General features: G+C 73.5%; 52 protein-coding genes and 1 pseudogene (1 of these 53 only partly in view). 26 read left to right on the forward strand and 27 right to left on the reverse strand.

The window, feature by feature from the left end; all coding sequences use genetic code 11:
- Positions 1-986, reverse strand: a 986-nt coding sequence (locus KBY47_RS07590) for a serine/threonine-protein kinase (protein WP_308405078.1), incomplete at its 3' end; no start/stop codon positions are given.
- Between the two features lie 356 nt (positions 987-1,342).
- Positions 1,343-2,098, reverse strand: a pseudogene (locus KBY47_RS07595) (VOC family protein); the annotation flags it as partial.
- 134 nt (positions 2,099-2,232) lie between these two features.
- Here KBY47_RS07595 and KBY47_RS07600 point away from each other — a divergent pair.
- Positions 2,233-2,868, forward strand: coding sequence for a TetR family transcriptional regulator (locus KBY47_RS07600; RefSeq protein ID WP_210920419.1), 636 nt, complete (start codon positions 2,233-2,235; stop codon positions 2,866-2,868).
- An 85-nt stretch (positions 2,869-2,953) separates the two neighbouring features.
- Here KBY47_RS07600 and KBY47_RS07605 read toward each other — a convergent pair whose 3' ends face one another.
- Positions 2,954-3,430 (reverse strand): nitroreductase family deazaflavin-dependent oxidoreductase, encoded by a 477-nt coding sequence (locus KBY47_RS07605; RefSeq protein WP_210920194.1) that lies wholly within the window; start codon positions 3,428-3,430, stop codon positions 2,954-2,956.
- Entirely contained in the window at positions 3,427-4,611 is a 1,185-nt protein-coding gene (locus tag KBY47_RS07610) for an acyl-CoA dehydrogenase family protein (protein WP_210920195.1), read from the reverse strand. The genes KBY47_RS07605 and KBY47_RS07610 overlap by 4 nt, the downstream gene beginning before the upstream one ends.
- A 120-nt stretch (positions 4,612-4,731) precedes the next feature.
- Between KBY47_RS07610 and KBY47_RS07615 the strand changes: the two genes are divergently transcribed.
- The 3 genes from KBY47_RS07615 (at position 4,732) to KBY47_RS07625 (ending at position 7,140) form a co-directional block, all read left to right on the forward strand.
- The gene (locus KBY47_RS07615; RefSeq protein WP_210920196.1) at positions 4,732-5,919 is read left to right on the forward strand and encodes an acetyl-CoA acetyltransferase; all 1,188 of its coding nucleotides are present in this window, start codon (positions 4,732-4,734) and stop codon (positions 5,917-5,919) included.
- An 82-nt stretch (positions 5,920-6,001) separates the two neighbouring features.
- Positions 6,002-6,427 (forward strand): pyridoxamine 5'-phosphate oxidase family protein, encoded by a 426-nt coding sequence (locus KBY47_RS07620; RefSeq protein ID WP_210920197.1) that lies wholly within the window; start codon positions 6,002-6,004, stop codon positions 6,425-6,427.
- Between the two features lie 26 nt (positions 6,428-6,453).
- The gene (locus KBY47_RS07625; RefSeq protein ID WP_210920198.1) at positions 6,454-7,140 is read left to right on the forward strand and encodes a pyridoxal 5'-phosphate synthase; all 687 of its coding nucleotides are present in this window, start codon (positions 6,454-6,456) and stop codon (positions 7,138-7,140) included.
- 40 nt (positions 7,141-7,180) lie between these two features.
- Here the strand turns inward: KBY47_RS07625 and KBY47_RS07630 are convergent, their stop codons facing one another.
- The 3 genes from KBY47_RS07630 to KBY47_RS07640 are packed head-to-tail and all read right to left on the reverse strand — an operon-like array spanning position 7,181 to position 8,707.
- Complete coding sequence (locus tag KBY47_RS07630) at positions 7,181-7,783, reverse strand: GNAT family N-acetyltransferase (protein WP_210920199.1); 603 nt, start codon at positions 7,781-7,783, stop codon at positions 7,181-7,183.
- Positions 7,784-7,814: 31 nt separating this feature from the next.
- Positions 7,815-8,258, reverse strand: coding sequence for a Zn-ribbon domain-containing OB-fold protein (locus KBY47_RS07635; RefSeq protein WP_308405079.1), 444 nt, complete (start codon positions 8,256-8,258; stop codon positions 7,815-7,817).
- Positions 8,255-8,707, reverse strand: coding sequence for a DoxX family protein (locus KBY47_RS07640; protein ID WP_210920201.1), 453 nt, complete (start codon positions 8,705-8,707; stop codon positions 8,255-8,257). The genes KBY47_RS07635 and KBY47_RS07640 overlap by 4 nt, the downstream gene beginning before the upstream one ends.
- A gap of 181 nt (positions 8,708-8,888) precedes the next feature.
- On the opposite strand from KBY47_RS07640, the gene KBY47_RS07645 reads away from it, so the two are divergent.
- The 3 genes from KBY47_RS07645 to KBY47_RS07655 all read left to right on the forward strand — a co-directional run bounded on the left by KBY47_RS07645 (position 8,889) and on the right by KBY47_RS07655 (position 13,427).
- Entirely contained in the window at positions 8,889-10,073 is a 1,185-nt protein-coding gene (locus tag KBY47_RS07645; RefSeq protein WP_210920202.1) for an NAD(P)/FAD-dependent oxidoreductase, read from the forward strand.
- 221 nt (positions 10,074-10,294) lie between these two features.
- Positions 10,295-12,523: an acetate--CoA ligase family protein gene (locus KBY47_RS07650; protein ID WP_210920203.1), complete on the forward strand. Its 2,229-nt coding sequence runs from the start codon at positions 10,295-10,297 to the stop codon at positions 12,521-12,523.
- Between the two features lie 124 nt (positions 12,524-12,647).
- The gene (locus KBY47_RS07655; RefSeq protein ID WP_374103059.1) at positions 12,648-13,427 is read left to right on the forward strand and encodes an enoyl-CoA hydratase/isomerase family protein; all 780 of its coding nucleotides are present in this window, start codon (positions 12,648-12,650) and stop codon (positions 13,425-13,427) included.
- A gap of 27 nt (positions 13,428-13,454) precedes the next feature.
- Here KBY47_RS07655 and KBY47_RS07660 read toward each other — a convergent pair whose 3' ends face one another.
- A complete protein-coding gene (locus KBY47_RS07660; RefSeq protein ID WP_210920204.1) occupies positions 13,455-13,595 on the reverse strand; it encodes a hypothetical protein in 141 nt (46 codons plus the stop codon).
- Positions 13,596-13,651: 56 nt separating this feature from the next.
- On the opposite strand from KBY47_RS07660, the gene KBY47_RS07665 reads away from it, so the two are divergent.
- Complete coding sequence (locus KBY47_RS07665) at positions 13,652-14,251, forward strand: flavin reductase family protein (RefSeq protein WP_210920205.1); 600 nt, start codon at positions 13,652-13,654, stop codon at positions 14,249-14,251.
- Here KBY47_RS07665 and KBY47_RS07670 read toward each other — a convergent pair.
- Positions 14,232-15,536: an MFS transporter gene (locus KBY47_RS07670; protein WP_210920206.1), complete on the reverse strand. Its 1,305-nt coding sequence runs from the start codon at positions 15,534-15,536 to the stop codon at positions 14,232-14,234. The genes KBY47_RS07665 and KBY47_RS07670 overlap by 20 nt on opposite strands.
- A gap of 71 nt (positions 15,537-15,607) precedes the next feature.
- Between KBY47_RS07670 and KBY47_RS07675 the strand changes: the two genes are divergently transcribed.
- Positions 15,608-16,636, forward strand: coding sequence for a GlxA family transcriptional regulator (locus KBY47_RS07675; RefSeq protein WP_210920207.1), 1,029 nt, complete (start codon positions 15,608-15,610; stop codon positions 16,634-16,636).
- Here the strand turns inward: KBY47_RS07675 and KBY47_RS07680 are convergent.
- The 3 genes from KBY47_RS07680 to KBY47_RS07690 all read right to left on the reverse strand — a co-directional run bounded on the left by KBY47_RS07680 (position 16,626) and on the right by KBY47_RS07690 (position 19,831).
- Positions 16,626-17,678: a Zn-dependent alcohol dehydrogenase gene (locus KBY47_RS07680; RefSeq protein ID WP_210920208.1), complete on the reverse strand. Its 1,053-nt coding sequence runs from the start codon at positions 17,676-17,678 to the stop codon at positions 16,626-16,628. The two genes, KBY47_RS07675 and KBY47_RS07680, sit on opposite strands and share 11 nt — an antisense overlap.
- On the reverse strand, positions 17,678-18,829 hold the full coding sequence (locus KBY47_RS07685) for an acyl-CoA dehydrogenase family protein (protein ID WP_210920209.1): 1,152 nt from the start codon (positions 18,827-18,829) through the stop codon (positions 17,678-17,680). The genes KBY47_RS07680 and KBY47_RS07685 overlap by 1 nt, the downstream gene beginning before the upstream one ends.
- Before the next feature lie 135 nt (positions 18,830-18,964).
- Positions 18,965-19,831: an SDR family oxidoreductase gene (locus KBY47_RS07690; RefSeq protein WP_210920210.1), complete on the reverse strand. Its 867-nt coding sequence runs from the start codon at positions 19,829-19,831 to the stop codon at positions 18,965-18,967.
- A gap of 99 nt (positions 19,832-19,930) precedes the next feature.
- On the opposite strand from KBY47_RS07690, the gene KBY47_RS07695 reads away from it, so the two are divergent.
- Positions 19,931-20,857: a cyclase family protein gene (locus KBY47_RS07695; RefSeq protein WP_210920211.1), complete on the forward strand. Its 927-nt coding sequence runs from the start codon at positions 19,931-19,933 to the stop codon at positions 20,855-20,857.
- 298 nt (positions 20,858-21,155) lie between these two features.
- Here KBY47_RS07695 and KBY47_RS07700 read toward each other — a convergent pair whose 3' ends face one another.
- The 4 genes from KBY47_RS07700 to KBY47_RS07715 all read right to left on the reverse strand — a co-directional run bounded on the left by KBY47_RS07700 (position 21,156) and on the right by KBY47_RS07715 (position 25,336).
- Positions 21,156-21,629, reverse strand: coding sequence for an ATP-binding protein (locus KBY47_RS07700; protein WP_210920421.1), 474 nt, complete (start codon positions 21,627-21,629; stop codon positions 21,156-21,158).
- Positions 21,630-22,105: 476 nt separating this feature from the next.
- On the reverse strand, positions 22,106-22,993 hold the full coding sequence (locus KBY47_RS07705; RefSeq protein WP_210920212.1) for an acyl-CoA dehydrogenase family protein: 888 nt from the start codon (positions 22,991-22,993) through the stop codon (positions 22,106-22,108).
- A 1-nt stretch (position 22,994) separates the two neighbouring features.
- The gene (locus KBY47_RS07710; protein WP_210920213.1) at positions 22,995-24,131 is read right to left on the reverse strand and encodes an acyl-CoA dehydrogenase family protein; all 1,137 of its coding nucleotides are present in this window, start codon (positions 24,129-24,131) and stop codon (positions 22,995-22,997) included.
- Entirely contained in the window at positions 24,122-25,336 is a 1,215-nt protein-coding gene (locus KBY47_RS07715; protein WP_210920214.1) for an amidohydrolase family protein, read from the reverse strand. The genes KBY47_RS07710 and KBY47_RS07715 overlap by 10 nt, the downstream gene beginning before the upstream one ends.
- Positions 25,337-25,448: 112 nt before the next feature.
- Between KBY47_RS07715 and KBY47_RS07720 the strand changes: the two genes are divergently transcribed.
- Positions 25,449-26,984, forward strand: a complete 1,536-nt coding sequence (locus KBY47_RS07720) for a class I adenylate-forming enzyme family protein (protein ID WP_210920215.1) — start codon at positions 25,449-25,451, stop codon at positions 26,982-26,984.
- On the opposite strand, the gene KBY47_RS07725 is transcribed toward KBY47_RS07720, so the two are convergent.
- A complete protein-coding gene (locus KBY47_RS07725; RefSeq protein WP_210920216.1) occupies positions 26,968-27,480 on the reverse strand; it encodes an EF-hand domain-containing protein in 513 nt (170 codons plus the stop codon). The genes KBY47_RS07720 and KBY47_RS07725 overlap by 17 nt on opposite strands.
- Positions 27,481-27,632: 152 nt before the next feature.
- Positions 27,633-28,013, reverse strand: a complete 381-nt coding sequence (locus tag KBY47_RS07730; RefSeq protein ID WP_210920217.1) for an STAS domain-containing protein — start codon at positions 28,011-28,013, stop codon at positions 27,633-27,635.
- A gap of 372 nt (positions 28,014-28,385) precedes the next feature.
- On the opposite strand from KBY47_RS07730, the gene KBY47_RS07735 reads away from it, so the two are divergent.
- Both KBY47_RS07735 and KBY47_RS07740 read left to right on the forward strand, forming a co-directional pair.
- Positions 28,386-28,973 carry a sigma-70 family RNA polymerase sigma factor gene (locus KBY47_RS07735; protein WP_210920422.1) on the forward strand — a complete coding sequence of 196 codons (588 nt, stop codon included), beginning with the start codon at positions 28,386-28,388 and terminating at the stop codon, positions 28,971-28,973.
- Complete coding sequence (locus KBY47_RS07740) at positions 28,970-30,388, forward strand: zf-HC2 domain-containing protein (protein WP_210920218.1); 1,419 nt, start codon at positions 28,970-28,972, stop codon at positions 30,386-30,388. Before KBY47_RS07735 ends, KBY47_RS07740 begins: the two co-directional genes overlap by 4 nt.
- A gap of 10 nt (positions 30,389-30,398) precedes the next feature.
- On the opposite strand, the gene purU is transcribed toward KBY47_RS07740, so the two are convergent.
- Positions 30,399-31,280, reverse strand: coding sequence for a formyltetrahydrofolate deformylase (gene purU, locus KBY47_RS07745; protein WP_210920219.1), 882 nt, complete (start codon positions 31,278-31,280; stop codon positions 30,399-30,401).
- Between the two features lie 46 nt (positions 31,281-31,326).
- Positions 31,327-31,827 (reverse strand): hypothetical protein, encoded by a 501-nt coding sequence (locus tag KBY47_RS07750; protein WP_210920220.1) that lies wholly within the window; start codon positions 31,825-31,827, stop codon positions 31,327-31,329.
- Positions 31,828-31,944: 117 nt separating this feature from the next.
- Between KBY47_RS07750 and KBY47_RS07755 the strand changes: the two genes are divergently transcribed.
- Positions 31,945-33,294 (forward strand): ABC transporter substrate-binding protein, encoded by a 1,350-nt coding sequence (locus KBY47_RS07755; RefSeq protein WP_210920221.1) that lies wholly within the window; start codon positions 31,945-31,947, stop codon positions 33,292-33,294.
- A gap of 19 nt (positions 33,295-33,313) precedes the next feature.
- Here KBY47_RS07755 and KBY47_RS07760 read toward each other — a convergent pair whose 3' ends face one another.
- Both KBY47_RS07760 and KBY47_RS07765 read right to left on the reverse strand, forming a co-directional pair.
- Entirely contained in the window at positions 33,314-34,957 is a 1,644-nt protein-coding gene (locus tag KBY47_RS07760) for a hypothetical protein (protein WP_210920222.1), read from the reverse strand.
- A 142-nt stretch (positions 34,958-35,099) separates the two neighbouring features.
- A complete protein-coding gene (locus KBY47_RS07765) occupies positions 35,100-36,485 on the reverse strand; it encodes a transcriptional regulator (protein WP_210920223.1) in 1,386 nt (461 codons plus the stop codon).
- A gap of 344 nt (positions 36,486-36,829) precedes the next feature.
- On the opposite strand from KBY47_RS07765, the gene KBY47_RS07770 reads away from it, so the two are divergent.
- The 9 genes from KBY47_RS07770 to KBY47_RS07810 all read left to right on the forward strand — a co-directional run bounded on the left by KBY47_RS07770 (position 36,830) and on the right by KBY47_RS07810 (position 48,630).
- Positions 36,830-37,492, forward strand: a complete 663-nt coding sequence (locus tag KBY47_RS07770; protein WP_210920224.1) for a bifunctional DNA primase/polymerase — start codon at positions 36,830-36,832, stop codon at positions 37,490-37,492.
- A 114-nt stretch (positions 37,493-37,606) separates the two neighbouring features.
- Positions 37,607-38,389, forward strand: coding sequence for an ABC transporter ATP-binding protein (locus KBY47_RS07775; RefSeq protein ID WP_210920225.1), 783 nt, complete (start codon positions 37,607-37,609; stop codon positions 38,387-38,389).
- Positions 38,386-39,978, forward strand: a complete 1,593-nt coding sequence (locus KBY47_RS07780; protein ID WP_210920226.1) for a transporter — start codon at positions 38,386-38,388, stop codon at positions 39,976-39,978. Before KBY47_RS07775 ends, KBY47_RS07780 begins: the two co-directional genes overlap by 4 nt.
- Positions 39,979-40,063: 85 nt before the next feature.
- Complete coding sequence (locus KBY47_RS07785) at positions 40,064-40,909, forward strand: hypothetical protein (RefSeq protein ID WP_210920227.1); 846 nt, start codon at positions 40,064-40,066, stop codon at positions 40,907-40,909.
- A 6-nt stretch (positions 40,910-40,915) separates the two neighbouring features.
- Complete coding sequence (locus tag KBY47_RS07790) at positions 40,916-45,670, forward strand: CHAT domain-containing protein (RefSeq protein WP_210920228.1); 4,755 nt, start codon at positions 40,916-40,918, stop codon at positions 45,668-45,670.
- Positions 45,671-45,701: 31 nt separating this feature from the next.
- A complete protein-coding gene (locus KBY47_RS07795; RefSeq protein WP_210920229.1) occupies positions 45,702-45,851 on the forward strand; it encodes a hypothetical protein in 150 nt (49 codons plus the stop codon).
- Positions 45,848-46,531 (forward strand): hypothetical protein, encoded by a 684-nt coding sequence (locus KBY47_RS07800; protein WP_308405080.1) that lies wholly within the window; start codon positions 45,848-45,850, stop codon positions 46,529-46,531. Before KBY47_RS07795 ends, KBY47_RS07800 begins: the two co-directional genes overlap by 4 nt.
- A 37-nt stretch (positions 46,532-46,568) precedes the next feature.
- Positions 46,569-47,066: a GNAT family N-acetyltransferase gene (locus tag KBY47_RS07805; RefSeq protein ID WP_210920230.1), complete on the forward strand. Its 498-nt coding sequence runs from the start codon at positions 46,569-46,571 to the stop codon at positions 47,064-47,066.
- Positions 47,067-47,217: 151 nt separating this feature from the next.
- Positions 47,218-48,630, forward strand: coding sequence for a PAS domain-containing protein (locus KBY47_RS07810; protein WP_210920231.1), 1,413 nt, complete (start codon positions 47,218-47,220; stop codon positions 48,628-48,630).
- A 44-nt stretch (positions 48,631-48,674) separates the two neighbouring features.
- Here the strand turns inward: KBY47_RS07810 and KBY47_RS07815 are convergent, their stop codons facing one another.
- Positions 48,675-49,430 carry an SIS domain-containing protein gene (locus KBY47_RS07815; protein ID WP_210920232.1) on the reverse strand — a complete coding sequence of 252 codons (756 nt, stop codon included), beginning with the start codon at positions 49,428-49,430 and terminating at the stop codon, positions 48,675-48,677.
- Between the two features lie 237 nt (positions 49,431-49,667).
- On the opposite strand from KBY47_RS07815, the gene KBY47_RS07820 reads away from it, so the two are divergent.
- Together KBY47_RS07820 and KBY47_RS07825 are read left to right on the forward strand one after the other, a co-directional pair.
- Positions 49,668-50,360 (forward strand): metal-dependent transcriptional regulator, encoded by a 693-nt coding sequence (locus KBY47_RS07820; protein ID WP_210920233.1) that lies wholly within the window; start codon positions 49,668-49,670, stop codon positions 50,358-50,360.
- Between the two features lie 503 nt (positions 50,361-50,863).
- Positions 50,864-51,736, forward strand: coding sequence for an alpha/beta fold hydrolase (locus tag KBY47_RS07825; RefSeq protein WP_210920424.1), 873 nt, complete (start codon positions 50,864-50,866; stop codon positions 51,734-51,736).
- A gap of 294 nt (positions 51,737-52,030) precedes the next feature.
- Here the strand turns inward: KBY47_RS07825 and KBY47_RS07830 are convergent, their stop codons facing one another.
- The gene (locus tag KBY47_RS07830; protein ID WP_210920234.1) at positions 52,031-53,131 is read right to left on the reverse strand and encodes a citrate synthase 2; all 1,101 of its coding nucleotides are present in this window, start codon (positions 53,129-53,131) and stop codon (positions 52,031-52,033) included.
- 265 nt (positions 53,132-53,396) lie between these two features.
- On the opposite strand from KBY47_RS07830, the gene pdxH reads away from it, so the two are divergent.
- Positions 53,397-54,080, forward strand: coding sequence for a pyridoxamine 5'-phosphate oxidase (gene pdxH / locus KBY47_RS07835; protein WP_210920235.1), 684 nt, complete (start codon positions 53,397-53,399; stop codon positions 54,078-54,080).
- Between the two features lie 4 nt (positions 54,081-54,084).
- On the opposite strand, the gene KBY47_RS07840 is transcribed toward pdxH, so the two are convergent.
- The 3 genes in view from KBY47_RS07840 to KBY47_RS07850 are tightly spaced (each overlapping or abutting the next) and all read right to left on the reverse strand, a layout consistent with a single transcriptional unit that may run on beyond the window.
- Complete coding sequence (locus tag KBY47_RS07840) at positions 54,085-54,735, reverse strand: TetR/AcrR family transcriptional regulator (protein ID WP_210920236.1); 651 nt, start codon at positions 54,733-54,735, stop codon at positions 54,085-54,087.
- The gene (locus KBY47_RS07845) at positions 54,723-55,460 is read right to left on the reverse strand and encodes an enoyl-CoA hydratase family protein (protein ID WP_210920237.1); all 738 of its coding nucleotides are present in this window, start codon (positions 55,458-55,460) and stop codon (positions 54,723-54,725) included. Before KBY47_RS07845 ends, KBY47_RS07840 begins: the two co-directional genes overlap by 13 nt.
- Positions 55,457-56,706 carry the 3' portion of a 4-coumarate--CoA ligase family protein gene (locus KBY47_RS07850; RefSeq protein WP_210920238.1) on the reverse strand. 355 nt of this gene lie beyond the right edge of the window, so only the last 1,250 of its 1,605 coding nucleotides appear in the window; its start codon lies off the right edge, out of view; it ends in the stop codon at positions 55,457-55,459. Before KBY47_RS07850 ends, KBY47_RS07845 begins: the two co-directional genes overlap by 4 nt.

Below are 56,706 nucleotides of genomic sequence, written 5' to 3' on the forward strand. Positions count from 1 at the left end.
GGCGGGGGCGGGACGTGCGGGCGGTTGCCGCCGCGGCCCGGGGCGTGGTGCCCGCCGCCGTGGCTGTGGTGCGGCTTGGGTGCGGGCAGCCGGCCGCCGCGGCGGGACTCGATCAGGGCGACCGCCTTGCCGGGCAGCCACGCCGACGCCGTACCGCTGTCGTCGGAGCCGGAGCCGAACAGGTGCGGGGCGAGCTGCGCCTGGAGGTCGGCGGGGGTGGGGCGGGCTCCGGCGTCCATCTGCATGCAGGACTCGATCAGCGGGCGCAGCTCGTCGGGCAGGCCCTCCAGGTCGGGGCCCTCGCGCAGCAGCATGAAGACCGTCTCGACCGGGTTGGCGCCGTGGAAGGGCGGGTGGCCGGTGGCGGCGAAGACGAGGGTGGAGCCGAGCGAGAAGACGTCGGAGGCGCCCGTGACGCTGCGGGAGTCCTTCGCCTGCTCGGGTGACATGTACGCGGGGGTGCCGACGGCGACGTTCGTCATCGTCAGCCGGGTGTTGGAGACCCCGGAGGCGATACCGAAGTCGATCACCCGGGGGCCGTCCTCGACGACGAGGACGTTGGAGGGCTTCAGGTCGCGGTGGACGAGCCCGGCGCCGTGGATGGACTGCAGGGCCTCGGCGACGCCCGCCGCCAGCCAGCGCACCGCCTGGGCGGGCAGCGGGCCGCAGTCGTTCACTATCTCCTCGAGGGAGGGCGCGGGCACGTAGGCGGTGGCCAGCCACGGCACGGCGGCGCGCGGGTCGGCGTCGACGACGGCGGCCGTGTAGAAGCCGGAGACCGCGCGGGCCGCCTCCACCTCGCGGGTGAAGCGGACCCGGAACAGCTGGTCCTCGGCGAGTTCGGTGCGGACCGTCTTGATCGCCACGCGCCGCCCGGACGCCGAGCGCGCGAGATAGACCAGCCCCATGCCGCCGGCCCCCAGCCGTCCCAGCACCTCGAACGGCCCGATACGCCGCGGATCGTGCTGCGTCAGCTGATCCACCACTTGCCTGCCACCTCCCCGTACGAGCCGCGTCTCCCACATATGTACGCGACCTCGTCACATATGTACGCGACCCTGTGCAGCGTCTCACCACCGCACCGCCATGGCGGCACGCACCCCGATTCTTCCTGTCCGGAGCGCAGGTTGCGAACCCGGTGAGGAATGGGGTGTCTTCCTATATAAGTTACAAAAGCCGCAGCTCAGCGCTTCGGATCCGGTTCCGTGACCGGTTCCGGCGCCTCATTCTGCCCCGCTTCGGGGGCCCGCTCCTGCCCGGCCCCCCGATCCTCGTACCGCTCCCGATCCGCGTACCGCTCCCGGTCCCGGCCACTGTCCCGGTTCCCGTCCCGGCCCCACTCACGCTCCAGCACCGCGAACGACGCCCCCTGGTCGTCGCTGGCCACGCCCACCGTGCCGTAGGAGGTGACGAAGGGGTCGACCTGCACGCGTCCGCCCAGCCGGGCCACCTCCGCCAGCGCCGCCGCGCAGTCCTCCACCTGGAAGTGGACGAGGAAGTGCGGTGGCATCTCGGCGGGGAAGACCTCGGTGAGCGGTGCGCGGCCGAAGTCGGGCTCGGCGTCCGGGCCGAACAGGGCGTCGTGGAAGAGACCGCCGTAGAAGGCGTTGGCGGCGGCGGTGTCGCGGGCGTACAGCTGGGCCCAGCCGAAGGTGCCGGGCTGGTGCCGGCGGCCGAAGCCGTCGTGCGTGCCCGGCTGCCACAGGCCGAAGACGGCGCCGTCGGGGTCGGTGGCGAGGGCGGCCGTGCCCAGGTCGCCGAGCGGCATCGGGTGGGTGACGATCTGCCCGCCCGCGGCGTGGATGCGCCGGGTCAGGGCGCCGGCGTCGGGGGTGGCGAAGTACACCGTCCACACGGTGGGCAGCCTGCCGTCCGCCTTGTGCGCGAGCGCGGCGACGGGGTCGCCCTCGGCGTAGGCCCATACCGTGCCGCCGTAGGACTCCTCGAAGGACCACCCGAAGAGCCCACCGTAGAACCGTTTGCCCGCCTCCAGGTCGGCGAGCTGCGCGTCCACCCAGCAGGGGGCGCCCTCCGGGTACCTTTCCGGCTCCGGGTCCGGATACGTCTCTTCGGCGTCAGATGCCCTGTTTTCGGCCATGCGATCAAGGTAACGGGGCCGCGCGCACCCCGCCTACCAGGCGCACCACCGCCAAACAGCCCGTGCACCCCATTTGCACTCGGCCGAATCGCGCTCAGATCACCCCTCGGTAAGCTGACGGCATGACAGGACAAGTGCGTACCGTCGACGGCCGCGTGGCCGGTCGGCGTGGGCAGGCGACGCGGCAGAAGCTGCTCGACTGCCTCAGCGAGATGCTCAGCTCCTCTCCGTACCGCGACGTCAAAGTCATCGACGTCGCCCGCAAGGCGGGGACTTCGCCCGCCACCTTCTACCAGTACTTCCCGGACGTCGAGGGCGCCGTCCTGGAGATCGCCGAGCAAATGGCCGCCGAGGGCGCCGGTTTGACCGAGGTCGTCGAGGGGCGCAGCTGGGTCGGCAAGGCGGGGTGGCAGACCGCGCAGGAACTGGTCGACGGTTTCCTGGAGTTCTGGCGGAAGAACGACGCCATCCTGCGCGTCGTGGACCTCGGTGCCGCCGAGGGCGACAAACGCTTCTACAAGCTCCGGATGAAGATCCTCAACTCGGTGAACAACTCCCTCGCGGACGCGGTCGCGGAGTTGCAGTCCAAGGGGCGGGTCGACAAGGACGTGAACCCGGCCGCGATCGCCGGTTCGCTCGTCGCGATGCTCGCGGCGGTGGCGTCGCACCAGAAGGGTTTCACGTCCTGGGGCGTCAAGCAGGCCGAGCTGAAGCCGAACCTGGCGCTGTTGGTGTACCTCGGTATCACCGGCAGGAAGCCCACCAAGTAGTCCGCCGGTCGGCGGCGGTCGGCGCGGTCATCGAGTCCTGTCCAGCAGGCGGTGGTCCACCCGGGTGGGCCACGGCCTGCCGCGCTCACCGCCGGACGATCCGGAAGATCCTGATCTCCCGCTCCACCCGTTCCTGGTACGCCGCGTACGGCGGCCAGAAGTCCACCAGCGCCCGCCAGGCCGCGGCCCGCTCCTCCCCCGTCAGCAGCCGTGCGGTCACCGCGATGTCCTGCCCCTTCCAGTTGATCCCGGCGTCCGGGCGGGCCAGGAGGTTGCCGGTCCAGGCGGGGTGACCGGGCCGGCCGAAGTTGGAGCCGACAAGAATCCAGCCGTCCTCGTCAGGGTCGGGCATGCACGCGAGCGGCGTACGCCGTGGCAGCCCGCTCCTCGCCCCCGTGGAGGTGAGGACGACCCCCGGCAACAGCAACGCGCTGAGCAGCACCTTTCCCCGGGTGAGCCGGTGCACGCCCCGGTCCAGGGCGGGGATGACGTACGGCGCGAGGCGCGCGAACCCCCGGGTGGCGGACACCCGCTGCACGAGCCGTACCACGGCCTTCCTCACCTGGCCTCCTCGAAGAGTCTCACCCGTTCGGCGGCATGCGCCCGCAGCCGGTGCACCGGCCCGAAGAGCAGCTCGTCACCGGCGGCGCGCTTGAAGTACAGGTGCGCCTGGTGCTCCCAGGTGAAACCGAGGCCGCCGTGCAGCTGGATGCCCTCGGCGGTGGCGGTGCGCAGCGCCTGGAGCGCCTGGGCCAGCGCGAGGGCGCCGACCCGCTCGCCGTGAGGGCCGTGGGGGCCCGCCCAGGCGGCGTAGTAGGCGGCCGAGCGGGCCGCCTGGAGCTGGACGTGGACGTCGGCCAGTCGGTGCTTGACCGCCTGGAAGGAACCGATGGGGCGCCCGAACTGCTCGCGCCGCCGGACGTGTTCGACCGTCAGCTCCAGCACCCGGTCGGCGGCGCCCACGGCCTCCGCGGCGAGGACGGCGGCGGCGGTGTCGCCGACGGCGGCGAGGGCGGTGAGTACGGCGCGGGTTTCCTCGCCGAGCATGTCGGCCGTGGCATCCCGCAGTTGGACCCGGGCCTGGGGGCGGGTCGCGTCGAGCGCGGTCTGCCGTGCCCGGACCACCCCGGGCGCGTCCGCGTCGACGAGGAACAGCCGGACGCGCGACCGGGCGAACCCGCCGGTGTGGGCGGCGACGAGGAGCAGTCCGGCGCTGTGCCCGTCGAGAACCTGGTCGGCCTGCCCGTAAAGGCGCCACTCCCCGTCCGTCCGCCGCGCCTGTACGCCCCCGGCGCGTCCGCCGCCCGCCCAGTCGCCGCCGTTGTCGCCGGTGAGGGCGAGGGCGGTGGCGAGGGCGGGGCCGGGTACCGCGAGGGCGGCGGTGAGGGCGCCGGAGGCGAGGCGCGGCAGCAGTTCGGCGCGCTGGGCGTCGGTGCCGAGGGCGTGCACGAGGGGTGCGGTGAGGACGGCGGTGGCGAGCAGGGGTGAGGGGGCGAGGACCCGGCCGGTCTCCTCGCAGGCGAGGGCCAGCTCGGTCGACGTACCGCCGATGCCGCCGTAGGCCTCGGGGAGGGCGAGTCCGGGCAGGCCGAGCTGTTCGGCGAGGGCGGCCCAGAGGGCGGGGTCGTGTCCGGCCGGGGTGTCGACGGCGGCCCGCACGTCCTGCGGCCCGCACCGCTCCGCCAGCAGTGCGCGCAGGGCGCGGCGGATGTCCTGCTGCTCGGGGGTGAGACGGGCGTCCATGGAGGACTCCTGGGGCGGGGACGGTTATATCTGACGGCCCGTCATATTAGGTGTGGCGGGTCGGGTTTCCCAGGGTCCGGGCGAGAGCAATCCCGCACTACCTGATGTACCGTCAGATTCATGACCGCCGCCAGGACAACAGCCGCCCGGCGAGACGTGGCCGTCGTGGGGGTCTCCCTCGCCGACTGTGGTCGTGTCGACGACGCCACCCCGTACACCCTGCACGCCCAGGCAGCCCGCCGTGCGCTCGCCGACGCGGGGCTCGACCGCGCTCTCGTGGACGGCCTCGCGTCCACCGGCACCGGCACCCTCGCGCCCGTCGAGATCGCCGACCATCTGGGGCTGCGCCCCACCTGGGTCGACTCCACCTCCGTGGGCGGCGCCACCTGGGAGGTCATGGCCGCGCACGCCGCCGACGCCATCGCGGCGGGGCACGCCAACGCCGTCCTGCTGGTCTACGGCTCCACGGCCCGCGCGGACGTGAAGGCGGGCCGCCGCGGGGCGACGTACGACTTCGGCGGGCGCGGTCCGGCGCAGTTCGAGGTGCCGTACGGCCACACACTGATCGCGAAGTACGCGATGGCGGCCCGCCGCCACATGATCGAGTACGGCACGACGGTGGAGCAGTTGGCGCGGGTGGCGGTGGACACCCGGGCGAACGCCGCGCTGAACCCGGAGGCGATGTTCCGCACCCCCGTCACCGTCGACGACGTCCTGTCCGGGCCGCCGGTCGCCGAGCCGTTCACCAGGCTGCACTGCTGTCTGCGCTCGGACGGCGGCGCCGCCGTGCTGCTGGCGGCCGAGGAGTACGTACGGGACTGCCGCACCCGGCCGGTGTGGGTGCTCGGCACCGGTGAGCACGTCTCGCACGCGGCGCTGTCCTCCTGGCCCGACCTCACCGTGTCCCCGGCCGCGGTGAGCGGGCCGCTCGCCTTCCAGCGGGCCGGGGTGCGGCCCGCCGAGATCGACTTCGCGGAGATCTACGACGCGTTCACCTACATGACCCTGGTGACGCTGGAGGACCTGGGGTTCTGCGGGAAGGGCGAGGGCGGGGCGTTCGTCGGGGAGGGACGACTGCGGGTGCGCGGCGGGCAACTGCCGGTGAACACCGACGGGGGCGGGCTCTCCGCCCAGCATCCCGGGATGCGCGGGCTGTTCCTGCTGGTGGAGGCGGTACGGCAGCTGCGCGGCGAGGCCGGGGAGCGGCAGGTGCGGCGCGCCGGGGGCGGGCTGCCGCGGCTGGCGGTGGCCTCCGGGACCGGTGGCTGGTTCTGTTCGTCGGGGACGGTGGTGCTGGGCGCCGGGTGACCGAACCGGGAACACCGTCCCGCGCGGGGCGCGTTGTCGTGAAACGTAGGCACGCCCGCCGCCGCTGTCGAAGGAGACCGCCATGGCCCTGACCCGCGAAGAGCGTGAACTCTTCCTCGCCGAGCCGCACATCGCCGCCTTCTCGGTCGACGCGGGGCCGGGACGCGCCCCGCTCACCGTGCCGATCTGGTACCAGTACGCGCCCGGCGGCGACCCCTGGGTCCTCACCGGCCTCGACTCCCGCAAGAACCAGCTGGTCAGCGCGGCGGGCCGGTTCTCCCTGATGGTCGACCGGACCGAGCCCACCATCCGGTACGTGTCGGTCGAGGGGCCGGTCGTCGACACCGTCCCCGCCACCCGGGAACTGCTCCGGGAGATCTCCGCCCGCTACCTGCCCGCCGAGAAGGTCGACGACTACGTGGACTTCTCCTGGAAGAACCACGGCGAGATGGTCGTGCTCCACATGCGCCCCGAGCACTGGGTGTCCTCGGACCTCGGCACGGTCTGAGCGCTCCCGGCCCCCACAATCGGGGCATGGGAACCGATGCTCATCGTCTCGACCAGCTGCTGAGGTCCCTGCGGGTGTGGGACCCACAGGTCACCGAACTGCCCGCCTTCGACCCGGCCGCCGCGCCCGCCGACCCCCTCGACCTGTTCACCGCCTGGTTCGCGGACGCGGTGGCCGCCGGACAGACCGAGCCGCACACCCCGTCCCTGGCCACCTCGGACGAGGCGGGCCTGCCGGACGTGCGGACGGTGATGCTGCACGGCGCCGACGCCGACGGCTGGTCCTTCGCGACCCACGCCACCAGCCGCAAGGGCCGCCAGCTCACCGCCCGCCCGTACGCCGCGCTCGGCTTCTACTGGGCCGTCCTGGGCCGCCAGGTCCGCGTCCGGGGGCGGGTCACCGCCGCGCCCGCCACGGAGAGCGCCGCCGATCTGCACGCCCGCTCCACGGGCGCCCTGGCGGCGGCCCTCACCGGCCACCAGAGCGAGGTCCTGCCGTCGTACGACGCCCTGGACCGGGCCTCCCGGGCCGCCTGGGAACGCGCCGAACGCGAACCGGACGCGCCCGTCCCGACCTGGACGCTGTACCGGGTGCGGGCGCAGGAGGTGGAGTTCTTCCAGGGGGACGCACGGCGGCGGCATGTCCGGCTGCGGTATCGGCGGGAGGGGGACGAGGGCGGGGGTGGCTGGGTGCGGGAGTTGTTGTGGCCCTGAGGGCGGGGGCGGACAGACGGGTGCTCCCGGGAGGCGCCGGTCAGATGGCGGGGGGCGGGTCCGTGGCGAGCCGGGCGTGCAGGTGGACGTCGCGGAAGGCGTCCCGGTCGTCCGCCTCCAGCATCGCGCCGCGCAGTGTCCCCTCGTACGGGAAGCCGCACCGCTCGGCGATCCGGCAGGACGCGTCGTGGCCGAGGGCGTGGCCCAGTTCCAGGCGGTGCAGGCCCAGGTCGGTGAGGGCCCATTGGGCGGCCAGGGCGAGGGCGCGGGTGGCGACGCGGTGGCCGCGGGCCTCGGGGAGAATCCAGTAGCCGACCCGGGCGACGCTCATGACGTGGTCGATCTCGTTGACGCCGACGTGGCCCAGCGTCGCACCCGTCGCGGCGTCCGTGATCCGGAAGGAGGCGCCGGTGCCGTCGGTCTCGTGCCGCTGCTTGACGCGCAGTGAGGCGCGGGCGTCGTCGAGGTCGGTGACCGGTGTCAGGGGCGTGTTCCAGCGCCGGAACTCCCGGTCGGCCAGCCCGCGCAGCCAGTCCGCCGCGTCGGCGTCGGCGTTCGCGTCCCAGTGGGACAGCCGCAGGCCGTGGCCGTGCAGGTCGGGGAGGGGCGGGTGGCCGGTGGGGGCGACTATGTGGTGAGCCATCCGGCCATTGAAACGCGTCGGCGGCGCGGGTTCACGTCGATTCCGCGCGGCGCGCGGGAACGGGGCGAGGCCGGAACACGGGGATACCGTCCCGGAACGCGACCGTCAGTTCCGTCCCGGCCCGCAGGTCCGCCGGTGCGCTGTCGACGATCTCCGTCGCCATCCGGGGGCCCTCCGCGAGGTCGACGACGGCGGCGACGTACGGGGTGCGGGTGCTGAACGGTGGCAGGTCGTTGCGGTGGACGACGGACCAGGTGTGGAGCGTGGCCAGGCCACTGGCTTCCTGCCAGGTCACGTCGTCGCTCCAGCAGTGCGGGCAGAACTCCCGGGGGTAGTGGTGCGCCCGGCCGCACGCCCCGCAGCGCCGCAGCAGCAGCCGTCCGTCCGCCGCCGCCGTCCAGTAGGCGCGGGTGAAGGCGTCGGCCTCCGGGAGGTCGTACCGCGTCGTCGCCGTGCTCTGGTGCGGCGGTCTCACAGGAACCATCCCAGCGCGCTGTCGAGGGACCAGGTCTGCCAGGACATGCCGAAGAACGCGACGGCCGAGATCAGCGCCATCATCAGGTTCTGCCCCTGCTCGGCCATGTCGTGGATCATGAGGGTGAGGTAGATCAGGTTCAGCAGCAGCCCGCCGAGCAGGGCGACCGGGGTGAGGAAGCCGCTGACCAGGCCGAGGCCCAGCGCGAGTTCGGCGTGGACCACGGTGTACGCCATCACCCTGGGCCGGGGTGCCACCAGCCGCTGGTAGCCCGAGCGCACCGCCCGCCACCGGTGCCGGTCGGCTATCTCCCCCGCCCAGGCGATGCCGCTGCCCCGCTGGAACCACGCCGTGCGGTCCTTGTGCCGCCAGCTCTCCAGCCACCACAGACCGAGCCCGATACGCAGGACGGCGAGCCATTCGGCGCCGGTGAGCCAGATGGTGTCCATGGATGATGTCTATAGCTGACATGGCGTCAGATGGCCAGCTCTCCCGCCGCTCCCTGGGTCGGCACCTGAAGGGCGCCCGAAGATCCCATCCGCACAACCCCCACACACCCGTGATCAATCCGCAACCAATTCCGGTCTTGACCGAGACCCAACAACACGGCATGGGATTACGCTCGCGCCCATGGCCGACTCCACCGCACCCCACCCCACCGACCGCCCCGTGTACGTCATCGGCGGCGGGCCGGGCGGGCTCTCCGCCGCGTACGCGCTGCGCGCCCAGGGCATACGCGCGGTCGTCCTGGAGAAGACCGACGGCGTGGGCGCGTCCTGGCGCGGCCACTACGACCGCCTCCGCCTGCACACCACCCGCAGGGGCTCCGCGCTGCCCGGACTGCCGATGCCGCGCCGCTTCGGCCGCTGGGTCTCCCGCGACGACGTCGTCCGCTACCTGGAGAAGTACGCCGAGCGCCACGAGCTGGAGATCGTCACCGGCGTCGAGGTGTCCCGCGTCGACCGGGCGCCCGACGGCACCGGCTGGCTGCTGCACGCCACCGGCGGCCGGGAGCTGACCGGCGGCGCGGTGGTCGTCGCCACCGGCTACAACCACACGCCCCGCGTCCCCGACTGGCCCGGCCGCGACTCCTTCACCGGCGAGTTCCTGCACGCCGCGCACTACCGCAACGCCGAGCCGTACGCGGACCGGGACGTGCTCGTCGTCGGGGTCGGCAACACCGGTGCGGAGATCGCCGTCGACCTGGTCGAGGGCGGGGCGTCCCGGGTGCGGCTGGCCGTCCGCACGGCGCCGCACATCGTCCGCCGCTCCACCGCCGGATGGCCCGCCCAGTACACCGGCGTCCTCGTCCGGCGGCTCCCGGTCGGCCTGGTGGACCGGATGGCCCGGCCGCTGGCCAGGGTGTCGCTGCCCGACCTGTCCGAGCACGGTCTGCCCCGGCCCGACACCGGCCTGTACAGCAGGGTCCGCGAGGGCGCGGTGCCGGTGCAGGACGTCGGCCTCATCGACGCGGTGCGCGCCGGGCGGGTCGAGGTGGTGGCCGCTGTGGAGGGGTTCGAGGACGGCAAGGTCGTCCTCGCCGACGGCGACCGGGTCGCCCCGGACGCGGTCATCGCGGCCACCGGCTATGTCCGCGGCTTGGAGGGGCTGGTCGGTCACCTCGACGTCCTGGACGACCGCGGCCGGCCGGTCGTCCGGGGCGCGCGCACCCCGGGCAACGCCCCCGGCCTGTACTTCACCGGCTTCACCAACCCCATCAGCGGCATGCTCCGCGAGCTGGCCATCGACGCGGAGAAGATCGCGAAGGCGGTCGCCCGGCGGATGGACGGCAAGGTGTCGCGCGTCGTCGGCTGAACGGGCCGGCCCGCCCGGGTGGGCCCTGTAGGTCATCGCTCTCCCCCTTCGCTCGTGATTTGGCCGTCGCACGACGGTTCCTGACCCTCCGTCAGTTCAGTAATCTGAGATAACTGACAGAGCGTCAGTTATTGCCATGGCTGCGTCGCCGGCTGGCCGTCGCTGGCGGTTGTCGGCTGTTGTTGGCTGTTGTTGGCTGTCACACAGGAGCGGGCGGACCGATGCTTGGATCAACCCACGGCACCCTCACCACCGACTCCCGCCGGGCCCGGGTCATCGCCTGCGGGGAGCGTCACCCCGGCGCCGCCGTCCACGGCCGGACGGCCGACGTCGGCGACCTCGACGTCAGCGGCCGACCGCTCCACGCCGACGTGCCCGATCTGGACCGCCTCTTCCGCCCCGAGTCCGTCGCCGTGATCGGCGCCTCGGACGCCGAGGGGCGGCCGGGCACCGGCGTCACCCGGCAACTCCTCGACTGGGCTGGGCGGGTGGGCGCCCGGCTGCACCCCGTGCACCCCTCCCGTGACTCCGTCTTCGGCATTCCCTGTCTCCCTTCCGTCTCCGAGCTGCCCGGACCGGTCGACCTGGCCGTACTGCTGGTCGCCGATCCCCTTCCCGTGGTCGAGGAACTCGCCGAGGCCAAGGCGAGGTTCGCGGTGGTCTTCGCCTCCGGGTTCGCGGAGACGGGCACGGAGGGCGCCGCCGCGCAGGCCCGGCTCACCGCCGCCGTGGAGCGGTCCGGGATGCGGCTGCTCGGACCGAACACCAACCTCAACGCCTTCGAGCGCTTCCGCACCGACCTCAGCGGCCCGGCGATCGCCCTGATCACCCAGTCCGGACACCAGGGCCGCCCCGTCTTCGCCCTCCAGGAGCTGGGCGTACGCCTCTCCCACTGGGCCCCGACCGGCAACGAGGCCGACCTGGAGACCGCCGACTTCCTCTCCTACTTCGCCGAGCGGCCCGAGGTCGGCGCCGTCGCCGCCTACATCGAGGGCCTGAAGGACGGCCGCGCCTTCCTGCTGGCCGCCGACCGCGCCGCCCGCCGCGGGGTGCCCGTCGTCGCGGTCAAGGTCGGCCGCACCGAGACCGGTTCACGCACCGCCGCTTCCCACACCGGCAAGCTGACCGGCGCGGACGCGGTGGTGGACGCGGCGATGCGGCAGTACGGCGTGATCCGCGTCGACGGCCTCGACGAACTCCAGGACACGGCGGCGCTGCTGGCCAGGGCCCGCCCGCCCCGGGCCGACGGGGTCGCCGTCTATTCGATCTCCGGCGGCACCGGCGCCCACGTCGCCGACCTGGCCACGGCGGCGGGCCTTGAGCTGCCGACGCTCTCGGCGGGCAAGCAGGCCGAGCTGCACCAGTGGATACCCGGCTATCTGAGCGTGGCCAACCCGGTCGACAACGGCGGGCATCCGGTGGGCGACCACCGGGGCCGGAAGATCATCGACGCGCTGCTCGCCGACCCGGCCGTCGGGGTGCTGATCTGCCCGGTCACCGGGCCCTTCCCCCCGCTCAGCGACCGGCTCGTGCGGGACCTGGTCGACGCGGCAGAGGAGACCGACAAGCTGGTGTGCGTGGTGTGGGGGTCGCCGGTCGGCACCGAGGGCGCCTACCGCGAGGTCCTGCTCGGCTCGTCCCGGGTGGCCACCTTCCGTACCGTCGCCAACTGCCTCACGGCCGTCCGCGCCTACCTCGGCCACCACCGCTTCGTGCGCGACTACCGCTCCCCCTTCGACGAGGCCCCCCGCTCCCCCTCGCCCTCCTACCGCAAGGCGCGCGAGCTGATGCGCCCGGGACAGCAGCTCAGCGAGCACGCGGCGAAGCAACTGCTGCGCGCCTACGGCATACGGGTGCCGCGCGAACAGCTCGTGACCAGCGCGGCGGCGGCCGTGCGCGCGGCGGGGCTGGTGGGCTACCCGGTGGTGATGAAGGCGTCCGGGGCGCGTCTCGCGCACAAGACCGAGCTGGGGCTGGTGAAGGTCGGGCTGACCTCCGCCGCCCAGGTCCGCGATGCCTACCGGGAACTGACGGACATCGCCCGCCGCGAGGACGTGCCGCTGGACGGGGTGCTGGTCTGCCAGATGGTCGAGCAGGGCGTGGAGATGGTCGTCGGCGTCACCCATGACGACCTCTTCGGGCCGACCGTGACGGCCGGGCTGGGCGGAGTGCTGGTGGAGGTGTTGCGGGACACGGCCGTGTGCGTGCCGCCCTTCGGGGAGGAGCAGGTCCGTGCGGCGCTCGGCCGGCTGCGTGGCCGCGCCCTCCTCGACGGGGTGCGCGGGCGGCCCCCCGCCGATCTGGAGGCGCTCGTGGAGGTCGTCCTGCGGGTCCAGCGCATGGCCCTGGAGCTGGGCGACGACCTCGCGGAACTCGACATCAACCCGCTGGTGGTGCTGCCCAGGGGCCAGGGCGCCGTGGCGCTGGACGCGCTGGCGGTGTGCCAGTGAAACGAGCATGCGCATGAACACGCCTAACTCCCCCCGTAGTTCGCCAAACACAGCGGACTCCGCATATCGCCCCACTCGCCCCACTTGTTCTAATGGGCCCGAGTCGGAAAATTCCGCTGAGTCATTGGTACAGCACACCACTGACAATCACGTCTCCCGCATTACCCTCAACCGCCCCGAAGCCCTCAACGCTCTCACCCCTGACCTGCGTGAACGCCTGATCCAGCTGCTGTCCGACGCCTCCGCCGACCCCACCGTGCGCGCCGTCGTGCTCACCGGGACCGGCCGTGGCTTCTGCGCGGGGGCGGATCTGCGGGGCGGGGCCGGCGCCGGGCCCCGTGTCGCCGGTGACGTCTCCCGCACGCTCCGTCTGGGCGCCCAGCGCCTGGTCGCGGCCGTCCTCGACTGTGAGAAGCCGGTGATCGCGGCGGTGAACGGCACGGCGGCGGGCCTGGGCGCGCATCTGGCGCTCGCCTGCGATCTGGTCCTGGCCGCGGAATCGGCCCGTTTCATCGAGGTGTTCGTGCGCCGCGGTCTGGTCCCCGACGGCGGCGGCGCCTACCTGCTGCCCCGCCTGATCGGCCCGCACCGCGCCAAGGAGCTGATGTTCTTCGGCGACGCCCTCACCGCCGCGGACGCCGCCCGCCTGGGCCTGGTCAACCGGGTCGTCCCCGACGCCGACCTCACCGACACCACCCACGACTGGGCCACCCGCCTGGCCACCGCCCCCACCCGCGCCCTCACCCTCACCAAACAGCTCGTCAACGCCTCCCTCGACACCGACCGCGCCACCGCGTTCGCCGCCGAGGCCGCCGCCCAGGAGATCAACATGACGACGGCAGACGCCCACGAGGGCCTCACGGCGTTCGCGGAACGCCGGAGCCCACACTTCGAGGGCCGCTGACCTGCTCCGGCGGCTCGTACTCCTTGATCAGCCCACCGCCAGGGCCAGCACGGTGGCGACGAAGGCGAGCAAGGCCAGCTCCGCCGAGCTGAGCAGGGCCACGCCCCACAGGGCGAGGGCGCTCCTGGGTGCCGTGCAGGTGCCGGAGCGTACGCCCGGCCCCCGCACCGTCGGCCGCGCACCCCTTCCTATCTGACGGGGTGTCAGTTCTAATGGGGAGTGTGATGGGACAAGCAGGAACGGCCGCAGCCGCCGTCCGCTATCTGAGGGGCGTTCCGCAGCCGCCGCGAGCCCACCTGCGTGCGGTGCGCGACGACGAACGGGCCGAGCGGCCCCCGGTCGACCAGGGCGAGTTCCGGCGTGTCCTCGGGAGCTTCGCGACCGGTGTGACCGTTGTGACGGCACCGGCCGTCACCGAAGGCGAAGCCCCCGCCGGTTTCGCCTGTCAGTCGTTCGCCTCCCTGTCCCTGGACCCGCCGTTGGTGGTGTTCATGGTGGGCCGTACGTCGGCGACCTGGCCGCGGATCGCGCGCGCGGGCGTCTTCTGTGTGAACGTCCTGGCGGCGCACCAGGGCGAGCTGTGCCGGGCCTTCGCGGTGAGCGGTGCCGACAAGTTCGCGGGGGTGGCGTACGACGCGGCGCCGGTCTCCGGGTCGCCCCGGCTCGCGGGCGCCCTGGCCTGGGTCGACTGCGCGGTCCACGCCGTGCACCCCGGCGGCGATCACCTCATCGTCGTGGGCCGGGTGACCGCCCTCGGCGCCCCCGGCCCCGACGGGCCGCCCCTCCTGTTCCACCGGGGCACCTTCAGACGGCCACCGCCATAGGCGCCCGGCGCCGGATCACCAGCGCCATCAGCGCGGCCACCGCGCACAGCGCGCCGGAGGCGTACCAGACCACGTCGTACTCCCCGAACACGTCCCGCGCGACCCCGCCGAGCCAGGCGACCAGCGCGGCGCCGACCTGGTGGGAGGCGAGGACCCAGCCGAAGACGATCGCGGAGTCCTCGCCGTAGTGCTCGCGGCACAGGGCCATGGTCGGCGGGACGGTGGCGACCCAGTCGAGGCCGTAGAAGACGATGAAGAAGACCATCGGGGGGTGCACGCTCGGCGCGAGCAGGATGGGCAGGAAGAGCAGGGAGATGCCGCGCAGGGCGTAGTAGGCGGCGAGCAGGCGGCGGGCGTCGAAGCGGTCGGTGAACCAGCCGGAGGCGATCGTGCCGACCACGTCGAAGACGCCGATGACGGCGAGCAGCGAGGCCGCGGCGGTGATGGGCATGCCGTGGTCGTGCGCGGCGGGCACGAAGTGGGTCTGGATCAGGCCGTTGGTGGAGGCGCCGCAGATCGCGAAGGTGCCCGCGAGGAGCCAGAAGGGGCCGGTGCGCGCCGCGGACAGCAGGACGTTCACGGTGCGTCGGGCGGCGCCCGTCACGGGCGGCGGCTTGGGCACGAACCCCGTCGCGCCGTACGGCTTCTGTCCGATGTCGGCCGGGTGGTCCCGCAGCAGCAGCCAGACGAAGGGCACGACCGCGAGGGCGGCGAGCGACACCGTCACGGCGGCGGGGCGCCAGTCGTGGGTCTCGACGATCCAGGACAGCAGCGGCAGGAAGATCAGCTGGCCGGAGGCGGAGGCGGCGGTGAGGATGCCGGTGACCAGGCCGCGGCGTTCGGTGAACCAGCGGTTGGTGACGGTGGCGGCGAAGGCCAGCGCCATCGAGCCGCTGCCGAGGCCGACCAGCAGGCCCCAGCAGAGCATCAGCTGCCAGGCCGAGGTCATCCACACGGTGGCGCCGGAGCCGACCGCGATCACGGTCAGCGCGACGGCGACGACGCGCCGGATGCCGAAACGGTCCATCAGCGCGGCGGCGAAGGGCGCGGTCAGCCCGTACAGGGCCAGGTTGACCGAGACGGCCGCGCCGATGGTGCCGCGTGACCAGCCGAACTCCTGGTGCAGCGGGTCGATCAGCAGTCCGGGCAGGGAGCGGAAGGCGGCGGCGCCGATGATCGTCACGAAGGTGACGGCGGCGACGAACCACGCCCAGTGGACGCGGGGGGTCTTCGGCTTCTCGCCGTCCTGTGCGCTCACGGCGGCTGCATCGGTTGTCTGGGTCACGTCACCCAGCTTCGGTCCCGTGATCGCCCGGATCGAGTGGCCCGGAGGACAGCATTCGTTAGAATCGGGCCATGAATACGGTCGGCCAGACCCGCGCGAGCGCCCCGCACCGCGTCGTCGTCCTCGCCCTCGACGGCCTGCTCCCCTTCGAGCTGGGCATCCCGCACCGCATCTTCGGCCGCCCCCGGGACGCCGCGGGCCGCCCCCTGTACGAGGTCGTCACCTGCTCCGTCCGGCCGCCCGGCCCGGTCGAGACCGACGCCGACTTCAGCATCCACGTCGCCCACGGCCCCGAGGCCCTGGCCACCGCCGACACGGTCGTCGTCCCGGCGTCGTACGAACTCGGCCCGGTCTACGAGGACGGCGTGCTGACGCCCGAACTGGCCGCCGCCCTCGCCCTCGTCCGCCCCGGCACCCGCCTCGCCTCCATCTGCACCGGCGTGTACGTCCTGGCCGCCGCGGGCCACCTGGACGGCCGCCCGGCGACCACGCACTGGGCGGACGCCGACCGCTTCCAGCGGCTCTTCCCGAAGGTGCGGGTCGACCCGGGCGTGCTGTTCGTCGACGACGGCGACGTGTTCACCTCGGCGGGCGTCGCGGCCGGGATCGACCTGTGCCTGCACATCGTGCGCCGCGACCACGGCGCCGTGGTCGCCAACGACGTGGCCCGCCGTACGGTCGTACCGCCGCACCGGGACGGCGGTCAGGCGCAGTACATCGCGCGCCCGGTGCCCGATCCGCAGTCCGCCACGACGACCTCGGCGCGCGCGTGGGCGCTGGGCCGCCTGGGCGAGCCGATCCAGCTGCGGGACATGGCCGCGCGGGAGTCGATGTCGGTGCGCACCTTCACCCGCCGCTTCCGTGAGGAGACCGGCGTCAGCCCCGGCCAGTGGCTCACCCAGCAGCGCGTGGAACGGGCGCGGCACCTGCTGGAGTCCACCGACCTGTCCGTCGACCAGGTGGCCCACGAGGCCGGTTTCGGCACGGCCCAGTCGATGCGCCAGCACCTCCAGGCGGCGCTGGGCGTCACCCCCACGGCGTACCGGCGCACGTTCCGCGCGGGCGGCGGCCCGAGCATGACGACAGCCGTCAGAACGTGACCACCGCGCGGGCCACCCGACCCGCCCGCGCGTCCGTCACCGCCTTCTCGAAGTCGGCGACCGGGTACGTGCGGGTCACCAGCTCGTCCAGCAGCAGCCGCCCCTGCCGGTACAGGCCGGCGTAGAGGGCGATGTCGTGCTGGGGCCGTGCGGAGCCGTAGCGGCAGCCCAGGACGGACTTGTCGAGGTACAGGGAGGAGACCCGGAAGGACGCCTCCGCGTCGGCGGGCGGCACGCCCAGCAGGACCGCCTGCCCGTGCCGGTCGAGGAGGTCGACGGCCTGCCGGATCAGCTCGGTGCGGCCCACGCACTCGAAGGCGTGGTCGGCGCCCGTGGGCAGGATGTCCCGCACGCCGTCCGTGGAGCTGAGGAAGTGGGTGGCGCCGAAGGCGCGGGCGGTGGCCTCCTTCGCCGGGTTGCTGTCGACGGCGACGACGGTGAGGGCCCCGGCCAGCCGCGCGCCCTGGAGGACGTTGAGCCCGATCCCGCCGGTGCCGATCACCACCACGCTGTCGCCGCGTTCGACGCGCGCCCGGTTCAGCACGGCCCCGACGCCGGTCAGCACCCCGCAGCCGATCAGCGCGGCGGAGGTCAGGGGGATGTCGTCGGGGACGCGCACCGCCTGTACGGCCCGTACGACGGTCCGTTCCGCGAACGCCGAGTTGGACGCGAACTGGTACACCGGCCGCCCCGCGCGCGTGAACGGCCTGCCCGGCCGCCCGATGGCCCTGCGGCACATCGTCGGCCGCCCCCGGTCGCAGTCGCCGCAGGTGCCGCAGTTGGCGAGCGTGGACAGCGCCACGTGGTCGCCGGGCCGCACATGGGTGACCCCGGCGCCGACCGCGTCCACGACGCCCGCGCCCTCGTGGCCCAGCACCACCGGCACCGGGAACGGGATCGTGCCGTCCACCACCGACAGGTCGCTGTGGCACAGCCCCGCCGCCGCGATCGCGACCCGCACCTCGCCGGGCCCCGGGTCGCGCACCTCCAGGTCGTCCACGACCCGGACGACCCGCTCACCGTCGTAGAGCACTCCTCGCATCACACGGCCCCCTTGGGCTCCCTGGGCAGACCGAGCACCCGCTCGGCGATGATCGTGCGCTGGACCTGGTCGGAACCGCCGTAGACGGTGTCCGCGCGGGAGAACAGGAACAGGTGCTGCGCCTCGTCCAGTTCGTACGGCGCTGACGGCGACCAGTCGGCGGGTCCCGCGCTCCCGGCCGCGCCCCGGACCCGCACCGCCAGCTCCCCGAGCCGCTGGTGCCAGCCGCCCCACAGCAGCTTGGCCACGCTCGGCGCCCCGGCGTCGGGCGCACCGCCCAGCGTCCGCAGCGCGTTCCACCGCATCACCCGCAGCTCCGCCCAGAGTCGTACGAGCTGTTCGCGTACGACGGGATCGTCGGCGGCGCCGGTCCGTACGGCCGTGCTCACCACGCGGGCCAACTCGGCGGCGAAGCCGACCTGCTGGGCGAGGGTGGACACACCGCGTTCGAAGCCGAGCAGGCTCATCGCGACCCGCCAGCCCGCGCCCTCGCCGCCGACGACGTGCTCCACGCGCGCGTGGGCGCCGTCGAAGAAGACCTCGTTGAAGTCGCTGGTGCCGGTCAGCTGGCGGATCGGGCGGACCTCGATCCGGCCGGGCTGGTCCATGTCGACGAGGAGGAAGCTCAGCCCGTGGTGGCGGTGCGAGCCGGGTTCGGTGCGGGCCAGGACGAAGCACCAGTCGGCCTCGTGGGCGAGGGAGGTCCAGATCTTCTGCCCGGTGATCCGGTAACCGCCGTCCCGCGCGGGTTCGGCGCGCGTCCGCACCGCCGCGAGATCGGAGCCCGCACCGGGTTCGCTGTATCCCTGGCACCACAGTTCGTCGCCGGCGGCGACCGGCGGCAGGAAGCGTGCCTTCTGCTCGTCGGTGCCGTGTGCGATCAGGGTGGGCGCGAGCAGCTTCTCCCCGATGTGCCCGGACCGCGGGGGCGCGTCCGAGCGGACGTACTCCTCGGCCCAGGCGACCTGTTGGGTGAGGCTGGCGGTCCGGTTCCCGTACCCGCCCTCACCCCACCCGAGCCCGATCCACCCGGCCTTCCCGAGCGTACGTTCCCAGGCCCGCCGGTCCCCCGCCCCGTCGACATGCTCAGCGAGCCACGCCCGCACTTCGGCACGGAACTCCTCGTCCTCAGCGGAAAACCCGAAGTCCACGAGGCCCACCTCTCATCGCCGCGCAGGACCAACCCACCTCAGGGGCGCGGGGAACTGCGCGACCAGCCACGACACACCCGCACCCGCACCCGCACCCGCACCCGCACCCGCCAGACAACGGAACGCCCCCCATCCCTAGGCACCCGGCCCCAGCAAAGGCATCGGATCCACCCCCACCGTCCCCGGCAGGAACTCCGCGATCCGCTCCGGCGTCCACCCCTCACCGCCCGCATACGCGGCCCGCAACTCCCGGGGCTGCGCCCACACCGCGATCTTCGGCCCGGCGACGGTGTAGACCTGCCCGGTGACGGAGATCGCGCGGTCGGACAGCAGGTACACCACGAGCGGGGCGACATCCTCCGGCTCACCGATCTCCGCCAGTTCCACGGGCACCTTCGCCGACATCCGCGTACGCGCCACCGGCGCGACCGCGTTCGCGGTCACGCCGTACTTGTGCAGCCCGAGCGCCGCGCTCCGCACCAGCGAGATGACACCCCCCTTCGCGGCGCTGTAGTTGGCCTGCGAGACGGAGCCCTGGTGGTTGCCGCTGGTGAAGCCGATGAGGGTGCCGGAGCGCTGGGCCCGCATCACCGCGGACGCCGCCCGGAACACGGTGAACGTGCCCTTGAGGTGCGTGGCGACGACGGAGTCCCACTCGTCCTCGGTCATGTTGAACAGCATCCGTTCCCGCAGGATCCCGGCGACGCAGACGGCCCCGTCGAGGCGTCCGTAGGCCTGAAGTGCCGCGTCGACGACGCGCTGTCCGCCCGCCATCGTGGAGACGTCGTCGGCGACGGCGACCGCGTCCCCTCCGGCGGCCTGTATCTCCTTGACGACGGCGGCGGCGACATCGCTGCTGGGCGCGGCCCCGTCGACGGACACGCCGTGGTCGGCGACGACGACCCGCGCGCCCTCGGCGGCGGCAGCGAGCGCCACCGCCCGGCCGATCCCGCGTCCGGCGCCCGTCACGGCGACGGCCTTGCCTGCCAGGAAGCTCCCCACGCCCGGCCCCTTCCCGCGCTATCTGACGGTCCGTTAGGTTTGCTACTCAGGATTCTACGACCCGTCAGATACTCGGAGACAAGCCCCGGGGAGGCACCGATGTCACTGCCGGACGCGTTCCACGAGATCGCGGGGCGGGTGAACAACTGGGGACGCTGGGGCGCCGACGACGAGCGGGGCACCCTGAACCTGATCACCGACGCGGTGGTGCGTGAGGCCGCGGCCGAGGTGCGCACGGGGCGGCGGGTGCCGCTCGCGCTGCCACTGGAGCAGGACGGGGTGCAGACCGGGATGATCCCGGGGCGGGTCAACCCCCTGCACACGATGGTGCAGATCAATCAGGAGCTGTTCGGTCCGGGCACGGTGGCGTGCAGCGACGACGCGGTGACGATGGGCCTCCAGGCGGCGACCCACTGGGACGCGCTGACGCATGTCTCGCACTCGGGCAGGCTCTACAACGGCCGCCCGGCGGACAGCGTCACCGCGCACGGCGGCGCCGGGTTCGGCGGGATCGACAAGGCGGGGCCCGTGGTCTCGCGCGGGGTGCTCCTCGATGTGGCACGCGCGCGTGGCGTCGAACGGCTCGACGGCGGCCACGCGGTGACGCCGGAGGACCTGGAGGCGGCGGAGGAGTTCGCGGGGGTGCGGGTGCGCGCCGGGGACATCGTGCTCGTAAGGACGGGGCAGGTGCGGGTGCTTCTCGCCGGGGACAGGCAGGGGTACGGGTTCCCGTCGCCGGGGCTGTCGGTGCGGACGCCGGAGTGGTTCCACGCGCGTGATGTGGCGGCGGTCGCCAACGACACGCTGACCTTCGAGATCTTCCCGCCGGAGATCGAGGATCTGTGGCTGGGCGTGCACGCGCTGGATCTGGTGGAGATGGGGATGCTCCAGGGCCAGAACTGGAATCTCGAGGAGTTGTCCACAGCCTGTGGAGAAACGGGGCGCCACACGTTCCTGCTGTCGGCGATGCCCGAACCGTTCACGGGGGCGACGGGGACTCCGGTGGCACCGGTCGCGGTGCTGTAGACGGGAGGTGGGCTCCGGTGGCGGCGCGGCTCACCCGCCCCGAGCACGGCGTGCGCGCCGCCATCCGGCTCGGCGTATCCACCCCGTCGTTCCCCTTGGCCCTGAGGGAACAGACGCCGAATCACGACCCACACTCGTCGAGGGCTCCCGTCACCGGAACCCTCGTCGTCCCCTCGCGGCGAATCGCTGCCCCCAAGCGTGATCAAACGGACACGACTCGTCAACACCCGTCCGGGGTTTAATTACTTACGGCCTGATCGCAGCGCACGCGCACAGGAGCACACCCGGGCGCACAGCGTCATACCGCCTCGTAGGCCAGCCCTTCGTACCCCTGGTACGTCGGCAGTGCGCCGCCCATGCAGGCCGCCGCACGGTCCGCGGCCGCGGAGCAGCGGTCCAGTTCGCACCAGATGCGTTTGCCCGCGCCCTCGGGGGACCAGCCCCAGCGGTCGGCCAGCCCGTCGACGAGCGCGAGGCCCCGCCCACCGGTCGCCTCGCCGTCGACCCAGCGGGGCACCGGGGCACGGGTGCTGGCGTCGGCGACCTCCAGGCGGACGGTGGCCGTCTCGGCGGTCTTCTCGGGCAGCGACAGCCGCAGCACGGCCGGACAGCCGGTGTGCACCACGGCGTTGGTGACCAGTTCGGAGACGAGCAGGATCAGGGTCTCGGCGAGCGGCTCGTCGACCTCTATGCCCGAGCCCGCGAGCCGCGAACGGGCCCACCGTCGGGCGCGCCCCACTTCAGCGGGGTCGGGCCGGATCTCCAGCTGCACTTGAAGCACCTGCACCGCTCACACCATCCGAACCGATGGACACCGAGGCTCACGCCTCACGAGGGCCACGATCGTAGCCATTTTCCGCATGACCAGAACAACGACCAGAGCAAGGGTCACGGAACGTGAATTCCTTGTGGGCCAGCATGGTTGACGTACCGTCACGGCAACAAGCGCTTCGGGCATATTCCAGCGCGAAGGAGTACCCGTGCGGGATACTGTGCGACGCCCGCCCCGGGCAGTCGAACAGGCAGGGGGCACAGGGCCCTTCTGGTCACCATCGGCGCGCCTGGCGCCCGGAACCACTCGCATCCCACACAAGGTACCGGAGCGGACGCGTGACTCCAGGACGTGACGAGTCACGCCTAGGACACAAGCCGATATCAACGCTCCGTGATAGCGGTATGCCACAATCCGCGACATTAAAAGGCCGCTTTCCGGAAAACCGCAGACCAACGCCGTTCAATCCGCTCTCGTCAGGATCTCTCGAGCAGATCACGAGCAAGCAGTTCCTCACATTCCGTAACGAATTCCCTACGGTGTGTCCGCACCCAGGCGCGTTTTAGATGCAGATGCACCTCCGCCTCCCAGGTGAAGCCCATGCCGCCGTGGACCTGGAGGCAGTCGCGGGCGCCGCGCACCGCCGCCTCGTCGGCGAGCAGCCGGGCGGCGGCGATGTCGACGGGGTCGGCGGTGACCGCCGCCGCGTACACCGCCGCGCGGGCCACCTCCACCCGCACCAGCATCCCGGCGCACAGCTGCTGCACGGCCTGGAAGGCCCCGATCGGCCGGCCGAACTGCTCACGGGTCCGGGCGTGTTCCGCGGCCAGCTCACACGTCCGCCCCGCCGACCCGAGCTGTTCGGCGGCGCTGAGCAGGGACGCCTCGTGCGCTGCGGCGTCCAGGGGGGCCGCCCGCGGCTCCGGCACCCGGTGCAGCGGTGTGAGCGGGTCGACGGAGCGCAGCGCGACGGCTCCGGCCGCCTCGCCCCGTACGACGTCGGCCTGCGCCAGCCACTCCACGAGCGGCCCGTCGACGTGCGCCACGACGGCTGAACCGTCGGCCGCGCCCGGCACGGTGGCGGCGGCGAGGTGGGTGGCGATCAGCGGTCCCGGCAGCAGCGCCCGCCCCGCCTCCTCGAACGCCAGTACCGCTTCGGGGAGTCCGAGTCCGGCACCGCCGCGCTCCTCGGGCAGCCGCAGCGCGAAGAGGCCCGCCGCGCCCAGCCGCCGCCACAGCGCCCGGTCGAGCCGCCCCGGCCGGGCGACGGCGGCCCGCAGCGCGGCGCCGTCGAAACGGCGGGCCAGCAGCCCCCGTACGCCCTCGCGCAGCGCCCGCTGATCGTCGGTGAGCCGGAAGCGCACGTCAGCGTCCCTTCGGCAGGCCGAGGAGGCGCTCGGCGACGATGGTGTGCTGGATCTGCGAGGTACCGGCCGCGATGGTGTACGACAGCGACGACAGCCGGTCGGCGGTCCAGGGTCGGCCGAGGTCCAGGGAGTCGGGGCCGAGGACGTCGGCGGCGGTGTCGTAGAGGTCCTGCCGCGCGTGCGAGTACCTCAGTTTGAAGACCGAACCCGCGGCGCCCGGCACGCCCGCGCCCGTCGCCGCGGCCTCGCTGACGTGCCACTGCGTCAGCCGCCACAGCGCCCGGAACTCGGCGTTCAGCGCGCCGAGGCGGCGGCGCAGCGCGGGGTCGTCCCAGCGGCCGTTGCGGTGTGCCTCGCGCGCGAGTTCGCGAAGGACCCGTCGGCAGGCCACCACCTCGCCGGCGAACGCGGTGCCGCGCTCGAAGGAGAGCGTCACCAGGGTGACCCGCCAGCCGTCGTGCTCTGCGCCGACCCGGTGGGCGACGGGCACCCGCACCTCGTCGAGGAACACCTGCGCGAACTCCGTCGATCCGGCGAGGGTGCGCAGCGGCCGTACGGTCACGCCGGGGGTGTCCATGCGCAGCGCGAGCCAGGTGATGCCGCGGTGCTTGGGGGCGGTGGGGTCGGTGCGGACGAGGAGTTCGCACCAGTCGGCGACCTCCGCGTGCGAGGTCCAGATCTTGGACCCGCTGACCACGTAGTCGTCGCCGTCCCGCCACGCGCGCGTGCGCAGTGCCGCGAGGTCGCTCCCGGCGTCGGGTTCGCTGAAGCCCTGGCACCAGACCTCCTCCCCGCGCAGGATCGGCGGCAGCCAGCGCGCGCGTTGCTCCGCGGTGCCCTCGGCGGCGATGGTCGGTCCGGCGTGCAGCAGTCCGACGAAGTTGGCGCCGACGTAGGGGGCGCCCGCCTCCTCGGTCTCCTCCAGGTAGATCAGCCGCACGGTCGGCGGGGCGTCCCAGTGGACGTCGGCGTAGCCGGCGTCGTGGAGCGTGCGCTGCCAGCCGAGGTCGTAGGCGCGCCGCCCCGGCCAGTCGTCCGGGGACGGCTTGGGCGGCAGGGTGGGCAGCGTCTTGGCCAGCCACTCCCGCAGCCGGGCGCGGAACTCGGCCTCCTCGGGGGTGTCGGTCAGGTCCATCGGCGGGCGGTGTCCCGGTCGAGGTCCAGGCCGAGCATGCGGATGGCGTTGCCGCGCATCAGCTTGTAGACGGTCTCGTCGTCGAGGCCCTTCACATGGTCGAGGGCGACCTCCTTGGTGTGCGGGAAGGTCGAGTCGACGTGCGGGTAGTCGGTCTCGAAGGTGGCGTTGTCGCGGCCGACGACGTCGATCGAGGCGACTCCGTGCCGGTCGCGGAAGAAGCAGCAGTAGATCTGCCGGTAGTAGTACGTCGACGGGGGCTCGGGGACGGTGTCGCGGACGCCGCCCCAGGCGCGGTGTTCCGCCCAGACGTCGTCGGCGCGTTCGAGGGCGTAGGGGATCCAGCCCATCTGGCCTTCGGAGTAGGCGAGCTTGAGGCGGGGGTAGCGGACCAGGACGCCGCTGAAGAGGAAGTCCATCATCGAGGCCATCGCGTTGTTGAACGAGAGGGAGGCCTGGACGGCGGGCGGCGCGTCGGGGGAGGCGGCGGGCATCTGGGAGCTGGACCCGATGTGCATGTTGACGACCGTGCCGGTGTCCTCGCAGACGGCGAAGAACGGGTCCCAGTGGCCGGAGTGGATGGACGGCAGTCCCAGGTGGGTGGGGATCTCGGAGAAGGTCACCGCGCGCACCCCGCGGGCGGCGTTGCGCCGGATCTCGGCGACGGCCAGGTCCACGTCCCACAGCGGGATGAGGCACAGGGGGATGAGGCGTCCGCCGCTGTCGCCGCACCACTCCTCGACCATCCAGTCGTTGTAGGCGCGCACGCAGGCCAGCGCGACCTCCTTGTCGTGCGCCTCGGCGAAGGTCTGGCCGCAGAAGCGCGGGAAGGAGGGGAAGCACAGGGAGGCCTCGACGTGGTTGAGGTCCATGTCGGCGAGGCGGGCCCCGGGGTCCCAGCAGCCGCGGCGCATCTGCTCGCGCGTGATGCCCTCCAGGGTCATCTCGTCGCGGTCGAAGCCGACGGCGGCGATGTTGCGCTTGTACGGGAACATCAGGTCCTCGTAGATCCACCAGTCGGTGGGCGGACCGTCGGGGTCCATGGTGATGCGGTACCTGCCGCCGACGTAGGCGAGTTCGCCGATCCCGGCGGTCAGCGGCTGGGGGCCGCGGTCCCGGTACTTCGCGGGCAGCCAGGTCTCGAAGAGGTGGGCGGGCTCGATCACATGGTCGTCGACGCTGATGATGCGGGGCAGTTCCGTCATGGGTCCCCTCCGCCGGACGGTACGTACCTGACGGTACTTATCTGATGGATCGTCAGCTAGCATGTCACCTGACGGTCCGTCAGCCAAGGCCGGCGCCGAGCAGGAGGTCCCCGTGAACGAGACCCCGCACTCGCTGAGTTCGTCCCGCACCATGTGGGAACTGCTCGACCGCCGCGCACGCCTGAGCCCCGACCGACCGCTCTTCTTCCAGGACGACCGGAGTCTGACCTCCGGGGCGCTACGCGCGCGTGCCGAGCGGGTGGCGGCGGGGCTGTACGGCATGGGCGTGCGCCCCGGCACGGTGGTCGCCTGGCAGCTGCCCACCCGGATCGAGACGGCCGTGCTGTCCTTCGCGCTGGCCCGCCTGGGCGCCGTACAGAGCCCGCTCATCCCGTTCCTGCGGGACCGCGAGGTCGGCTTCGCGCTGCGCGAGTCGGGCGCCGGGTTCTTCGCCGTACCGGGCGAGTGGCGCGGCTTCGACCACACCGCGATGGCACGGCGACTGGGCGCCAAGGGAGTCTTCGAGGCGTACGACGCCCTCCCGGACGGCGACCCCGCCGTGCTGCCCGCGCCGCCCGACGACGGGACGGCGGTGCGCTGGATCTACTGGACCTCCGGCACCACCTCCGACCCCAAGGGCGTGCTGCACACCGACCGCTCCCTGATCGCCGGCGGCTCCTGCCTCGCGCACGCCCTGCGCCCGAGCGCCGGGGACGTCGGCTCGATCGCCTTCCCCTACGCGCACATCGGCGGCCCCGACTACACGGTGATGCTGCTGCTGTACGGGTTCCCCGCGGTGCTGTTCGAGCAGTTCGCGCTGCCGGAGGCGCTGGCGGCGTACCGCGCGCGCGGGGTGACGATCGCGGGCGGCTCGACGGCGTTCTACACGATGTTCCTCACCGAGCAGCGCAAGCAGCCCGGCCGCAAGCTGATCCCCTCGCTGCGGCTGCTCGCGGGCGGTGGCGCGCCGAAGCCGCCGGGGGTGTACCACGCCGTCGTCCGTGAGATGGACGTGCAGCTCACCCATGGCTACGGCATGACCGAGGTGCCGATGATCACGATGGGGGCGCCGGACGACACCCCGGAGAACCTCGCGACGACCGAGGGCCGCCCCCCGCGCGGGATGGAGGTCCGCGTCGTGGACGGGGAGGTGCGGTTGCGCGGGGAGGCCGTGTGCCGGGGCTATCTGGACCCGGAGCAGACAGCGGAGGCCTTCGACGAGGAGGGGTTCCTGCGCAGCGGCGACCTGGGTCACCTCACCGGCAGCGGGCATCTGGTCCTCACCGGGCGGCTGAAGGACGTCATCATCCGCAAGGGGGAGAACATCTCCGCCAAGGAGATCGAGGAACTGCTGCACCGGCACCCCGGGGTCGGTGACGTGGCGGTGATCGGGCTGCCCGACGCCGGGCGCGGGGAGCTGGTGTGCGCGGTGGTCGAACAGCCGCCGGGGGCGCCGGCGCTGACGCTGGCGGCGGTGACGTCGTACCTGCGCGCGGAAGGGCTGTCCGTGCACAAGCTGCCGGAGCGGCTGGAGGTGGTGGACGCCCTCCCGCGCAACGAGACGCTGCGGAAGGTGCTCAAGTACAAGCTGCGGGAGCGCTATGCGGACCCTGCCCCGTCCGCACGGGCGGTCACTCGGGAACCGTGAAGTAGCGGGCGAAAGCGGGCACGATCTCCGCCTCCCCCACCTTGCCGTCACCGTCGGTGTCGAGGGCCGCCGCGACCGGCCGCGCGATGTCCTCGGGCACCCCGAGCGCGGTGAGCGCGCGTGTGACGTCCGTCACGGTCGCCGCGCCGTCGCCGTCCCCGTCGGCGACGTCGACGGCCGCCTGCAGGAAGGGGCGGGCGATCTCGGCGAACCGTTCGGGGTTGTCCCGCAGCCGCTTGACGGCACCGCCCACGAACTCGTCCCGGGTGATGCGCTGGTCACCGTCCCGGTCCGCTATCCCCGCCATGCCCTGCCAGAACGCCTCCGCGCCGCCGTACAACGCCTGCCCCTTGTCGGAGCGGGCCGCCGTGCCGAACTCCGCGAGCAGCGCCTTGGCCGCGCCGCTGAAGTCCTCCCGGTCGATGTAGCCGTTGCCGTTCTGGTCGAAGGTCGCGAAACGGGCCGCGATCCTGCGCTCGTACTCGCTGCTGGGCATGTGCTCTCAGGCCGCCTAACGTCGTCGCATGTCAGATGGGGTGCGTCTGGCAGGGAGCGTACGACGGCGGGGGCACCCACGGCTCGGGAAACCCACGGTTGTGCCAAGACCGGGGGAACTTCGGTACAACGGCGTGGCACAGCCGGGCGCGCTCAGGCCGACAACGGCCGGGACTCCTCGGTGACGGCCGAACTGAGGTCGGCGTGCACGTCGAAGAGCCTGCGCACCCCGAGGGCACCCAGCACCCGGTTCACATGGGAGCCGTCGACCGCGCCCTCCGCCGGGAGTATCAGCCGCAGCCGGCCCTGGCAGGACCGCATCAGACGGCGGGACGCGATGAGCACACCGACCCCGCTGGAGTCGCAGAAGAACACCTCGGACAGGTCGAGGACGAGGCTGTGGCGGCCCTCGGCCACCGCGTCGTGCACCCGCTGCCTCAGCACCGGCGACGTCACCAGGTCCAGCTCGCCCGACACATGGAGCACGGCCCAGGGGCCCTGCTCGCCGCCGGTCACATTGAACGCCACCACCACGCCCTTCGCTCGTCGGACCGCGCCACCGGTACCGGAAGCAGCTCCTACGCTTGCTGCCTGCGCGGCTGCCCACCGGCCGTTCCCTGAAACTCCGCAGGAGAAACGGATACCGATCGGTAAAGGCTTGTTTCAGTCGGCTTTGATCCTGTTCGATCGAGTTCGGACAAGACGGCACCATGTCTGATCAGGCGAAGGGTGGGTAGGCACGACAGAAGCCGAAAGGCGTACCAAAGGTCCACTATCACCAGCGGGCTGTCAGGGGGCGCACCTTGCCATAAAGGGGCGTGCGTTGTCGGACGTGCCGACTACATTTCGACAGGACACCGGCCGCAGGCTGGACACAGGGACGGAGCCAGGGGAGGGGGCCGCATGGTGGCGCACCAGGACACACCGCCCCGCTGGGACCGCAAGATGCAACAGCGGCTCGCCCGCGGCGAGGCCGCCGCGCTCGGCGAGCTGTACGACCGCTTCGCCTCCCTGGTGCACGGCCTCGCCCACCGCGTCCTCGGCGACGAACGCGCCGCCGACGGCGTCACCCGCGAGGTCTTCGCCCACCTCTGGGAACACCCCGACGCCTACGACCCCAAGCAGGGCCCGCTGCGCTCCTGGGTCGCCGCCCTGACCCACCGCATCGCCGTCCAGCGGCTGCGCGCCACCGAGACCGCCGCGCTGGAGGAGGGGTCCGGCACCTCCGAGGAACTGGAGCACAAGGTCCGCCACGCCTCCGTCGCCGCCCGCGCCGACTACATCGCCCAGTCCATGCCCGCCCCGTTGCGCGCCGCCCTGGACCTCGCCTACTTCCAGCGCCGGGACTACCGTCAGACCGCCGCCGACCTCGGCGTCACCGAGGACGAGGCCCGCCGCCGCCTCCGCCTCGGCCTGCAACTCCTGTCCACCGCCCACGACACCACGGCCCCCGGCGCACCGCCCGGGTCGCCCGGGTACGGGGGTGCGGTGTGACCGAGCCGAACCGCTACGGGGCGTACGACGGGGACGAGGAACAGGGCAGGGAGGAACAGGGCAGGAAGGAACAAGACGGGGAGCGGCAAGACGGGGAGGAAAAGGACGTATCGGCCGGTGGTGGGCCGGAGGGACCGGGCGGACCGGACGGCCCCGGCACCCCCGACGGCCGCACCCCCTCCCCCGGCGACGACCCGCCCCCGCCCCGCATCCCCCTCCCCCGCGCCTCCGTCGAGGACACGGGGCTGCCGCTGCCCGCCCTCGCGGACCTGCCGGCCGAGGCGGTGACCCCGGCCCCGCTGACCCTGCCGCACCCGATACTCAAGTCGCTGCTGGGCGCCTGGGCGCTCGCCGCCTGCTCGGCGGAGGAGACCGCCGCCGTCGAGGAACACCTCGGCGACTGCGGAAGCTGCGCCGAGGAGGCGCTGCGGCTGCGGGAGGCCGTGGGCCTGCTGCACCCCGCGGAGAGCCTCGACCTCGACCCGGCGCTGCGCAACCGCGTCCTCCGGTCCTGCCTGGACCGACGCCCACCGCGCATCCCGGTCCCCGGCTGGGCCATGCCGTACGACGCCGAGACCGCCCGGCTCGACGCGCTGCTCCAGGACTTCGGCGACTCCGAGTGGCACGCCCCGGTACGGCTGCGGTGGTTCACCGGCACCGAGGCCACCAGCCGCCGTACGACCGTCGCCGGGGTGATCGCGCACCTCATGGCCGTCGACGGGCTGATCGCGCTCGCCCTCGGACTCGACGACCCGCTCGGTGACCTCACCGCCGACCCGGGCACGCCCACCGCGCGCACCGACGCCTACTGGCGCACCTCGCACTTCCCGCCCACCCGGTCGGTGCGGGCGCCCTGGCGGGAGCAGAGCCATGACATCGTGCGGACGGTCGCGTTCACCGGCGGCAGCGGGTCCGGCGGTCTCGCGGTGTCCTACGGCGCCTTCGAGCTGCCGCTGCGGGACGCGATGACCGACCGGGCCTTCGAGTGCTGGGTGCACGCCGAGGACATCGCGGAGGCCGTGGACTATCCGTACACGCCACCGTCACCGCGTCATCTGCACCACATGATCGACCTCGCCGCCCGCCTGCTGCCCGACGCGCTCGCCGCGCGGCGCCGGGCCGGTCTCGCGTCCCCCGCGCCGACGCCGCACCTGGTGGCCGCCGGCCGTCCGGGGCGCAGTCTGCGGCTGGAGATCGAGGGTTCGGGCGGCGGCGAGTGGCTGATCCCGCTGGACTCCCCTGCGGCGGTGGGCTCCGCCGACCACGAGGTGGCCCATGTCGCCCTCGACGGCGTCGAGTTCTGCCGCCTGGCCGCGGGCCGCGTCCCCCCGCAGGAGGCGGCGGCCGGTCAGCTCGGGGACCGGGCGGCGATCAGGGACGTCCTGTTCGCGGCGGCCTCCCTGAGCCGCCTGTGAGCGGCAGTCGCTAGGCGAACACGACCGTCCGCCGCCCGTTCAACAGAATCCGTCGCTCCGCATGCCACTTCACGGCCCGCGCCAGCGCCTGGCACTCCACGTCCCGCCCGATCCCGACGAGCTGCTCGGGCGTGACGTCGTGCCCCACCCGCTCGACCTCCTGCTCGATGATCGGCCCCTCGTCGAGGTCGGCCGTCACATAGTGCGCCGTCGCACCGATCAGCTTCACGCCCCGCGCATGCGCCTGGTGGTACGGCTTGGCGCCCTTGAAGCTCGGCAGGAAGGAGTGGTGGATGTTGATGATCCGCCCGCTGAGCTGCTTGCACAGGTCGTCGGAGAGCACCTGCATGTAGCGCGCGAGCACGACCAGTTCGACGTCCGCCTCCCGGACGACGTCCAGCAGCCGCGCCTCCGCCTCCGCCTTGGTGTCCTTCGTCACCGGAATGTGGTGGAAGGGAATGTTGTACGAGCCCACCAGCTCGGCGAAGTCCGTGTGGTTGGAGACCACTGCCGCGATCTCCACCGGCAGCGCGCCGATCCGGGCGCGGAACAGCAGGTCGTTCAGGCAGTGCCCGAACTTGCTGACCATCAGCAGGACCCGCATCCTCTCCTCGGCCCGGTGGATCTGCCAGTCCATCTGGAAGGAGTCACCGATCGCCGCGAAGCTGGCCCGGAGCTTGTCCACCGTCACGGGGGCGTCGGCGGAGAAGTGGACCCGCATGAAGAACAGTCCCGTGTCGTGGTCACCGAACTGCTGACTGTCCTCGATGTTGCAGCCGGTCATGAACAGGTAGCTGGACACGGCGTGCACGATGCCCTGCTTGTCGGGGCAGGACAGGATGAGGACGTACTGGTCGGCCGGGGCCTCGGCGCGGGCGGACTGCTCGTTCATGCAGCACAGGGTTTCACACCCGGCCCGGCGCCGGGCAGTCGTCCCGCTACGCGGACCGGGTCAGGATGCGCAGCACCTCGAGGGTGCGCGGCGGGGTGTCCGGGTCCTCGCCGTCGCTCATCGCCATCCGTACGTGCGCGTCCCGTGCCGCCCGGACCGCCTCGGGCCACGCCTGGTGCTCGACGTAGGAGGCGACCGGCGCGTCCGGCCCGACCTGGTGCATGATCCGCAGCACCCGCAGCACGGCGGTGTCGACGAGGGCCGCCTCCTGCGAGTCACGGAAGATCGTGCCGACGTACTTCTCGGCGGACCAGTGGTCCAGCCAGGTGTCCTCGACCAGCCGGTACACGGCGTCGGTCACGTCACCGTAGCCGTCGACGCCGGCCAGCCAGACGTCCCGCTGGAACACCGGATCGGAGAGCATGTGCAGCGCGGAGCGCACATTGCTGCGCCAGCGCCACCACGGCATGTCGTTGAGTGGCATGCCGCCCATGGTGGATGAGCGACGGCCGCGACGGGAAGAGTTCTCCGAACCTTGCACGGTCATCGATCGTACGTTCCCCGTCCCACCGGTCTCACCGGCCCCTGCTGTTCACCTCGACGTCACCACCCGTTGACCGACAGTCACTCGCAGGTTGGCTGTGTGGCGGAAGTGTGCGGAGACATGACCGGCAGGCCACGCATCCGCAGCACTTTCCGCCCCACAGCCCCCAAGCCCGTCAGAGCAGCCGTCCGCGGTGCGGGAGCACTGGTGGCGTGTGCGTCGCTCGCCGTCGGCTGCGGGGTCGTCCCCGGGGTCACGGGGGGCTCCGGGGACGACTCGATCACCGTCATGACCTGGGCCCCGACGGACACCAGCGCCACCAACAAACCCGGCATGCCCGCGCTCGCGCAGGCCTACGCGCGCTGGATCAACAGCAACGGCGGCATCAACGGCCGCAAGCTGAAGGTCCTGCTCTGCAACGACCACAACGACGGCCTGGCCGCCGCCAAGTGCGCCCGCCGCGCCGTCAACGAGGACGTCGTCGCCGTCCTCGGCTCCTACAGCCAGCACGCCGACTCCTTCCTCCCCGTCCTGGAGGGCGCCGGGATCCCCTACATAGGCGGCTACGGCATCACGAACGCCGAGTTCACCAGCCCGCTGTCCTACCCGGTCAACGGCGGCCAGCCGGTGCTGCTCGCCGGGCTCGGCAAGGCGCTCGCGGCCGACTGCGGGCCGGTCGCGCTGGTACGGCCCGACACCATCGCGGGCGACGAACTGCCCGCCATGCTCAACTCCGGGCTGGAGGCGGGCGGTCACGAGCGCGCCCTGGACATCCGGGCGGCGGAGGACGCCACCGAGTACTCCACACAGGCCGAGCAGGCCCTGCGCCGGGCCACGGAGGGCACCGCCGACACCGACGGCACCGCGCTCGGCGACCGGACCGAGGAAGCCGACAAGGGGTGTGTGGTGCCCGCGCTCGGCGACCGCACCAGCACCTTCATGGACTCCTTCCGGCGCTCCCGCGCCGACTTCCCCGAGGTGCGCACCGGGACCGTCCTGGGCAGCGCCGACCAGTCGATCATCGACGCCTCCGGCGGGCGGTCGGGGCCGTACGAGGGGGCGTACGTCACCGGCTGGTACCCGGTGGCCGGCGACAAGCGGTGGGATGCCATGAAGAAGGTGATCAGCGAGCAGGCCTTCGCCGACAACCGCATCGACGCCGCGGACGCCGGGACGCAGACCACCTGGATCGCGTACACCGTCTTCAAGGCCGTCGTCGAGGACCTCGGCGACGGGGAGGTGTCCGCGGACACGGTACGGCGGAAGCTGGACAGCGGGTTCAAGATCAGCACGGGCGGCCTGACGCCGACCCTGCGCTGGCGGTTCCAGGACCGGCTCGCCTCGGTCGGCTTCCCCCGGCTCGTCAACGCCGACGTGACCCTCCAGGTCGTACGGGACGGGCGGCTGGAGGCGGCCCGCGAGGGGTTCACCGATGTGACCGAGACCCTTCAGGGCGCCGAGGTCAACTGAACCGGCGCCCCGCGCGGGGTCACAGCTGCGTCGGCTGCCGCTCGGTGAGGCCGTACGTCTTCGCGATCGAGTTCCACAGCCCTGCGGCCTTGGCCTTCTGCTCGCTGGCGACACCGCTCTGGGCGTTGCCCGCCGCGGTCTGGCCGGTGCTCTTGGCCTGGCCCTTGCGGCACAGCTTCTTGTTGCCCGCCACCTGGTCGGCCCAGGCCGCGTAGTGGTTGTCCGCCGACGCGGACGCCTTCCACGCCTCGGTGAGCGCGGTGGTCAGCTCACCGTGCTGGGGCAGCTGGTCCACGGACAGCCCGGACAGGCTGGTGATCAGCCCGTTGCGCTGCTCGGCGGCGTCCCTGAGGTCCTTCGCCGCCTGCGAGAGGTTGGTGCAGGCCTTCACATCGCCGACCGCCTTGATCACGGCGGCCCGGCTGTTCCCGCTGTCCGCCAGCAGCTTGTCCAGCTCTACGGCCTGCTGCTCGGCCAGGTCGACGGTCGGGGACGGCGACGCGGAGGTCTCCTGGGGGGCGGGCGCCGTCGCCGACACGGTCTTGGAGTCGTCGCCCTGCTCACCCCCACCGCCGCCGAGCAGCGCGCCCGCGCCGACGCCGACGACCGCGATGGCGACACCCACGGCGGCGAACAACGGCACCCGCGATCCGGTACGGCCCCGGCCGCCGCCGTCGTCGTCCCGTGCGGCACGCCGCCCACGGCCGCCGCCCGGCGGGTCGTAGGAGGACTGCGTGGCGTAGGGGGCGGGCGGCTCCTCGAAGCGGGGCATCTGCTGGGTCGCCCCGGCGGGTCCGTCGCCGCCCGGGTCGCTGCGGAAGAGGCCCGCGAACTCGGCGGGCGGCTGCCGGTCGTCCACCGGCTGCCCGTACGGCGCTCCGGCGGCCACCGGCGGTATGTACTGGGTGGCCTCGGCGTCAGGGCCTCCGGCGGGCGGCATCGGGCCGGGGCCGGACTGGTGGCCGTGGCCGGGGTGGCCGTGCGCGGGCTGACCGTGCGCGGGCTGCTGGACGCGGCCCAGGTAGTGCGTGGTCTCGGCGGGCGGCGGCGCGGCATGGGCGCCGCCCTGCGGCCCCGCGGGCATCTCCGGCGGCAGCGCGCCCGGCCCGACCGGCGGCAGGTACTGGGTCGCGCCCTCGTCGACGCCGTGCGGCCCGCCGTGGCCGGGGCCGGGGGCCGGGGGTATGTGGGGTATGTACTGGGTGGCGCCGTCGTCGGTGGTCGGCAGCGGGCCGCCGGGGGCGCCAGGGGTGCCGTGGTCGACCGGGGGCAGGTACTGGGTGGCCTGGTCGACCTGGCCGTACGGCGGTGCGGGCGGTGCCTCCGGCGGGAGCGCGCCGGGGTGCGCGCCCCACTGGTCGGCGGGCGGCGCCTGGTGGGCGGGCGGGGCCTGGTCCGCGGGTGGCGCCTGGTGGGTGGGCGGGGTGCCCCAGCCGTCGCCCTGGGCGGGCGCGCCCCAGCCGTCGCCCGGTGCCGGGGACGGCGGCTGCTGCGGCCCCCAGGACCCGCCCCAGGCCTGTCCTGCGGGCGGGGCGGTGTGCTGCGGGCCGCCGGGCCCTGCCGTCGTACCCGGCAGCAGCGGTTCGCCACCGTCGGAGGGCAGCACGATGCCTTCGTGCGCGTGTCGCGCCGAGGGCTCCTCGCCCTGTCCACTCTGCGTCACCGGGACTCCTACGAATGGGGGACCTTCGGAATCGTCGGCTCACGCTACCGGGTCCGCCAAGTCCGGTGCCACGCAGGACAGAACCGGGGCCTCCTTCCCTGTGACCGCCACAACAAACCAGGGTGCCGGCGTCAGCCGCCCGTCAGGCCGCCGCCTGCAACTCCAGCCGTGCCCCGAACTCCCGCACGACCGGCTCCTCCCGGTACGGCTCCAGCCGCTGCTGGAGATCCTCCAGATACTCGGCGCCCCGGTTGGAGCGCAGGGTTTCGAGCAGTTCGACGGCCTTCAGCCCGGTGGCGCAGGCCTGCTCGATCTCGCGCTGCTGCACCTGCGCGGTGGCGAGCAGGACATAACCGATCGCCCGTCGACGGGCGCGGCTCTCTGGATGCCCGGACAGCGACTCCTGCGCGTACCGCGCCGCCGACGCCGCGTGTCCGAGGTCACGGTGGCAGTGCGCCAACTCGTCGGCCAGGTAGGCCTCGTCGAAGTGCGCGATCCACGCGGGATCGTCCCCGGAGGCGCCGTCGGCCTGCTCCATCGCGCTCACCGCCCGCCCGGTCGCCGTCTGGGCGGACCGCGCGTCCCCGAGGAGGGCGTGCCCGCGGGCCTCGGCGGCGTGGAACATCGCCTCCGCGCGCGGGGTCACCCGCCCGCGTGCCCCTTCCTGTGCGGCCCGCGCGAGCTGCGCGATCTCGCGCGGGTTGCCGAGCTGGGCGGCGAGGTGGCTCATGGACGCGGCCAGTACGTAGCCGCCGTACCCGCGGTCCCCGGCCGCCTGCGCCAGCCGCAGCGCCTGGATGTAGTAGCGCTGGGCGAGCCCCGGCTGGCCGGTGTCGACCGCCATGTACCCGGCGAGTTCGGTCAGTCGGGCCACCGCGGCGAAGAGATCCCGCCCCACGGACTCCCGGTAGGACCCGGCGAGCAGCCCGGAGACGACGCTGTTGAGGTAGTGCACGACGACGGGACGCACATGCCCGCTGCCGTACTGGTGGTCGAGGTCGACCAGCGCCTGGGTCATCGCGCGGACCGCCGCCACGTCGGAGGGGCCCACCCGGGGGCCCGCCGCGCGGGACACCTGGGAGTCCGGCGCGGAGATCAGCCAGTCGCGGCTCGGTTCGACGAGCGCGGACGCGGCGACGGAGGAGCCGGACAGGAAGTCCCGGCGTCCCACGTCACTGCGCCACAGCTCGCAGACCTGCTCGATGGCTCCCAGTACCGTCGGCGAGAACTGGAGGCCGACGCCGGACGCGAGGTTCTTGCCGTTGGCCATGCCGATCTCGTCGATCGTGACCGTACGGCCGAGTTTGCGTCCCAGCGCCTCGGCGATGATCGCCGGGGCCCGGCCGCGTGGCTGCTGACCGCGCAGCCACCGGGCCACGGACGTCTTGTCGTAACGCAGGTCGAGTCCGTGCTCGGCGCCGCACATGTTGACCCGGCGGGCCAGTCCGGCGTTCGAGCAACCCGCTTCCTGGATGAGCGCCTGCAACCGTTCGTTCGGCTGCCGTGCGACGAGAGGCCTTGCGGCCATGGCGTAACCCCCTGTGGCTGCGGTGCCTGCCCGCACACCGAGTTGTCGTGTCTTCCGGAGCCGGAACCTCGGTGGCACGGCCTGCGCCGAGCACCGGGGAATTCCGGCCGTGAAGATCAATGCCCAGTGGACATACCGAAAATGCGAGGCTTGCGAGGATTGCCGGAGTGCGGTCGGTGTCGCCCCCTCACCCACGACCCGTGCCGTCCCCCCACGTGGCTACCCAGCTCCCACCACGGATCCTCCCGCGCGCCCCCGTACATGCACCCGTGCGCCCCGGACCCGGAGCCGGTGCTCCTCCCCCGCGCGCGGTCCGGCCGTAACCCGAGGTGGGCGCGGGAGTTGTGTTGAGCGTGGAAGAGACGATCCCGGCCACCGAAGCCGCCCAGATTCCCAAGCAGCGCGGCGAATCGCTGCTGGAGACCGCCGTCCGATACGCCGAGGACCGCCACTGGGACGTGTTCCCCGGCACCTGGCTGGAAGCGGTCGACGGCGCCCAGCTCTGCTCCTGTGGCAACGCCCTCTGCGACGCGCCGGGGGCGCACCCCACGCGCCCCGACTGGGCGACCCAGGCGACGGGCAGTGCGACGGTCGCGCGGCGGATGTGGCAGAAGCAGCCGAACGCCTCGATCCTGCTGCCGACGGGACGTACCTTCGACGCGATCTCCGTGCCGGAGACGGCCGGGTTCCTGGCACTCGCGCGGATGGAGCGGATGGAGCTGACGCTGGGGCCGGTGACGCTCACCCCGGACCGGCGGATGCGGTTCTTCGTGCTGCCGGGGGCCGCGGTGAAGGTGCCGGAACTGGTGCGGAAACTGGGGTGGCCGGTGTCGTCGCTCGATCTGGTCGCGCTCGGTGAGGGGGCGTACGTGGCCGCGCCGCCGACGCGGTTCGGGTCGCGGGGGGCGGTGCAGTGGGTCTGTCGGCCGACGCCCGCGAATCGGTGGTTGCCGGATGCCGAGGAGTTGATCTCGCCGCTCGCGTACGCGTGTGGGCGGGATCGGTGACGGTGCCTTCTCGTCTGCCTGGTTGATCTTTTGGGGGCGGGTGCGGGTCGTGGGTGGTCGGTCGCACGGTTCCCCGCGCCCCTGAGCGGCGTCCGGTCACCGTAGGGTTCAGGCATGACCGGATCTGGTGTGGTGGCTGTTCGGGTGCGGGGGCTCTGGAAGCGTTTCGGGGAGCAGGTCGCCGTCGGGGGGATCGATCTCGATCTGCCCGCCGGGCGGTTCATCGGGCTGGTCGGGCCCAACGGGGCGGGGAAGACCACCACCCTGTCGATGGTGACCGGGCTGCTGCGGCCCGATCAGGGCACCGTCGAGGTGGTCGGGCACGACGTGTGGCGCGATCCCGTCGAGGTGAAGGCGCGGATCGGGGTGCTGCCGGAGGGGCTGCGGCTGTTCGAGCGGCTGTCGGGGCGGGAACTGCTGGCGTACACCGGCCGGTTGCGGGGCCTGCCCGGTGCCGAGGTCGACAGGCGGGCCGCCCAGCTCCTCGACGTGCTCGACCTGGCCGGGGCCCAGCACAAGCTGGTCGTCGACTACTCCACCGGCATGCGCAAAAAAATCGGGCTCGCCGCCGCCCTGCTGCACAACCCCGAAGTGCTCTTCCTCGACGAGCCGTTCGAGGGCGTCGACCCCGTGTCCGCGCAGACCATCCGCGGGGTGCTGGAGCGCTACACCGCCTCCGGAGCCACCGTCGTCTTCTCCTCCCATGTGATGGAGCTGGTGGAGTCCCTGTGCGACTGGGTGGCCGTACTCGCCGCCGGACGCATCCGCGCCACCGGGACGCTCGCCGAGGTCCGCGGCGACGCCGCCACCCTCCAGCAGTCGTTCCTCGAACTCGTCGGCGCCGGTGGCCGGGAGGCCGCCCACGACCTCGACTGGCTGGGCGGCGGCGCCCGATGACCGACGTCACCGCCACCTTCGTACGGCTGAAGCTGTCCCTGCTGCGCAACGGGCTGCGGCAGTCCGCCGGGCGGCGGGCCGCTTACATCGCGTCCGCGGTGCTCGCGCTGCTGTTCGCCGCGCTCCAGTTGCTCGGGCTCGTGCTGCTGCGGGGGCACGAGCACGCCGCGTCCGTCGTCCTGCCGCTGACCGCGCTGCTGGCGCTCGGGTGGGCGGTGATGCCGCTGTTCTTCCCCAGCGGCGACGAGACCCTCGACCCCACCCGGCTGGTGATGCTGCCGCTGCGGGCCGGGCCGCTGGTGCGGGCGCTGCTCGCGGCCTCGCTGGTCGGGATCGGGCCGCTGTTCACGCTCTGTCTGGTCCTCGGCTCGGTGATCGCCCTCGCGCACGGCGGGGCCGGGTACGCCACCGCCGTGGTCGCCGTGCCGCTGACGCTGCTCGTGTGCGTGGCGCTCGCGCGTGCCGTCGCCGCCGCCAACGTGCGGCTGCTGACCAGCCGCAAGGGCCGCGATCTGGCGGTGCTGAGCGGGCTGGTCATCGCGGTCGGCGCGCAGGTCGTCAACTTCGGTGCGCAGCGGTTGGGCGAGGCGGGGCTGGGGCAGCTCGACCCGGTCGCCGACGTGCTGCGCTGGGTGCCGCCCGCGTCCGCGATCGGCGCGGTCGACTCGATGGGAGAGGGCGCGTACGGGGCCGGGCTGCTGCAACTGGCGCTGAGCGTCGGCGCGCTGGCGCTGCTGATCGCCGTCTGGGCGCGCCATCTGGACCGGCTGATGACCTCCCCGGACGGTTCGACGCTCCAGGCCGCCGGTGACGGGGCCGCGCGGGAGCGGACCGGGGCGGGCGGGCCGGCGCGGCTGCTGCCCGGCGGGCGCACCGGCACCGTCATGGAGCGCAGCCTGCGCTATGTGTGGCGGGACCCGAAGACGAAGGCGGCCTGGGTGACCTCGCTGGCGATCGGGCTGATCGTGCCGGTGTTCAACGCCTTGCAGGGCACCGGGTCGATCTACTTCGCCTGCTTCGCCGCCGGGATGCTCGGCATCCTGATGTACAACCAGTTCGGGCAGGACACCTCCGCCTTCTGGATGGTCGCGATGACCATCTCCTCCACGCGTGACGCCTACGTCGAACTACGCGCGCGTGCCCTCGCCCTGCTCGTGATCACCTTGCCGTACGCCACCCTCGTCACCGTCCTGACCACGGCCATGCTCGGCGACTGGGCCAGCCTGCCGGAGGTGCTGGGGCTGTCGTTCGCGCTGCTCGGCGCGATGCTGGCGACCGGGGCGTGGGCGTCGGCGCGGTTCCCGTACTCCATTCCGCAGGAGGGCTACAAGAACGTGGCTCCCGGGCAGTCCGGGCTCGCCGCGTTCGCGATCTTCGGCGGGATGGTCGCGGCGGCCCTGCTGTGCCTGCCGGTGATCGTCGCCGCGATCTGGCTGCACACCAGCGCGGGCGGCGAGGACTGGACCTGGCTGCTGCTGCCCGGCGGTACGGCGTACGGGGCGGCGATCACGGTCGCGGGGCTGCGGCTCGCGGCGCCCCGGACGGCGGCGCGGCTGCCGGAGATCCTGGCCGCGGTGAGCAAGGGCTGACGTAAGCGATTAACTCCCCTCGTACCGGGTTCGGTTGTGCACCACCGGCCTACCATCGAGGTCCACCGACGCGTAGGGGGCGGGCGTGGTCAGATGGTTCGGCAAGTCCGGGGGGACGGGCTCATCCGGCAGGTCGGGGTCACCCGGTGGGTCGGGGGCATCCGGCGGGCCGGGGGCCTTCGGTCCGGCCGGGCAGGCCTCCGGCGATCCGCTGCACGACGCCGACGGGTTGCGGCTGGCGTACGGCCGCACCGGTGACCCCGCCCTCCTGAACCGGGCCCTGCTGGCGGCCGACCGAGCCCGCAAGGAGTACCCGGCCGACGATCCGCGGCACGCGTCGGCACTGTCCGCGCTGTGCATGCTGTACCGGCTGCGCTGGGAACGCGAACGCGACCGCGCCCTGCTGGACCGCTCCCTGCGCTACGGGCGGCAGGCCGTCGACGCCTCACCGCCCGGCGACCCCGAACTGGGCCGCCACATGTCCTCCCTGGCGACCTCCCTCCAGGAGGCCTTCGAGCACGGCGGAGGGCAGCAGGACATCGACGAGGCCATCGCCCTGTACCGCTCCTGCCTCGACATCATCCCCGCGGACGACCCCGAGCGCGCCGGACAGCGGTCCAACCTCGCCAACTCGCTGCTGCGGCGCGCCCAGAGGTACCCCGACGTCGCCACCCTCGAAGAGGCCCTCACCCACGCGCGTGCCGCACTGTACGACACTCCGCAGGGGGACCCGATGCACCCGGTGCGCCTGGTCAACCTCGGCGGGGTGCTGCTGGGGCTGGTGCAGAGCGGGCAGCTGCGGTACATCGGGCCCGCGCAGGAGATGTACGAGCAGGCACTGAACGAGTTCCCGCGTGCGCACCCGGCGCGCGGCCAGGTCAAGGGGGCCGTGCAGCGAATCCGGCGGCTGCGGCGGGACCTGGGGATCTGAGTCCGCGTGGAACTCGTCCTCGCGGTCAGGGACTTCGCCGGGCCCGACCGGTGGCGGTGGGAGCTGACCGGGCCGGACGGGCGGCTGCTCGCCGGGCATGAGGTGCGGCTCGACCGGAACAGCCCGCAGTACGAGGCGTTCCGCGACCTCGCCGGGCAGCTGCGCCGGAACGCACCGCCCGACGAACGGGTGGCGCGGGAGCGGCAGATCGTACGGGAGACCGGCGACTGGATCGGCGCACGGGTCCTCGGGCCGGTGACCGGGGCGCTGCTCGCGGCGGCGCCGGCGGTGGTCCGGGTGGTGGCGCCCCCACAGGCGCGCGGGTTGCTGCACGCGCCGCTGGAGCTGGCCCACGCGGGCGGCCGGCCGCTGGCCGTGCAGGACGTCACGCTGGTGACACAGGTCGCCGGGGCGGCCCAGCCGCCGCCCGCGCGGGAGGCGGGACGGCCGGTGCGGGTGCTGGCGCTGTTCAGCCTGCCGGAGGGCAGCCGGGCGTTGAACCTGCGGCGCGAACGGGTCGCCCTGACCCGGCTGTTCGACGGGTCCGGGCGCGCGGTGGAGGTCCGCACGCTGCAGTACGGCGTCACGCGCGAGCGGCTCCGGGCGCTGCTGGCCCGGCCGCACGGCTGGGACGTGCTGCACGTCTCCGGGCACGGCACACCGGGCCGGCTCCTCCTGGAGGACGACGCCGGGCGGCCGGACCTGGTGGGGGCCACGGAACTCGCGGAGTTGCTGGCGGGGGCCCGCGGGGTGTCGCTGGTGACGCTGTCGGCCTGCTGGTCGGGGGCGGGCCCGGTGCCGGACGCGGGCGGCACCGAGACGGTCGGGACGCTCGCCGGGGAGCTGACCGGGCGGCTGGGGTGCGCGGTGCTGGCGATGCGGTACCCGGTGGCCGACGACTTCGCCATCGCCCTCGCCGAGCGGCTGTACCGGCTGCTGCTCATCGAGGGGCGGACGCTGCCGCGTGCGCTGGCCGGGGCGCTGCGGGGCCTCGGGGAGCCGGCGCCCGACCGGTCGGGTCTGGAGGCGGCGACTCCGGCCCTCTTCGGGGAGCTGGCGGTGGGGTTGCGGTTGGAGGCACCGGAAGGGGGCGCCGGGGCGGGGGACGGGGCGGGCGCGGCGGGGTCGGCGGCCCTGGGCGAGCGTTTCGTCGGGCGGGTCGGTGTGCTCGCGCGGGCCGGTGCCGCTCTCGCGCCGCGCGGTGGGCTGTGCGGAGTGGTGCTCGTCGGGATGCCCGGCGTCGGTAAGACGGCGTGCGCGCGCGAGCTGGTGGCCACGCATGAGCACGCCTTCGACGGGGTGGTGTGGTGCACGGTGCCCGAGCGGGGCGGGGCGGACGCGCGGGGGGTGCTGGTGGAGCTGGCGGTGGGGCTGGAGCGGGTGGTGCCGGGGGTGGGGTGTGTGGGGTTGCTGGACCCGGGCGCATCTGGCGCCTCTGGGGCCCCTGGCGCCTCTGACGCCCCTGATGGCCCTGATGGCCCTGATGGCCCTGATGGCCCTGACGCCCCTGATGGCCGCCGTGGCCCCTCAGTTCCCGGTGACCGCGAGGGCCCCTATGAACCCGGTGGCCCCGACGCTCCCAAGGACCCCGCTGACCCCGACGACCGCGTCGGCCCCGCCCGCCCGGACGCCCTCGGTGACCACGCCGTCCTCGGTGACCCCAGTGACCACAATGACGCCAATAACCGCGCCCGCCCCGACACCCTCGCTGGCCCCGACACCCTCACTCACCCCAATAACCCCAGTGACCGCGATCGCCCCGACCACCCCAGTGCCCCCGGTGACCACGCCGCCCTCGGTGACCCCAGTGACCACAGTGACCCCAATAACCGCGCCCGCTCCGGCCCCCTCACTGACCCCGACACCCTCACTCACGCCAATAACCCCAGTGACCGCGATCGCCCCGACCGCCCCAGTGCCCCCGGTGACCGCGACGACCCCGACGACCCCGACCGCCCCGACCGCCCCGACCGCCCCGACCGCCCCGACGACGCGAACGGCGGGCGGTTCGGGGAGTTCGTCGAGGCTGTCGTGGGGTGTCTGGAGCGGCGGCGGTTGCTGGTCGTCGTGGACGGGGTCGACGCGCTGCTCGACGCGGGCGGCGGCTGGCGGGACGCGCGGTGGGGGCCGCTGCTGGCCGCGCTGTCGGCGCACGGCGGGCCCGGGCGGCTGGTGCTGACCGGACGGGTGCGGCCGCCGGGCCCGGGGCCGGGCCTGGCCACGGTGCCGGTGGACCTGCTGACGCCGGACGAGTCGGGGCTGCTGGTGCGTGAGCTGCCGCACCTCGCGCGGCTCGCGCGAGGACTGCTCCCTGGAGCGAGCCCGGCCGCCGCGCGGCGCTACCTCAGCGGCGTACTGGACGTCACCCGGGGCCACCCCGGGCTGCTGGAGCTGGCGGACGCGCAGGCGGCCGACCCGGCGCGGCTCGCGGAGCTGCTGGGGGCGGCCGGGCGGGCGAGGTCGCTGGGCGGCGGGCTCCCCGAGACGTTCCCCGGCGCGGGGCACGGCAGCGACGACGACCGGCTGCGTGTGCGGGCCGCCTGGACGGACGCGATCACCGACGGGCTGCCGCCCGCCCACCGCGACCTGTTCCACTTCCTGTGCTGTCTGGAGGAGCCCGACCGCACCCGGCCCGCCGTCGACCACAACTGGCCCGATCTGCGGGCCCGGCGCGGCCACCACGCCGACTCCCCCGACGCCGCGGTCGGCACCGGGCTCGACGCGCTGGCGGCGTGCGGGCTGCTGACCCCGCGGCCCGGACCGGCGGACGGGCAGCCGTCGTACGACATCCAGTCCGCCGTCGCCGCGCGGGGGCGGGCACGGGCCGGGCAGGCGTTCCGGGAGCTGGTGGACACCCGGATGTCCGCCTACTGGGTGCGGGTGTTCGAGCTGGCGTGGCAGCGGGAGGGCACCGACGCCGAGGGTGCCCGGCTGGCCGGTCCGCTGCTCGCGCGGGCGGGGCTGTCCGCGGCGCCGTACCTGATCCGGACGCGGCTGTGGGAGGGCGCCGAGGCGATGCTCCAGGCGGTACTGCGGCGGGACGACAGCGCGCCGACACGCGCGCGTGTGCTGCCCGTGCTGCGGCAGCTCGCCGCGCTCGCCGCCACCGACGAGGGCGCCCCGCCGCCCGTGAACGCGCTCGGCGAGGTGCTGTGGGCGACCGACCCGCGGCGGGCCGAACGGCAGACCCGCGCGGCGCTCGCCGCCGCCCGCGCCCGGGGCGACCACGCGGCGGCGGCCCGGGCGGCGGGGTCCCTGGCGGGGCTCTGTCTGCGCACCGGCCGCCTCGACGAGGCGCTCGCCCTCGCGGACGCCGAGATCGAGCACGCGCGCGTGGCCGGTCTCGGCGCGTGGACCCGGCTGCTCGCCGAGGTGCACCGGCTGCATGTGCTGGTGGAACGGGGGGAGGGCGCCCGGGTCCTCGACGAGGCGGCGGTCCTGCTGGGCCGTATGCGGGCCACGCCGCGGGAGCTGGTGCCCGGCGAGGGGGTGATGTGGTGGGAGGTGTGGGAGGAGCTGTGCGACACCGCCCAGCGGGCCGCGATCGGCGGCGGGGCGTGGCCGCGGGCGCTGGAGTACAACGCGGAGCTGTGTGCGGCCAAGGCGGGGCGGGGCGCGCCGTCCGCCGATCTCGCGCGGGCCCGCTTCCCGGCGTACATGCCGCTGCTGCGCCTGGGCCGTACGGGCGAGGCGCTGGCGGTGCTGGAGGAGTGCCGGGAGGTCTTCGAGGCCGCCGGTGACGATCTGCACCTCGGTGAGGTGTTCGGGGCGTTCGCCAACGTGGAGGACGCGCGGGGCCGGGGCGCTGCCGCGCTCGCGCGGGGGCGGGACTGTCTGCGGTACGCCTACCGCGCGGGTGTGCCCGCGACGATCGCCGTCAGCCACGCCAACTTCGGCACGTACCTGCGCTCCCACGCGGGTGACGCGGCGGGGGCGGTCGCCCATCACCTGGCCGGGGCGCTGCTCGGTGTCCTCACGGGCGGGCGGACCGTGGACGCGCTCGGCGCGGTCGTGGGTGACCTGCGGGAGCTGGGGCCGTCGGCCGACCTGCCCGACGGCCCGCGCGAGCTGTGCGCGCGGGTCGCGGGGGTGCCCGGGGTGGCCCTGGACCGGCTGCTCGAAGGGCTGGAGCCCGAGCCGGGCCGGGTGCGCGAGGTGCTGGCGGCGCTGGTGCGCCGGGCGCGGGACGAGGCGGGCGCCGCGGCCGCCGGGGCGGGTGTCGCGGAGGCGGCGTGGGGGATCGTGTGGGAGCCCGCGCTCGCGGCGCTGGTGTCGGCGGCACGCGGCAACACGGCGGCGAAGGTGAAGCTGCGTCAGCACCTGGACCGGTACGAGGCGATGGCGCCGGTGTTCGCGCCGCTGGCCGGGGTGGTGCGACGGCTGCTGGCGGGTGAGCACGACCCGGGCGCGGCGGCCGGTCTCGGCCCGCTGGACGCGCCGGTCGCCGCGCGGGCGTCGGCCGCGCTGCGCGGCGAGGTCGAGGTGCCGGTCGCCCTGTGGCCCGCGCTGCATCTGAGCCTGGCCCTGGGCAACTTCGTCGGCGCGGCGGCGGGCGACCCCGGCACCGCGCAGGTCACCCGGGAGCAGCTGGCCGCCCTGCGCGCCGACCCCGCGTTCGCGCCGCTGGCGCCCGTGCTCACCGAGATCCTCGACGGCAGCCGTGACCCGGGGCTCGTGGACCGGCCGCGGGAGCCGGTGCAGCGGGCGGTGGTGGCGACGGTGCTGCACTACCTGGACGGCGTGGGGGGAAGGGTGGGCTGAGAAGGTGGCGGTGCGACGGGAGGGGGGCGGCATGGAGCAGGAGCCGCGGGTCAACGACGTACGGATCGGCCCGGACGGGGAGCTGGAGTTCTACGACGGGGCCGAGTGGGTGCCGTATCCGGATCTGCCTGACGAGGCCGGACCACCGAGTGCCCTGTGGCGCCCCGGTGACGTGTCGTGACCTCGCCCGCGCCCGGACCGGAAGCCGGTGCCCCGTCGTCCGAACCGGGAGCCGCTGTCCCGGTCCTGCCGTTCGACGCGCTGCCGTCGCCGCTGGACGCCGTGCCCGAGCTGCGGGCGGCGGCGCGCTGGATGATCGGCGCGTTCGGGGCGGTCGGCGCGGCGCTGATCGGCGGGGGCCCGCTGGTCGCCGTCGGCAAGGTGGACGGGCTCGGGGAGGCGGCGGTCGCCGGGGCGGCGCTGCTGGTGGCGCTGGCCGGGGTGAGCCTGGCGGTGTGGCAGGTCAGCCGGGTGCTGGTGCCGCCGGTGACGACGACGGCCACGCTGTCCGACCCGGTGGTGCGCGGGCTGCGGGAGCTGGTCGACGCCTCCCCCGCCGACTTCTTCGGCGCCGTCGCGGACGGCGTCGACGACCTGCTGCGGCACCGCGCCGTCGCCGCGAACGTCCAGCGGGCCCTGACCGCCGAGACGGACCCCGGGCGCCGGGAACTGCTCCGCCGTCATCTGGGGCGCGCCCGCGCCAACGTGGCCCGCACCGACCCGTATGTGCGCTGGCTGCTCGCCATGGCGCACGTCTGGCAGATCCGCGCCGCCCTGCACACCGCGCGCCGCTGGTGCCTGCTCGCGGTGCTGCTGGTGGCGGTGGGGGCGGTGGGGTTCCTGACGGTCACCGGGAAATGAGGACCCCGGGGAGATCCGGATCACCTACGGTTCGGGCATGACCGTTCGGAGCACGACACAGAGCGAGCCGATAGCCGGACTGCGCGTCGAACCCGTCGTCGGGGAGACGATGCTGGAGCAGTGGCGGCGCGTCCACAACGTGATCGTGCCGCCCGCCGCGATGTCGCTCGACGAGGCCCGCGAGCGCGCCGCGCGCTACCGGCTGGAGAACGCCTACCTCGGCGACGTGCTCGTGGGCTGCTCGACCGTACGGCCGCCCGCGACCGCCGAGGACGGCACGGCGAACGCGGCGACGGTCATCGCGCGCGTGCTGCCCGCCCACCGCCGCCGGGGCATCGGCACGGCCCTGTACGAGCGGGGCGTGGCCCACGCGCGCGTGCTGGGCGCCGAGGTGATCGACACGGTCGTCCTGGCGGCCAACGCCGACGGACTGCGGTTCGCCGAGGCGCGCGGGTTCACCGAGGTCGAGCGGTACGTGCTGCCCGGGGAGAGCGACGAGTGGGTCGATCTGCGACAGGCTCATGACAGCCAGTGACCGATGTGGTCCTGGACATTTCCGCGGTGCAACGATTCTCCGCAATCTTTGCGGGAACCATATGTGGGCTGCATCACGTTCAAGTTGAATGATTGCCAGTGAGTGAACCGACACGACCTACGTGCGGACGCGCAGCGTGCAGGGGGTCCAGGTGAGTGCTTCCCGGCGTAGTGGGACCACGGACGAGCTGGGGCCCGACGAGCCCGAGCGCGACGGTGCCGATCTCCTCGCCGCCCTGCTGGACGGCATGGACGCCGCCCTGTGCGCCTTCGACGCGGACGGGGTGGTCACCCACTGGAACCGCGAGGCGGAGCGGATCCTCGGCTGGAGCGCCGCCGAGGCCGTGGGGCGACGCGGTCTGACCGGGTGGGCGGTGCGCAGCGCCGACGCCGGGGAGGTCGAGACGCGGCTGTTGTCCGCGATGCACGCCCCGGGCCGCCAGGTGCATGAGTTCGCGCTGGTCACCAAGGACGGCGGCCGGGTCCTCGTCCGCACCCAGTCGGCCGCCGTGCGCGGCCCGGACGGCAAGCCCGCGGGCGTGTACTGCGCCTTCAGCGAGGTGCACGCGCAGATCGACCTGGAGCGGTCCATCGCGCTGAGCGAGGCCCTGTTCGAGGACGCCAGCTGGGGCGTCGTCCTCGTCGACGCCGATCTGCGGCCCGCCGTCGTCAACGCGCACGCGGCCCGCGCGCTGGGCATCGGCCGTACGGCGGTGCTGGGGCGGCCCCTCGGGGACCTGCTCGCGCAGGGCGTGGAGGAGCTGGAGAGCGCGCTCACCCATGTGCTGGCCGAGGGGGCGCCGCCCGCGCCCGCCGAGATCTGGGTGAGCGTGCGCACCCCCGAGGGCGACCGGCGGCGCTGCTGGCGCTGCGGGTTCGTGCGGCTGGCGTCGCCGCTCGCGGAGGAACCGGTGCCGCTCGGCGTCGGGTGGCTGTTCCAGGACGTGACCGAGGCCAAACAGAGCGAGCAGGAAGGGTCGCTGCTGCGGTTCCGCACCAACCAGCTGCACCGGGCCGCGCGGGCCGCCGCCGAGTGCGAGGACCCCGCGGAGGCGGCCACCGTCCATCTGGACTTCGCGCTCGCCGGATTCGCCGACCACGCGCTGATCGACAAGGTCGCGGGCGGCCCGCTGTCCGACTCCCGCCCGGCCGGTCCGCTCCGGCTGGTGCGGTTCGCCGCCACCCCCTCCGGCGCGCCCGGACCGAGCCTCGCCGCCGGGGCCGCCGGACTGCCCGTGCGCTACGGCGACGGCCACCCCGCCCTCCAGTGCGTGGAGCGTGCCGGGACGGTCCGGGCCGGGGTCGGCACGGTCCCGCCCGAGCAGGCACGCGCGTGGGCGACGGCCCGGCAGTGGCCCCCGGAGACCGTGCACGCCCTGTGCGCGGTGCTGCGCAGCCGGGGCCGCACGCTCGGCGTCGTGTCGTTCCTGCGCGGCGCCGGACGCACCCAGTTCGAACGCACCGACCTCGCCTACGCCGAGGACGTGGCCGCCCGGATCGCGGCGGCCCTCGACCTGGCGACGGCGGTGGGACGTGGCGGGGAGGGGCACGGGGCGCAGGGGTAGCCGCCCCACGCCGTCGGAAGCGGAGCCCCCCGCCGACGGGCAGGTCAGCGGCGGTAGAAGATCCGGTCCCCGTACTGCTCGAAGACGCGGCTGTTCCAGTCGAGGCCGCCGTCGACGTTGCCCGAGCGGAGCAGCGGGGGCTCGATCCCGCGCGCGGCGAGGGTGGCGGCGGTGTCGGCCATGACGGCCTGGAGGAGGGCCGAGGTGACGACCGTGGAGGCGGGCGCGAACGGGGCGGGGACGGTGTCGAGGGTGAGTTCCGCGTCACCGACCGCGATCTTCGAGTCGAGGACGATGTCGCAGTGGTCCTTCAGGAAGGTGCCCGACACGTGCCGCGACGTGGTCTGCTCGGCGTACGCCACCGACGTCACGCCGATCACCTTCACGCCGAGGGCGCGGGCGTGCAGGGCCATCTCCACGGGCAGCGCGTTGCGGCCGGACAGCGAGACGATCACCAGGACGTCGCCCGTGCGCAGCGGCGAGCTGTCCAGGACGGCGCTCGCGAGGCCGTCGACCCGCTCCAGCGCGGAGCCGAGCGTGGCGGGCATCACGTCGACGCCCACGACGCCGGGCGCGGCGAGCAGGTTCATCAGGGCGAGGCCGCCCGCCCGGTACACGACGTCCTGCGCGGCGAGGGAGGAGTGCCCCGCGCCGAACGCGAACAGCCGTCCGCCCGCGGCGACGGTGTCGGCGAGCAGCGCGCCCGCGGCGGCGATGGACGCGGCCTCCTCGTCGCGGACGCGGTGCAGCAGGCCGATCGCGGCGTCGAAGAACTGGTCGGCCGGCGTGCTGTCGCCCATGCGGTGCCCCTTCGCTGTGGATGTGTCGCGGATCACGGTGCGGTCTGGACCAGTGCCGTGTCAATACGGAGTCAAGGTGCCCCGCCCGCCCCGCGCGACCGGGCGGGCCGAACCCCGCAACCCCCGCGTTTCGGCGGCGCGGCACGGTTGTCAGCGCTATGCGTCAGAATTGAATCCAGGGCCAGCGCACGCGCCGCAAGGCCGTAAGCCTTCGGCAGATCTCATCGAGGGGCACGTATGTCCGGACTGATCGACACGACGGAGATGTATCTCCGCACCATCCTCGAGCTTGAGGAGGAAGGTGTGGTCCCCATGCGCGCCCGGATCGCCGAGCGGCTCGACCAGAGCGGGCCGACGGTCAGCCAGACGGTGGCGCGGATGGAGCGCGACGGTCTGGTCTCCGTTGCCCCCGACCGGCATCTGGAGCTGACCGACGAGGGCCGTCGGCTGGCCACGCGCGTGATGCGCAAGCACCGCCTCGCCGAGTGCCTGCTGGTCGACGTGATCGGCCTGGAGTGGGAGCAGGTGCACGCGGAGGCCTGCCGCTGGGAGCACGTGATGAGCGAGGCGGTGGAGCGCCGCGTGCTGGAGCTGCTGCGCCACCCGACCGAGTCGCCGTACGGCAACCCGATCCCGGGCCTGGAGGAGCTGGGCGAGAAGGACGGCGCCGACCCGTTCCTCGACGAGGGCATGGTGTCGCTGGCCGACCTGGACCCGGGTCTGGAGGGCAAGACGGTCGTGGTGCGCCGGATCGGCGAGCCGATCCAGACGGACGCCCAGCTGATGTACACGCTGCGGCGGGCGGGCGTGCAGCCCGGCTCGGTGGTGAGCGTGACGGAGTCGGCGGGCGGGGTGCTGGTGGGCTCCGGCGGCGAGGCGGCCGAGCTGGAGTCGGACGTCGCCTCGCACGTGTTCGTGGCCAAGCGCTGACGCCGTAGGTCGCTTCCTTGGCGGTCCGTCAGCGGCCGTGCGGAAAACAGGATTTGGTCTTCCGAAGCGCAGCGCTGGAGCGGTTCGCGTGCCAGGCTGTGGCATGGGGCATATGACCGGGCATATGACTCAAGGGGGTGGGCGGATGGGCCACGGACGAGTGGAGGGCCCCGGCGCCGTGCGGCGCCGGGGCCTGTCCTCCCCTGTGCTGACCCGGAGCCCCGAGCTCTCAGGGTCATTCCCCTCGGACCGGTTTCCCCGAGCGGTCCGCCTCCCGCTGAAGATCTCCCCTCGGCGGCGGAGATCATTCCTTGAGCGGCGTCACTCGAACGAGGGGTGTTGGCTGGCGGGAACCCAATCTCGAATAGCAGTTCGATAGCCTGCGGGGGCAGCGCGCACGGACGGGGGGCGGCGCGGGCAGGCGCGAGCAGGAACGCGCGAACGACAGCGCACACGGCAGCGCACGACAGCGGTCCGAGCGGAGCTTGGGGGTGCCAGAACCAATGGTGCGGCGCATCGACGTGACCGGGGCGACCGGCGTACGCCTCGCGGCCTGGGAGTTCGGCGACCCTCCGAAGCCCGACCCGAACACCGACGGCAACCACCGCTCCCCCGGCGTGCTGTTACTCCACGGCCTGATGGGACGCGCCTCGCACTGGGTGTCCACGGCCCGCTGGCTGTCGGCGCGCCACCGCGCCGTCGCCCTCGACCAGCGCGGCCACGGACAGAGCGAGAAGCCCCCACAGGCCTCCTACACCCGCGAGGCCTACGTGGAGGACGCCGAGGCCGCCCTGGAACAGCTCGGCCTCGCCCCCGCCGTCCTCGTCGGCCACGCCATGGGCGCCCTGACCGCCTGGCAGCTCGCCGCCAAACGCCCCGACCTGGTCCGCGGCCTGATCATCAGCGACATGCGCGCCTCCGCCCTCGGCGCCGCCTCCCAGCGGGAGTGGGAGGACTGGTTCCGCGCCTGGCCCGTCCCCTTCGCCACCCTCGCCGACGTACGCAAGTGGTTCGGCGAGGACGACCCCTGGGTGGAGCGCCCCAGTCCGGCCCGCGGCGCGTTCTACGCCGAGGTGATGCACGAGTGCGAGGACGGCTGGCGCCCCGTCTTCGAGCCCGCCCAGATGCTGAGGTCCCGCGAGACCTGGGTCTACGACGCCCACTGGGAGGAGCTGGCCCAGGTCAGGTGCCCCACCCTGGTCGTCCGCGGCCTCGACGGAGAGCTGGGCCGCGCGGAGGCCCAGGAGATGGTCCGCGTCCTCCCGCACGGCGAGTACGCCGAGGTCGCCGACGCCGGACACCTCGTCCACTACGACCAGCCCGAGGCGTGGCGGGCGGCCGTCGAACCGTTCCTGAACGGCGTGCTCACCCGCTGACGGAGGGGAGCCACCGGCCGCTTCCCAAAAAAACGGTTGATGCGGGGCGGGAGTGGTTCTTAGGGTGGCGGTACACGAGAAGGGAGGTGGTTCGGCAGATGTATGAATACCGGACGCGTGAGGTGGCTGCGGGCTAGCGGCCCGTCACCACATCCAGTGCGGTGCCGGACCCGTGCGTGAAAGACGCGCACAGCCGGCCCAATCCCAGCAGTCACCCGACCCGCGAGTCGCCGGTACGTCCGGCCGGCTCCTCCACGGAGGAACCAGACTCGCGGGTCGTCTGCGTCCAGGGCCTCAGCGGCTGATGTCCTCGTAGCCCTCGATCTCGCGCGGGTCGCGCGAGGGGGGACCGACATAGCGGGCCGAGGGGCGCACCAGGCGGCCGGTGCGCTTCTGCTCCAGGATGTGCGCCGACCAGCCCGCCGTACGGGCGCAGGTGAACATGGACGTGAACATGTGCGCCGGGACCTCCGCGAAGTCCAGGACGATCGCCGCCCAGAACTCCACGTTGGTCGCCAGCACCCGGTCCGGGCGGCGGCTGTGCAGCTCCGCCAGGGCCGCCTTCTCCAGGGCCTCGGCGACCTCGAACCGCGGCGCACCCAGTTCCCGCGCGGTGCGGCGCAGCACCCGCGCGCGCGGGTCCTCGGCACGGTAGACGCGGTGGCCGAAGCCCATCAGCCGCTCACCCTTGTCGAGGGTCCGCCGGACGTACGCCTCCGCGTCGCCGGTGCGCTCGATCTCCTCGATCATGCCGAGGACCCGGGACGGGGCACCGCCGTGCAGCGGGCCCGACATGGCGCCGACGGCGCCGGAGAGCGCCGCCGCCACGTCCGCGCCGGTCGAGGCGATCACGCGGGCCGTGAAGGTGGAGGCGTTCATGCCGTGCTCGGCGGCGGACGTCCAGTAGGCGTCGACGGCCGCGACGTGCCGGGGGTCGGGCTCGCCCCGCCAGCGGATCATGAAGCGTTCGACGACGGAGTGGGCCTTGTCGATCTCCCGCTGCGGGACCATCGGCCGCCCCTGGCCGCGCGCCGACTGGGCGACGTAGGACAGGGCCATCACGGCGGCGCGGGCGAGGTCGTCGCGGGCCTGCTCGGCATCGATGTCGAGGAGCGGTTTCAGCCCCCACACCGGGGCCAGCATGGCGAGCGCGGACTGGACGTCGACGCGGATGTCACCGGAGTGGACGGGGATCGGGAACGGCTCGGCGGGCGGCAGTCCGGGGTTGAAGGCACCGTCGACCAGCAGGCCCCAGACGTTGCCGAACGAGACATGGCCGACGAGGTCCTCGATGTCGACGCCGCGGTACCTGAGGGCTCCGCCCTCCTTGTCCGGTTCGGCGATCTCCGTCTCGAAAGCGACGACTCCCTCGAGTCCGGGTACGAAGTCGGACATCAGGCGGCTCCTCGTGATGTGTGCGACGGATGGGGTTGGCGGCAAGCAGGCGGGCGTGTGGCGGGGGAAAGGTGCCCGGCGCCCTGAGATCCACGGCCCTGTGCGGCACGGCTCGCGGTCCCGGACGTCATTCCTGTGATGCCCCGTGCGGCTGCACGATATCCCTGAGTGCCACTTCTGGGGAGAGTTCGCGGCACTCAGTGCCAGGCGGGTGACGAAGGACACCGTCGCCCACCCGCCGCCGCGGATACGGCAAGATGACCGAGTGACCGACGCAGCCGCCGCCCTGCCCGCCGACGACGCCCCCCACCCCGCCGCGATGCGCAAGCAGTACCGGGCCGAGGGCCTCGCCGAGAAGGACCTGGCCGCCACGCCCGTGGCGCAGTTCGCGCGCTGGTTCCAGCAGGCCGCGACCGAGGGCCGCCTGTTCGAGCCCAACGCGATGGTCGTCGCCACCGCCGACGCCGAGGGGCGGCCCAGCTCCCGCACGGTGCTGCTGAAGCACTTCGACGAACAGGGCTTCGTCTTCTACACCAACTACGACTCCCGCAAGGCCCGCGACCTCGCCGCGAACCCGTACGTGTCGCTGCTGTTCCCCTGGCACCCCATGGCCCGCCAGGTCATCGTCACCGGCGTGGCCCGCCGCACCGGCCGCGACGAGACCGCCGCGTACTTCCGCACCCGCCCGCACGGCTCCCAGCTCGGCGCCTGGGCCAGCGCCCAGTCCACGGTGATCACCACCCGCGCGGAACTGGACGCCTCCTACGCCGAGCTGGCCGCCCGCTACCCGGAGGGCGAGCAGGTACCGGTGCCGCCGCACTGGGGCGGCTTCCGGGTGGCGCCGGAGACGGTGGAGTTCTGGCAGGGCCGCGAGAACCGGCTCCACGACCGGCTCCGCTACGTCACCCAGCCGGACGGCAGCTGGCGAGTCGAGCGACTGGCGCCGTAAACGCTTACGTCAGCGTCTCCTCCAGCAGCGCCGCCCACTGCGCCACCACCCGCTCCCGGCGCTGCCCGTCGTCGGTGAGGAGGTTGGCCAGGCCCAGGCCGCGGGCCATGTCCAGCAGGCCCTGCACGGTCTCCCGGACGCCGGGGCGGGACTCGTCGGCGCCCAGCAGCTCCACGGCGATGCGATGCGTCTCCCGGCCCACGCGGGCCTCCAGCTCGGTCACCCGGGGCCGTAGCTGCTCCTCGTCGGACGCGGCGACCCACAGGTGCAGGGCGGCGCGGAAGAGGGGGCCGGTGTAGAGGTCGACGAGGGCGGCGACGACGGCCCGCCGGTCGGCCCCGGCGCCCCGCGGGCCCTGCGGGAACAGGGCGCGCAGGGCCTGGGAGCGTTCCTCGGCGACGTACTCGACGGCGGCCGTGAACAGGTCCTCGCGGGTCGGGAAGTGGTGCTGGGCCGCGCCCCGGGAGACCCCGGCGCGCATCGCGACGACGGCGACCGTGGAGCCCGCCCAGCCGTGTTCGGCGAGGCAGGCCACGGCGGCTTCCAGCAGGCGCTGCCGGGTGGCCCGGCTGCGGTCCTGCTTGGGCATGCGGTCGGCCCGCTCGCCGCGTTGTCCGGCACCTCCGGCGCGCTCGGCCGTGCTCACACCAACCATTCCGGATCCCGTCGTTCGAGGAAGGCCGTCATCCCCTCGCGGGCCTGCGCGGAGGAGAACAGCCTGGCCGAGAGCGCGGTCAGATCCGCCGCGTCCCGGTCGAAGGCCTCCAGCACCCTAGCCGTGAGCAGCCGTTTCGTCTCGGCGAGGGCCCCGGGGGCGGAGCGGCGCAGCCCGTCGAGGACGGGTTCGAGTACGGCGTCGACGTCCTCCCCCGCCGCCGTCAGCAGCCCGATCCGGGCCGCCTCCACGGCGTCGAAGCGCTCGCCGGTGAGGTAGTAGCGGGCGAGGGCGCGCGGGTCGGTGCGCGGCAACAGGGGCAGCGAGATGACGGCGGGCGCCACCCCGATCCGCACCTCCGTGAACGCGAAGCCGGCCGCGTGGGAGGCTGCGGCGATGTCGCAGGCGGCCAGCAGGCCCAGGCCGCCCGCGCGGACGTGTCCGGTGACCCGCGCGACCACCGGCTTCGGCAGCTCGACGAGCTGGCGGAGCAGCCCGACCAGGGCGTCCGGGTGCGGCGGGTCCCGCAGGTCGGCACCGGCGCAGAAGGTGTTGCCGGTGTGGGTGAGGACGACCGCGCGCACGTCGTCGTCCTTGCCGCACTCGGTGAGCGCGGTGGTGAGCGCGTCGACGAGCGCGGCGGACAGGGCGTTGCGGGTGTCCGGCGAGTCGAGGCTGACCCACTCCACGCCACGCGCGCGTGCACGGCCGATCAGGGACGTCACCTGGCCTCCCGGAGCTGACGGCGCAGGATCTTCCCGGAGACGGCGCGGGGCACACCGTCGATGAAGACGACCTCGCGGACGCGTTTGTAGGGGGCGACGCGTTCGGCGACGTACATCATGACCTCGCCCTCGGAGAGGTCCGGCGCGGACGGCTGGCGGACGACGAAGGCGCGCGGGACCTCGTTGCCCTCGTCGTTGTAGACGCCGATGACGGCGGCGTCGGCGATGCCGGGGTGGGTGAGCAGCAGGGCCTCCAGTTCGGCGGGGGCCACCTGGAAGCCCTTGTACTTGATGAGTTCCTTCACCCGGTCGACGACGAACAGCCACCCTCCCCCACTCTCGGCTTCGCTCGAGCGGGAGGTGCCCCCATCGTCGACGTACCCGACGTCACCGGTGTGCAGCCAGCCGTCCTCGTCGATCATCGACGCGGTGGCGTCGGGGCGGCCGAGGTAGCCCTTCATCACCTGGGGCCCGCGGATGAGGATCTCGCCGCTCTCTCCCGGCCCGAGGTCCTTGCCGGGGTCGTCGAGGGAGACGACACGCATCTCGGTGCCCGCGATCAGCTTGCCGACGGTACCGGGCGGGGCCTCGCGCATGGCGTCCAGGGGGACGACATGGGTGCCCGGGGACAGTTCCGTCATGCCGTAGGCCTGGCCCACGGGCGGCAGGCGGAGCCGCTGGGAGCAGGCCGCGGCGAGGGCCGCGTCCAGTGGGGCGGCGGCGCTGATGACGTACTTCAGGGACGACAGGTCGTACTCAGATACCGCCGGGTGCTTGGCGAGGGCGAGCACGATCGGCGGGGCCACGTACAGGGCGGTGATGCGGTGGTTCTGGATCGCCGCGAGGAACTGCTCCAGGTCGAAGCGGGGCAGCACGACGACGGTGGCGCCGTTGCGCAGCGGCGCGTTCATCAGGGCGGTGAGGCCGTAGATGTGGAAGAACGGCAGCACCGCGAGGACGCGTTCGCCCGGGCCGGTGCCGATGCTGGGCTCCAGCTGGGCGAGGTTGGTGGCGATCTGCCGGTGGGTGAGCATCACGCCCTTGGGTGTGCCGGTCGTGCCGGACGAGTACGGCAGCGCGGCGACGTCCTCGGCCGGGTCGATGCCGACGCTCGGCTCGGGCGCCGTCGAGGCGAGCATGTCGATCAGGGAGCGGTGGCCGGGCGCGCTGTCGCAGACGAAGATCTCCTCCACCCCGCCCGCGAGTTCGGCGGCCCGCCGCGCGGTCTCCAGCAGCGGCGAGACGG

This window comes from Streptomyces sp. B93 (assembly GCF_018070565.1).
Taxonomy (GTDB): domain Bacteria; phylum Actinomycetota; class Actinomycetes; order Streptomycetales; family Streptomycetaceae; genus Streptomyces.

Excerpts from the sequence above, each read along its gene's own strand:
- KBY47_RS07610 (WP_210920195.1), bottom strand. The coding sequence starts at position 4,611 with ATGGACGCCCGTCTCACCCCCGAGCAGCAGGACATCCGCCGCGCCCTG.
- KBY47_RS07615 (WP_210920196.1), top strand. The coding sequence starts at position 4,732 with ATGACCGCCGCCAGGACAACAGCCGCCCGGCGAGACGTGGCCGTCGTG.
- KBY47_RS07620 (WP_210920197.1), top strand. The coding sequence starts at position 6,002 with ATGGCCCTGACCCGCGAAGAGCGTGAACTCTTCCTCGCCGAGCCGCAC.
- KBY47_RS07625 (WP_210920198.1), top strand. The coding sequence starts at position 6,454 with ATGGGAACCGATGCTCATCGTCTCGACCAGCTGCTGAGGTCCCTGCGG.
- KBY47_RS07630 (WP_210920199.1), bottom strand. The coding sequence starts at position 7,783 with ATGGCTCACCACATAGTCGCCCCCACCGGCCACCCGCCCCTCCCCGAC.
- KBY47_RS07640 (WP_210920201.1), bottom strand. The coding sequence starts at position 8,707 with ATGGACACCATCTGGCTCACCGGCGCCGAATGGCTCGCCGTCCTGCGT.
- KBY47_RS07645 (WP_210920202.1), top strand. The coding sequence starts at position 8,889 with ATGGCCGACTCCACCGCACCCCACCCCACCGACCGCCCCGTGTACGTC.
- KBY47_RS07650 (WP_210920203.1), top strand. The coding sequence starts at position 10,295 with ATGCTTGGATCAACCCACGGCACCCTCACCACCGACTCCCGCCGGGCC.
- KBY47_RS07665 (WP_210920205.1), top strand. The coding sequence starts at position 13,652 with ATGGGACAAGCAGGAACGGCCGCAGCCGCCGTCCGCTATCTGAGGGGC.
- KBY47_RS07675 (WP_210920207.1), top strand. The coding sequence starts at position 15,608 with ATGAATACGGTCGGCCAGACCCGCGCGAGCGCCCCGCACCGCGTCGTC.
- KBY47_RS07680 (WP_210920208.1), bottom strand. The coding sequence starts at position 17,678 with ATGCGAGGAGTGCTCTACGACGGTGAGCGGGTCGTCCGGGTCGTGGAC.
- KBY47_RS07695 (WP_210920211.1), top strand. The coding sequence starts at position 19,931 with ATGTCACTGCCGGACGCGTTCCACGAGATCGCGGGGCGGGTGAACAAC.
- KBY47_RS07710 (WP_210920213.1), bottom strand. The coding sequence starts at position 24,131 with ATGGACCTGACCGACACCCCCGAGGAGGCCGAGTTCCGCGCCCGGCTG.
- KBY47_RS07715 (WP_210920214.1), bottom strand. The coding sequence starts at position 25,336 with ATGACGGAACTGCCCCGCATCATCAGCGTCGACGACCATGTGATCGAG.
- KBY47_RS07725 (WP_210920216.1), bottom strand. The coding sequence starts at position 27,480 with ATGCCCAGCAGCGAGTACGAGCGCAGGATCGCGGCCCGTTTCGCGACC.
- purU (WP_210920219.1), bottom strand. The coding sequence starts at position 31,280 with ATGAACGAGCAGTCCGCCCGCGCCGAGGCCCCGGCCGACCAGTACGTC.
- KBY47_RS07750 (WP_210920220.1), bottom strand. The coding sequence starts at position 31,827 with ATGACCGTGCAAGGTTCGGAGAACTCTTCCCGTCGCGGCCGTCGCTCA.
- KBY47_RS07755 (WP_210920221.1), top strand. The coding sequence starts at position 31,945 with ATGACCGGCAGGCCACGCATCCGCAGCACTTTCCGCCCCACAGCCCCC.
- KBY47_RS07765 (WP_210920223.1), bottom strand. The coding sequence starts at position 36,485 with ATGGCCGCAAGGCCTCTCGTCGCACGGCAGCCGAACGAACGGTTGCAG.
- KBY47_RS07775 (WP_210920225.1), top strand. The coding sequence starts at position 37,607 with ATGACCGGATCTGGTGTGGTGGCTGTTCGGGTGCGGGGGCTCTGGAAG.
- KBY47_RS07780 (WP_210920226.1), top strand. The coding sequence starts at position 38,386 with ATGACCGACGTCACCGCCACCTTCGTACGGCTGAAGCTGTCCCTGCTG.
- KBY47_RS07795 (WP_210920229.1), top strand. The coding sequence starts at position 45,702 with ATGGAGCAGGAGCCGCGGGTCAACGACGTACGGATCGGCCCGGACGGG.
- KBY47_RS07805 (WP_210920230.1), top strand. The coding sequence starts at position 46,569 with ATGACCGTTCGGAGCACGACACAGAGCGAGCCGATAGCCGGACTGCGC.
- KBY47_RS07815 (WP_210920232.1), bottom strand. The coding sequence starts at position 49,430 with ATGGGCGACAGCACGCCGGCCGACCAGTTCTTCGACGCCGCGATCGGC.
- KBY47_RS07820 (WP_210920233.1), top strand. The coding sequence starts at position 49,668 with ATGTCCGGACTGATCGACACGACGGAGATGTATCTCCGCACCATCCTC.
- KBY47_RS07825 (WP_210920424.1), top strand. The coding sequence starts at position 50,864 with ATGGTGCGGCGCATCGACGTGACCGGGGCGACCGGCGTACGCCTCGCG.
- KBY47_RS07830 (WP_210920234.1), bottom strand. The coding sequence starts at position 53,131 with ATGTCCGACTTCGTACCCGGACTCGAGGGAGTCGTCGCTTTCGAGACG.
- KBY47_RS07840 (WP_210920236.1), bottom strand. The coding sequence starts at position 54,735 with ATGGTTGGTGTGAGCACGGCCGAGCGCGCCGGAGGTGCCGGACAACGC.